This window comes from uncultured Polaribacter sp. (genome assembly GCF_947495205.1).
In the GTDB taxonomy this organism is placed as follows: domain Bacteria; phylum Bacteroidota; class Bacteroidia; order Flavobacteriales; family Flavobacteriaceae; genus Polaribacter.
This window is the reverse complement of sequence record NZ_CANLXV010000012.1, coordinates 57,672-115,342: the sequence shown is the minus strand read 5'-3', so window position 1 is coordinate 115,342 and position 57,671 is coordinate 57,672. Positions and strand designations below refer to the sequence as shown.

The window sequence follows — 57,671 nt, the reverse complement described above, 5'->3', positions numbered from 1 at the left end:
CTTTTGATTTGGGCGTGAATGATTACATGAAAAAACCCTTAAGTTTAACCGAAGTTTGTGCAAGAACCAAAAGATTAATTGGCGCGCCAAAACAAGATCAAGTAATTAAAAACTTTCAAGATGTGCTAATTCAAAAAAGATGTGTTGGTGTTGTAATACCTTGTTATAATGAAGAAGAACGTTTGTTAAGTACAGAGTTTACATCATTTATTAAGAAAAATTCTGGTTACCATTTATGTTTTGTAAATGATGGTAGTAAAGACAATACGTTGCAAGTATTAAACAAATTAAGAAAAGGAAGAGAAGATTTTATTACCGTATATAATTGCGAAAAAAATGGTGGTAAAGCAGAAGCTGTAAGACAAGGAATGTTATTTATGGCTCAAAAAGAAGACTTAGATTATATTGGTTTTTTAGATGCAGATTTGTCTACAGATTTATCAGATTTTGATGCCTTAGTAAACACTATAGAAAGTTCTGATTACAAAATTGTAAGCGGCTCTAGAATTAGCAGAATGGGTGCAAATATTACCAAAGAATCTGCCAGAAAAATAATTAGTTTATCAGTAAATTATATTATTAGAAAAATACTTTCTATGGATTTTAAAGACACACAATGTGGTGCTAAAATTTTTCATAAAGATGTAATTGAAACCTCTTTTAAGGAAAAATTTGTTACCCAATGGATTTTTGATGTAGAAATTTTTAAAAGAATTACCTTAAAATATGGCTTAGATAATGCTAAAAAAATGTTGTGTGAACAACCCTTAAAAAGATGGATTCATGCAGATGGCTCTAAACTATCTATGAAAGATTCTTTTAAAATTATAGGGCAACTAGGTCAAATAGCCTTACACTATAAAAGTAAAAAAAAGAAACCTACCAAAACCGTAGCAATAAAATTAAATAACGATATGGTAACAATTTAAATCTTGCTAAAACAAACTATGAAAACAGGAATAATCATATTGTTTTTTAACAATGAAAATGAAATTACAAAAGAGTACTTTAGAGAACTGTTAAATAAACCAACCTCTTGCTTTTGTTTGGTTAACAATGCAAGTAATGATAAAACACTGCATAGATTAGTTGATTTTAAAAAAGCCATAAATAATAAAGTTACAGTTTTAGATATTAAAAGAAACAAAGGAGTAAAAGCTGCAATTAAAGCAGGTGTTAGATACTTAAAAAATCAGCAAGATTTTAATAGCATTATTTATTTTGAGTTTTCAGAATACAAAAAACAGAAGCATCTTAAAAATATTTTAAATTTTCTTAACAATGAAAACAGCAATATGCAAGTGATTTCTAAAACAACAGATAGAAAAATTTTAAAAAATGTATTTTCTATAAAAGAAATTGCATATTAAAAAAACCAATTATTTTCAAAATAAAATTAGGCAAAAAAACAGACTATTTTAATCTAAGCCTATAGCTGTAAATTCAAAAGTATCTCCATTAAACAAACCTTTGTCAGATAATTTTAAAGAAGGAATAACCAACAAAGCCATAAAAGACAAACTCATATAAGGCGCTTTTAATTTGCTGCCCATTTCTTTTGCCATTTTATCTAATGCTGCATATTGTTTACCAATTTCTTTGGCAGATTTATCAGACATAATTCCAGCAACTGGCAAAGAAACTATGTTTTCTTTTGCTGCATTTACAGCACAAACTCCTCCTCTATTTTCTATAATTAAGTTTACTGCTTTACAAATGGCTTCATCAGAAACACCTAAAGCAATTATGTTATGAGAATCGTGCCCAACAGAACTAGCAATAGCGCCTTCTTTAAGTCCAAAATTTTTAATAAAAGCAATGGAAGGTTTCACATTTTTATAGCGATTTACAACCGTAATTTTTAAAATATCTGTAGTTGTGTTTGAAACTAAATTCCCATTTTCTATTAGAGAAGCTGCTTCTATTTGGTTGGTTAACAATTCGCCATCTAAAGCCTCAATAACTCTTATTTTTTTTGCTGATGATTCAACTCTAAAATCTTCTACTTTCTTTTTGTCTGTTTTAAAATTATTCGGCACTTCAAAATCTACATGTTTTACAAAACTTTCTCCATTTTTGGCAATTAAATCTCCATTAATATAGGTTTCTAAAACATTAAAATTGATTAAATTATCTACAACTACAAAATCTGCGAAATCATTTTTTTGTAACAAACCAACATCTAAATTATAGTGTTTTACAGGATTTACACAAGCCACCTGCAATACTTTAAAAACATCTATACCTTTAGCAACTGCACGTTCACACAACTTATTAATATGACCTAACAACAAATCGTCTGGATGTTTATCATCAGAACAAAACATTATATTTTGGTAATTTTCTGGCAACAAATCAATTAAAGCTTCAAAATTTTTGGCAGCAGAACCTTCTCTAATTATTACCTTCATGCCTTTTTCTAATTTCTCTTTAGCTTCATCAAAAGAAAAACATTCGTGGTCTGTAGAAATTCCTGCAGCAATATATTTGGTTGCATCTTGTCCTCTTAAACCAGGTGCATGACCATCTACAGGTTTATTATTATTTTTTGCTTGTTTAATTTTAGCCAATACTTCTGCATCGTCAAATAAAACGCCTGGATAATTCATCATTTCTGCTAGATATTTAATATCAGGATTTTCTAGCATTCGCTTAATATCATCAGCATTTATAACAGCTCCAGCACTTTCAAAAGAAGTAGCGGGCACACAACTTGGTGCACCAAAATTAAATTTTAACGGAACTTTTTTTCCGTTTTCAATCATAAAATTTACGCCTTTTACACCTAAAACATTGGCAATTTCATGCGGATCTGAAACTGTTGCTACAGTTCCGTGAGTTACCGCAATTTTAGCAAATTCACTTGGTACTAACATAGAACTTTCTATGTGAATGTGGGCGTCTATAAAACCTGGTAAAATATAGGTGTTGTTGTTATGATTCGCTTTTCTAATTTCTAAAATTTTACCATTTTTAACCTCAACTTCACCTTTAAAAATGGTTTTATTTAAAATATCAACTATATTTCCTTGAACAATCATAACTTATATTTTAACACAAATTTACAAAGAATAACATTTGTAAAAAGTGCAATTTGTAAAGAATATATTATTTTTAATTTATGAAATTAACTAAGGCACATCAAGATTTTAAAAACAAGTACGGTTTTGTAAATCATGTAAATTTTAACGTCTTTAAAAATTGGGCTACACAAAATAAATTTTCTTTAAAAAGTTTATTTCCCACTGTAAAAAGAACAGCTGCACACCCAATAGATTTAAGTACAACTACAAATTTTATTGGCGGAATTGAAGAATTTAATAACATTCCTTTTTTTCAACGTAAAATTGATGCCTTACAAAAACAAGTTCCTAATAAAATTATTACAGGTGGCTATTTAGAAAAAAGAGCCTTATACACCTCTAACTTATACCTTAGAGAAATAGAAGGCACAGTAGATAGAAGAAATACGCATTTGGGTGTAGATTTTTGGTTACCAGAAGCAACGCCAGTACATGCTTTTTTAAATGGGCAAGTTGTAGGTATTGCAAACAATAACCAACATAAAGGTTATGGTGGTGTAATTATTTTAAAACACACTTTTACAAATTTTAGTTTCTACACATTGTACGGTCATAATACGGTTGCTAGTGTTTTTAAACACAAAATAGGAGATTTTATTAAAAAAGACCAACAAATTGCAATTTTAGCAGACGCCAAAGAAAACGGAGATTGGGCACCACATTTACATTTTCAAGTAATGCTAACGTTGTTAGATTATAAAAACGATTTTCCTGGGGTTGCTTTTGAAAGTGAAGTTGCTATTTGGAAAACGATTTGCCCAAACCCAAATTTGCTGTTTCAGTTAGAAGGATTCTAATAATTAAAACGTACAAGTTTCAAAAACAGATGTTCCTTAAGAAAGAATCACCTTTAAAACCAGGTAAATTAGCAGATTTAATTGTTATGGATAAAAATCCGTTGGAAGATATTAAAAACTCAAATCCTGTAATTTACACTATGGTAAATGGGCGTTTATACGATGTAAATACCATGAATGAAATTGGAAACTAATGATACCAAAAGAACAAAATTTTATTTTGGATAAAAAACTTTATCCAAAGGAACATCAAATGCGTTTAGGTCTTTGATTTTAGAAATTGGTGTAAAAAAATTTAAGCCAATTGTTTTACAATCTTTTCTACAATTTGATAAAAAACGATCATAAAAACCTTTGCCATAACCTACTCTATAATTATTTTCATCAGAAATTAAAAGCGGTACAAAAACTAAATCTAATATTTTCTCAGAAACTTTTACTGCATTTACTGGCTCTGGAATGCCGTATGCATTTAGCTCTATTTTAGTATTTTCTTCTAAATAAAAATGTGTTAATGTATTTGAATTAAAATCACTTTTAGAAACTACAATCTTCTTTTTTTTTGCTCTAAAGAAGTTAATAATGGGTTGTGTATCTATTTCTTTAAACTTTTCTAACGATAAAAAAATATGAATGGTTTCAATTGAAGAAAGATCTAATGCATAAATTTGTTGATAAATACTTTCTTGTAATTCACTTATTTTAAGCAAAGACAAACCTTGCCTTTTATGTTTATAAATTTTTCTAAGTGCTGTCTTATCCATCTTACAAATTTGCCAATTCAATTTTTACTTTTTTAGCTAAACCACTTACTACCAAATTATAAGAATGGCCCACAAGTTGAAAAACCAAATCATCAGAAACATCACTTGTATTTATTGCAAGCGTGTTCCAATGTTTTTTATTCATGTGAAAACCTGGCTTTACACCTTCGTAAATTTCTCGCAATTCTAAAGCTTTTTCTGGATTACATTTTAAATTGATACTTGCTTCACCTTGCTCCCATTTACTTAAATTAGTTAGGGCAAACATTTTGTCCATCACTTTAAAAACTAGTGTTGTATTATCAAAAGGAAAATGCTCTGTAACTCCTTTTTTGTTGATGCAAAAATCTCTAAGTTGTGCTATGTTCATCAGCTAAAATAAATCTTTTTAATAGTATTAAAAAAAGTATCTTTATCCAGTAAATTTACAACTATTTTTATGACAGAAAATGATTTTTTAAAGAACACAAACCTTATTAGTTATTCCAAAGAAACGTATAACAAAACAGATTACAATCAACTTTCTGACATAATTATCTCTAACAAAACAACAACTATAGATTGGATAAACACCTATGGCAACAGCTATGAAACCATCTTTAAAAAAATTGTTTCTCAGAATACTTTAGATGATTTTTTATTAAAACTTTTTAATGATAAAGAGCATCAAAACAAAGTTATTTTACTAGATGATGTGGTATTTATATCTACAAAAATATTAGTAACCACAGATAAAACGCTTAACTATGAGCAAATGATTTTTTTAGTAAGTTCTAGTTATTTGTGGAGCATTCAAGAAAAAAATGGAGATTATTTTAATTGGATTAGAGAACGATTAGAAAATAACAAAGGCATTGTAAGAAGAAAAAAAACCGATTATCTTCTATTTCTAATTTTAGAATCTATTGTAGATAATTACCAAGATACTTACCAACAAAATGCAGCATTAAGTGCAGACCGTTTAAATGCATCACAAATAAAGCCAACACCAGCATTTACAGCAGCCGTAGAACATAGAAAACAAGAATTATTCGATTTTAAAAAAGCTGCTTTAGGTTTAATGAATACTATCGTAAAACTAGAAAAAATTGAAATTGATAATTTTGATATTAAATACTTTAGCGAAATTAAAGAAGAAACCAATCATTTAATTTCTAACATAGATTTTGAATTGCAAGAATTAGAAAGTAAAATAAATTTAATATTCAGTATTCAAGGACATCGTTTAAATGAGGTAATGAAAACCCTTACCATATTGTCTGTAATTTTTATTCCGTTAACTTTTTTAGCGGGAATTTACGGAATGAATTTCACCAACATTCCAGAACTGAATTGGAAATACGGGTATTTTATACTACTAGCAATTATGTTTGTAATTACTGTTGCTGCTATTTGGTATTTTAAACGTAAAAAATGGTTTTAGTTGTACTTAAACCTTCGTGAAATTTTAAAGCAAAAAAAAAATATTTCACCAAAAATCCAGCACTAATAAAGTTACTACTTCTCTATTTCGTACAATACAGGTTTACTTGGTGTTGCATCATTCTCAAAAGGTGCTATCATTAAATTTAAGAGATACTCACCATCTTCTACCTCATTAGGTACATAAATTAATTCTGTAATGGTAGCATCCATTCTTACTTTTCCTGCTGTATTCCAAAAGGCATTATGAGATAATAATCTACCATCATCTTTTTCTTTATCTACAGAAGGTAAATCAATTAACAAATGCTTAATTCCTTTTTCTCTTAAATAAACAGCTGCTTTTTCAGACAAATACGTAGGGTTTGTATTGGAATAATCTGTACTTTTTTTATCTTCTAAATTTGGTAAAGTACGAATAACAATGGCATCTCTTTTTTTATTTTTTAACGCCGTTTTTAACTGTTTTACTCCTATTAAAAAATCTCCATTATGAAACAACGGTGCAATAGTTACCACTTCTGCCAAAAAAATAAAATATTTTAAATTTTTATTTACAGAGTGTACTTCTTTTGTAATATGCCCAACACATTCTGTATGTGTAATATGAGAATGTGGGTTAAAATGAATGTTATTAAAATTTACAACAGCACCATTTGCTACACTAATTTCATAACCTTCTTGCGTTTCTGCAGAAATTTCTGGTGCCTTAGTATACCATGCATTTACGTTTTGTTTTTTAGGGTTTACTGGTATAGAAATATCTATTGGTTTAGAAATATTTACGGTTATTTTTCTAGAGTTGTATTCTACAATTGCTTTCATATATGCTGCACTTATTTCAGTATCTTTTTAATTATTTTACGCTTTGCTGCTGTTTATTCCAACATAAATAAATCAGCTGCAATACCGTCTGCCAAGAATTTACCTTTTACAGTTGTTTTTAAAATATTGTTTTCAATAAACAACAATTCTTGGTTTATATATTTTTTAGTTATTTTCTTTAAATAATGTATGTATTTTTCTCCAAAATCTACGCTTATCTTTTCCAAGGAAACTCCCCAAATGGTGCGTAAACCCGTCATTACATATTCATTATACCTATCTGTTTCAGATAAGTTTTCTACCTCTAAAGGTAATTTATTCTGAGCTATTTCTTTAATGTAAATGGCATTATTTCTAACATTCCAACTGCGTTGTTTTCCATTAAAAGAATGTGCAGAAGGGCCAATGCCCAAATAAGGCTTACCTAACCAATAAGATGAATTATTTTTACTAAAAAAACCCGCTTTACCAAAATTAGACAATTCATAATGTATAAAGTTTGCTTTTTCTAATTCTTCTAATAAAATATAAAACTGTTCTTGCGCTTTTTCTTCGTTTACGTTTTTTATTTTCCCTTTGGCTATTAAACTTTCTAGAGCTGTTTTTGGCTCTACAGTTAAAGCATAACTAGAAATATGAGCAATACCAAAATCTAATGCCGTTTGTATATTTTTTCGCCATTCTAAATTTGTACAATCTGGTATTCCATAAATTAAATCTAAAGAAATGTTGGTAAAATATTGTGTTGCAATTTCCAAACATTTTTTAGCTTCGTTTGCATTGTGTGCACGATTCATCAATTTTAAATCTTTCTCAAAAAAAGATTGAATACCAATACTTAATCTATTTATGGGCGATTTTGAAAGTGCAATAATTTTTTCTTCAGACAAATCATCTGGATTGGCCTCTAAAGTAATTTCTGGATTTTTTACAACTTCAAAATTAGAATAAACTGCGTTAATTAAAAACTGAATTTCAGCGGTAGTTAAAACAGATGGTGTTCCTCCGCCAAAATAAATTGTTTCAACAATTGTGTTTTCGAGTTCGTTTTTTCTTAATGCTATTTCTTTCATCAAACTAGCAATCATGTCTTCTTTCTTTTTTAAAGAAGTAGAAAAATGAAAATCGCAATAAAAACATGCCTGTTTACAAAAAGGTATATGAATGTAAAGTGCTCCCATAATAGTTTTCAGTTTCAGTAACAGTTTTTCAGTTTATACTGCTCCAAATTTACCTGGATTGTTTATCATATAATGTATTAGTTTGCCAATTTCTAAATTTTCTTTAGATAATTTATTACAAGTATCTTTATCTATGTATTTACATTCTAGAGAAAATAAAAGCCATGTATATGTTTCTGAATTTTCAGCATCAGAATCTGTAAACTTACTTATAAAATGTTTGGGAAACCTTCTTTTTCTGCAAGCCTCGGAAATATTAGCTGATACAATTCTAAAAGACCTTTTTATTTGATCAATTAAAGCATATTTTTCTTCTTTTGGAAAAGATTTAGAAATCTCAAAAATGTCCATTGCCAAAGTAAATGATTTTTTAAATGCTAATAAATCTGTAAAACTCATAATTAATATTTTGAATTCAAGCTACGATTGCTACTAGAACTGCTACTGCTACTCTTACTGCAGTAAATATAAACTCTAACTTTAAACTAAACTATCACTTCTTAACTCTCTTCTCATTTTGTTTTACAAAACTTGCCCAACCTGTGTAATTTTTGCCTCCAACTACTTTACCAGAGTTGTAAAAATGACAAACAGCAGCTGCCAAACCATCTGTTGCATCTAAATTTTTAGGTAATGTTTTTAAGTTTAAAGTAGATTTTAACATTAGCGCTACTTGCTCTTTACTTGCACTTCCACTGCCTGTAATTGCCATTTTAATTTTTTTTGGCAAATATTCTGTAATAGGTATTTCTCTAGACAAACCTGCAGCCATTGCAACACCTTGAGCTCTACCCAACTTTAACATAGATTGTACATTTTTACCAAAAAAAGGTGCTTCAATAGCAATTTCATCAGGATTATAGGTGTCTATTAATTCTATAGTTCGTTCAAAAATTAGTTTTAATTTTAAATAATGGTCATCGTATTTTTTTAGAATTAATTCGTTCATTTGAATGAATTCCATTTTTTTTCCAATGACTTTTATAAGGCCAAAACCCATAATTGTAGTTCCAGGATCTATACCTAAAATAATTTTTTCTATTGCCACAATCTTAGATTGTTTTTGTGTTTATCAGCTTTATTACTGATGATTATTTATTACTTTGCAAGCCATGTACAATTCGCTTTCTTACAAATCTAAACAATTCTTTTGGTTGTTTATAAAACTAAGTATTGTATTTGGTTGTGCCTATTTTATTTATTTTAAATTGAAAAATAACAAGCAACTTAAAATAACAGATTTACAGTTAAAAACAACACAAAACAACCTTTTTTTAGTTAAAAATTGTGTTTTTTTAAGCCTTTTTTCATTTTTTAATTGGTTTTTAGAAATTATAAAATGGAAAACTTTAGTAACTTTTATTCATAAAATTTCTTTTCTTACGGCAACAAAACAAAGTTTAGCTGCTTTAACTACTTCTTTAATTACGCCCAACAGAATTGGTGAATATGGCGCAAAAGCACTTTATTTTGACAAAAATATTCGAAAAAAAATCTTGAATTTGAATTTAATTGGCAACCTGCATCAGCTTTTTGCCACTTGTTTATTTGGTGTTTTTGGACTGCTTTACTTTTTAAATACACAACCCATAAATTTAAAAAAATTTAATTTTTTTAAGCTTTTAATAGTGGTTGTTTTAGTAATTATGAGTAGTTTTTTTCTATGGAAGTACTTGGTAAAAAAACAAACATTTTTAAGCGATTTTAAAGTAGGTTTAAATTTACAACAACACTTAAAAATTAACTTGATATCTATTGCACGTTATCTTGTTTTTGCGCATCAATTTTACTTTTTATTGTTTATTTTTAAGGTTGATGTGAGTTATGTAAACGCAATTTCTGCCATTGCTAGTATTTACTTTATGAGTTCTTTTATTCCTATGCTTTCCTTATTTGATGTGGTTTTAAAAAGTTCTGTTGCGCTTTTTGTGTTCGGTTTTTTTAAGAGTGATGCGTTGACTATTTTAACAATTACCACCTTAATGTGGATTTTAAATTTTGTAATTCCTGCCATTTTTGGCTGCTATTTTGTTTTAACTTTTAAACCAAATACAGCCAAATGATTTGGATTTTTATTTTTCTGTTTTCTTGCTATGCTTTATTCATAATAGCTTTAACTATTGGTTTTATTAAAATAAAAGCTTTTAAACCAAACGGCAATCTTGCACAAACTAATTTTTCTATAATTGTGCCGTTTAGAAATGAAGCCGAAAATTTACCCATACTTTTAGCATCTATTTCTGCATTAAAATACAACTTAAATTTAGTTGAGTTTATTTTTGTTGATGATGATTCTAATGATGCTTCTGTTGAAATTATTCATAATTACTTTGAAGCTTACAAACATGTAAAAGCCTTAAAATTTAGTGTATTACAAAACATAAGACAATCTAACTCACCAAAAAAAGATGCCATTACAACTGCAATTTCTAAAGCAAAACACAATTGGATTGTAACTACAGATGCAGATTGTATTTTACCTAAAAAATGGCTTACTACATTAGATAATTTTATAGTAGAAAAAAAACCAAAAATGGTGGTTGCTCCTGTAAATTATAAGGTAAATGATACTTTTCTTGAACAGTTTCAATTGCTAGATTTTATGAGTTTACAAGGCAGCACAATTGGTGGTTTTGGCTTTCATTTTCCGTTTTTATGTAATGGTGCAAATTTAGCGTACCAAAAAGAAGAATTTATAAAACTGAATGGTTTTAATGGCAATAATGCAATTGCTAGTGGCGATGATATTTTTCTATTTGAAAAATTTAAAAATACCGATAAAAAAGCTGTTCAGTTTTTAAAATCTAGAGATGCAATTGTTACTACATTTCCTGTTACTACTTGGAAAAATTTAATTCATCAAAGAATACGATGGGCCGCAAAAACAAGTAATTTAAAATCTACACTTGTAAAAGCTATTGGTTTTTTGGTTTTTTTGATGAATTTAAGCATTATTTTAAGCCTTTTTCTAAAATTTAATTTTGGTTTTTTTCTTTTAATTTTGGTTTTAAAAATTAGTGTAGATGTACTCTTATTTTTGCCAACTGTAAAGTTTTATAAACATGAAAAATCTTTTTTAAAATGGTATTTAATCAGTAGTATTTTATATCCTTTCTTTAGTGTTTTTATTGTTTTAAAATCTCTTTTTACTAATTATAATTGGAAAGGAAGAACTTTTAAAAAGTAAAAAAGTTGGCAAACAAGTGTAGCCCAGATTGAAGTGGCATCCTTTTTTTTTACTATCTATTTTTAATAGCTTTTATAAATTAAACTGTAGCTTATAAGTTTTAAATACAATAACAAATTAAGCATAAAAAAAAGATATAACGTAAAGCTGGAAATAGCTTCTAAAAAAATTAAAACAGCGCCTCCATAATTGCTTCTGCTTTAGACCAAAGGATTAAAACAACTACCAATAGCAAAACTAAGAAAAGACCTTTTTTGGGTTTGGTTTGTTTTCTTCTGCCAAATTTTCTTTTAAATTCCATTTCATCTATTTTAAATCTAAGGTAAAAAATAATTCTGAAACAAAGCGCTAAAAGTAAGTCTTTACGCAAAAGCACGACTTAAGCTGTACTAAAATTAAATTTATGAAATCTTTAATCTTTACTTTAATTAGTTTTTTGGTGCTAGCACTTTCTTTTTCTAATAGTGCTGAGCAACAAACAAAAAACAGTGCAGTTGTTTTGCAACTATTTACTTCTCAAGGCTGTAGCAGTTGCCCAAGTGCAGACGATTTTTTAGAAACGATAAAAAAAGAGTACGCTACAGAAAACGTTTTTGTGCTTTCTTATCATATAGATTATTGGAATTCTTTAGGTTGGAAAGATCCTTTTAGTAAGGCAGAATACACCAATTTACAATATAAGTATGGTGAAAAATTAAATGCTAAACGAGTTTACACTCCTCAACTTATAGTTAATGGCAAAAAACATTTTGTAGGTTCTAGCAAAAGAAAAATTACGCAAAGTATTGCAGATAATTTAAAACTAGAAAGTGCAAATGGTTTACTTTTTTCAAATATTACAAAAGAATTGAATACGATTTCTTTTGATTATAAAATTACGGGTAACGTTACTTCTAAAAAATTGCAAATTGCGTTGGTTTTAGATAATGAAATAACCAAAGTAAAACGAGGAGAAAACACCAATAGAACAATTTCTAATAGTAACATTGTGATACATACTTTATCTAAAAATATTACTGATTTAAGTGGAAATATAACTTTACAAGTACCTAAAAATTATAAAAATAAAGAAAATCTTAGCGTTATTGGTTTTATAGAAAACGGACGTTTACAAATTTCTGGTGCAACACAAATAAAGGTTTAAAAACACCTTTTATTTGCTAATTTTTCTAGCTCTTAGCATTTCTCTTTTTCCTGGAGGTCCAGACAAACGCTCTACAGTAAAACCAACGGCTTGCATTGCTCTTCTTACGCTGCCTTTTGCAGAATAGGTTACTAAAACACCATTTTCTGTAAGCGAGTTAAACATTTTCTGAAAAATTTCCTCAGTCCATAATTGTGGCTGTACTCTTGCGCCAAAAGCATCAAAATAAATTAAATCGAATGCATTTTGATCTGTAATATCTTCAAAAAATTGCTTTCTTTTAGTTAAATAGAAAGTATCTGAAATGGCGTGTTTTTCTTCCCAAGAAACATTGTGAATTTTGTTAAAAGCTGCGGTTTGTTCTTCTGCTTTTAAAACTGATAAAAAATTCATTTTTTCTACTTCTTCTGCAGTTACAGGATAGGCTTCTACACCAACATAATCTATTGTTTTTTTTGCTTCTAAATAAGTGATAAAGCAATTTAAACCTGTACCAAAACCAATTTCCAAAACAGCTACCTTGTCTTTTTTAACTTGTTTTAAACCGCTTTCTATAAAAACATGATATGTTTCATTTATAGAACCGTTTTTAGAGTGGTATTGCTCATTCCAATCTGGCAAATGTATGGTAGAAGAACCGTCTGAAGTTATTAATATTTCTCTTTTCAAAAGTTATATTTTAGTAATAATTTTTATTTGGATGCTAACAAAACGCCGTTTGCCTCAAAAGCAAATTCTTTTTTAGGTGCTGTAATTTTTGCAATTTCTGTTGCAGATTTTCCTGCATCTTCTGCATAATGTTGCAATTCTTCTATTGGTGTAATTTTTACAAATGCTTTGCCAGCCACAATTACTTCTTTGTTTGCTGCATCTAATGGCATAAAAAAACCATAATCTTTAAAACGTACCATAGTTTCTTGCTCATTTGCAAGTGGCAACTTCATCCAACATCCTTTTTTAGAACATACTTCTTTAATACGAGATGCAAACTTTACATCAATGGTATCTCCTACATTCATGGTTTCAAATTTTGCAAACATTTCTTTGGCAGATAATGCTTGGTCTTTGCTAATTTTAGCACCAAAAGAAGCATATTTAGCTATTTTTTCTGTCTCTTGAATAGTATTGCTCGTTTTTTGCTCTTTTGCATCTTTTTGGCAAGCCGATAAAATTAAGAGAAATATAAAACTAAATTTAAGTATATTTTTCATTTGATAAATTTTTAATACTAGAATTACAAATGTAATAAATTTAACGCAAAACTATATTTTTGATATCATAACAGATTGATAAATTGTGTACATTTGTTATATCACAAAAGACAAAAAATGAGTACTGAAATAAAAATAAATCGTGTAGCCCAATCAAGAATTGATTCTGTTGACTTTGACAATTTACCTTTTGGTAGTGTTTATTCTGACCACATGTTGGTTTGTACTTATAAAAATGGTAAATGGGAAACACCTGTAATTTCTCCTTTTGAGCCTATTTCTTTAAGTCCTGCTGCTAAAATTTTTCATTACGGACAATCTATTTTTGAAGGTATGAAAGCCTATAAAGATACGGAAGGAAATACACTTTTATTTAGACCTACAGACAATTGTGCACGTTTAAATAAATCTGCAGAACGTTTGGTTATTCCTCAAATTCCTGAAGCTGTATTTATGGATGGTTTACAAGCGTTATTAAAAATAGATGAAGCTTGGATACCTACAAACGTCGGAAGTTCTTTATACATTAGACCTTTTATGTTTGCGTCTGGTAATGGTTTTCATGCATCACCAGCAGATGAATATAAATTAATTATTTGTACGGCACCTTCTGGAGCTTATTTTGCAGGAAAGGTAAAAGTTTTAATTGAAACAAAATATGCACGTGCTGCAAACGGTGGTGTTGGTTTTGCTAAAGCTGGTGGTAATTATGCAGCTCAGTTTTATCCAACGCAGTTGGCTATAGAAAAAGGCTATAATCAAGTAATCTGGACAGATGACAATACACATGAGTATATTGAAGAAGCTGGTGCTATGAATATTTTTATTAGAATTAATGATACTTTAATTACCAGTCCTACAAACGATAGAATCTTAGACGGAATAACACGTAAAAGTATTATTGAAATTGCAAAAGATAAAAATATTAAGGTAGAAGTAAGAAAAGTTTCTGTTACAGAAGTTATAACAGCTGCAGAAAATGGCGACTTAAAAGAAATGTTTGGTGCAGGTACTGCAGCCGTAATTTCTCCTATTGCTGGTTTTGGCTACCAGGATAAAGATTACGATTTACCAGAATTAGAACAGCCTTTTGCAAGCACTTTAAAAACAGCTATCACAGATATACAAACCAACAAAACTGCAGACCCTTATGGTTGGCGTGTTGTTGTAAAGTAATCTACTATAAATCAAAAAATTAACTAAGCATCAATTTATTTTGATGCTTTTTTTTTATCTTTAAAGAAAATATTTCTTTCTTTAAGATAAAATATTATGAATTTAAAAAAGTTTAGTTTAATTTTTGCACTTTCAATTTTTAGTTCTTGCTCAGAAGATATCATTAGTTTAGAAGAAAAGGCACCAGATATCAAATTAAAATATTCCTTAAGTATACAGGATAAAAACACTATTAATACATTCGATTTTGGTATTTGGATGTTTAAAGAGCAACACAACCATAAAAATGCCATTGCAAATTGGCTAAATATTCCTCACTCAAAAAAAGAAATTTTAGAGCCTATAAATATACTATGGGTAGATTTTAAATCGAAAACAAAAAAAGAAGCTAGCGAAAAAATAGCATCCTTTTTAGCACTTAACGGTTTAATACTAAGAAATGGTTCTTCTACAGGTTATTCTAGCTTTTTTAAAGATTACGAATGGAGTGCCCAATTCAAAGAAACTTGGTCTGACAATACAAACCCTGCAACTGTAAATAATCATGGTAGAATTTTTATATCCAATAATCTAAAAAACGATGAAGAAGATAATTTTTTATTTGTTACTTCTGGCGCTTTTAGTGTTGAAACTGAAGCACATTTATTTTTATCTTTTAAAGATGCCGTAAATCAATTTAATGCTGTAGATAATTGGCGTTTGTACAACAGCAAACTTAAGGTAGGTAATAAAATTAATACTAGCGAAATAAGTACCTTTGACCATGAAGGTGTTAAAGTGTTTGTATTAAACTAGGTTTTTTAAAGTGTATTGAATAGCTTGTTTTCGGGTTTTTATTCATTTCATTAACATCAAACTTACACTATAACAAAAGCTAAAAAAAATCATCCAAATTAAACAACCGAGCTTTTATTGTGCTTTTGAACGCATACAACTCACATACTAAGTCATTTTAAAATTGTATTTTTATCATGAAATACATTCACCAAATTAGCCTTTTAATTAACCCACAAACAGATGAAAAGAACATATAAATATCTTATCCTTTTTTGTTTTTTAATACTATATTCTTGTGGTTCACAGCAAACATTTCGTACATTTTACGACGCGCATAAGAGAGAAATGGGGGTTACTTCTTTTCAAATCCCCAAATTTATGAGAGGTCTACTGGGTACTATTTCTCCTCAAGTTGGTTCTTTTTTTAAAAATGTACAGGATTTAAAATTTATTACTTTTAAAGATATTACAAGTGCAAAGCAATTGCTTTTAGTTGAAGAAATAAACGCAATTACAGATGAAAATTTTACAGATATGTTAAGGAGCAACAGCTTAGAAAGAACTAAAATTGTTTCTGTAAAGGAAAACGGTGAAGTTGTTACAGAAGCTATTATTTTTAATTCTACTTTAGCAAAAACTTCTGCTTTTTATTTGAAAGGACAATTTGATCCTGAAAAATTAAAACATTTAGCTGAGGCTAACGAATTTGACAATTTATCAAACTCACTCTTACTAAAACAACAAAATTTTTTAAGTCCTTCTTTTAATCCGAATTAATAAAAATGAAAAAAATATTTATTTTAGTCACAATTTTCTCTCTAATTTCTTGTAATTCTCAAGACAAAAAACCAATTCCTGGAGTTACTGCGTATCAAAAACAATTAAATATGCAGTTTAAAGACGCAAGCAGGTCTCCTTTAAAAAGAAAAGATTTAAAGAAATTTACAGCTTTAGATTTTTTTAAAATTGACCCTTCTTTTATTGTAAAAGCCAAGTTGGAAAAATCGGAAAATACACCTTTATTTAAAATGGCAACTACTACAGCCAGAACTGCTTTCTACAAAGAATATGGTGTTTTAATATTTAATTTAAAAGGAAAAGAATTGCAGTTAACGGTTTACCAAAGTCAAGAAGATTTAGAAAACGAAAATACAAAAGATGTACTTTTTCTTCCCTTTACAGATCAAACCTCTGGCAATGAATCTTACGGAGCTGGAAGGTACATGAACCTATCTCTTAACGATGTTTCTAAGGAAAATACAATTACTTTAAACTTCAATAATACATACAATCCTTATTGTGCTTATGACGATAGGTATTCCTGTCCCTTAACTCCTAGAAAAAATCATTTAGATATTGCTATTAAAGCGGGTATTAAAGCATTTAAACCGCACTAAAAATTATAAAATTCTATGAACTTTAATTCAAAAAAAAACGTTTGCAATTGCAAACGTTTTTTTTTGAATTAAAATTGATTTAGGTGGATATTAGTAATTCCACATATCAATTTCTCTGTTTCTAATATCTTCTTTAATCTTATTTGCTTCTAACAATTGAAATAAAGAATTACCTCTTACGTAATCTTCTATAGCTCTATTTCCGTAAATATTTTCTTCTCTAATTATTGTAGAGCTAAATCTTCTTGCGTTTAATAGGTGATCAAAAGAAATTGGGTGTGATGCATTCTTTGGATTAAATACTTTAGCGTCATGCAAAACTTCTCTTGCAGAAGGAAAGAAGACCCAAAATAATTCATACAATTCTTCATCTTCAATTTCTTCTACACCTAAAGTTTGTACATCTTTACCCATAGGTGCCAATGCTAACAATCTGTATTTCAATTCTCCTTGTCTTTTATCAAAATACCACATTCCTTTAATTTTGTATCCTGCAACATCTTCTGTTTGGATTCTAAAGGTATCTGAATATCCATTTTCATCACGAACATTTATTAATCGTTGGTCTATTTCTTGTTGGGTAATTTTAGAAGTAAAGAAAGAGTCGTCATAAGCCTCTGTAATTTTACCTTGTTTAATTCCTTTTATTAAAGTATGAAACAAAGATCTTCTATCTGAAGAAATATTAGTTGTATCAATAGGAAAATAATACGGCAAATTTATTTTCTGATTCAAATCTATAAATTCCCAAACTACTTTAGACCATAACACATCTCTATCGTCTACATAACCATAGGGTATTGGTCCATCATTATCTGCTGCCAACTGCTGTTCGCTTTTAACACCTATCTGGGCTACACTTTTTGCATTCAATAAATTTGCTTGCGCATTTACCAAACTTGTAGTTAGAATCGCGAAAAATATAATTACACAATTTTTAATCATAACGCTATTTATTTTCTAGTTACTTAACTCTATATTAACTGGTAAAACTTTTTTCAATTTATAAGAGTTGTTTTTTATTTCTGCTTTGATGTCGTAAATATTAATGATATCTCCCCTTCTAGCTTTAGATAATGCTTTCTTTGCAGCTGCATTAAGTTTTGTACCATTAACAATTACTGCTAATTGTCCAGGTACCTTTACTTTAAAACTAGTAACTCTAAGGTTTAAATCAAACAAAAAGTCTGGTAAACCTGCACCTATTGGTGTATTTGCCAAACCAGATTTAGGCATTCTCACAGTACCAAATTGCCCTCTTACAGTTCCCATAGCAGGAGGTATATCTTTTATTCTAAACGTTTTTGGAGTTCTTACAGGTTTTCCATCGGGTAATTTACCAGTAACATTTATAGTTACTTCTTTACCTGTTCTTGGACTTAATACATAACTACTACCTTTTACCTGTTTTAAACCTGGGGCAGTTGCTTTAACTAAATTAGCAGCAATACCTGGTATAGAAATTGTTAATGGGTTTGGTAAACCTCTATAAACCACATTCATTTTATCTGCAGAAACTACAGCAGAGTTAGGTTTAGAAATTACAGAGTAAGAGCTTTTAAAAGGAACTGGCACTTCTTCCCCATTTTCCATGAAGAAAATTGTTCCTTTAATATCTTTTTCTCCAACAGCACCTGCACGTAAGTCTAAAACTACACTTCCATCTTTAAAATTATCATAAGGTTTGCCATTTAACTCAACGCGAGTTGGTTTTAAACTTGGGTCATATCTTCCCAAAACTACACTACCATTTACTTTATCACCTGGATAAAAAGCATTTTTATCAAGTTGTACGATACCATTGTAATTATTCATGGAAACTTCACTTTCTAACTGACCACCAAGCAAATCAGATATAATATCACTTTCAGTATTTTTAATATCTGTTTGAATTTGTGTAAAATTAGTTAATGAGGCAACCATTGGAAAACCTTCATATCTTGCATTTAAAAACCTAACTTTTAAACCCGTTTTACTATTTACAACCTCTTCTGTATTAAATCTATTTTTAATTGCTGGAGCAAATTTACTATCGGCTCCCAATACGTTTATCATATTCTCTCTAAACGCATTTCTTTTGTCTAAAAATTCCTGACCTTCCGCCGTATAATTATCACCCTTAAAAAAATAAGAATCCAACCAGTCCGTTTTATCCATACTCTCGTAATCTTTCTTATCTTCAATATCAGCTATCATTTTAGTTTTTAAATCTGATATGTAAGAAAAGTATTCTGATGAATATTTCTGAATTTTATCTGCTTTTTCTTTTAATGGACCAAATTTATCTGGTTGTTCAGATGCTTTAGTTGCTAAATTAGCATAAGCTAAATCATTTTTTTCTTTAGTAGACATATTACTATCTACTAATTTTGAATTTGTATAACCAAAAGCTGATAAAACTTCTTTATCCATTTGCATTGCCAACATTGCAATAAAAACGAGATACATTAAATTTATCATCTTTTGTCTTGCGGACATTTTTCCTCCTGCCATTCTAATTAGTTTTTGAGTTGTTAAAAATTTCTATGAACTAATTTTTATTTAGACATTGCAGATAACATGCCACCATAAACTCCATTTAAAGAAGATAAATTATCAGCTAAAGCTGCCATTTGTGCTTGTAGCTTTTCTGTATTTTCTACCATTGCAGAATTTAATTCTGTTTGCTTACCAGAATTTTCTACTTGTACTTTGTACAAATTATTTAAAGACTCCATTTGTAAAGCTGCTTTCGACATCTCTTCATTATATTTATTTGTTGAAGCAACAGAACCAGACGCAGCAGACAAACCTTCTGCAGCGTTTTGAAAATTCTTCATGCTAGATCCCAAACTTTCCATTAAACTTGAATCTATCTTAGCATCTTTTAATAAATTATCTAATTTTTGAGATAATAGACCTTCTGGTGTTTCTTTCTTTTTTTCTTTTTTAGAAGTTGGTGCTTCTCCTGCTAATTCTGGATATACCTTAGACCAATCTAAATCTTCTTCTGGTGCTTCAAATGCTGATAAAAAGAAAATAATTGCTTCAGCAACCAAACCAATTCCTAATACTAAAGCCCCGTTTATAGGTCCAAAGCTTATGTGATTCAACTTAAATAAAGCACCTACAATTACAATTGATGCTCCCACATTATATGCGATGTTAAATAATCTTTTTTTTGTACTTGACTGTGCCATAATATTTTTTTGAATTTAATTTTTGAATTTATTATTTACTTGTTTCCTGTTCCAATATAATTTTGTACGGTTCTAAAACCTATGTAACTTCTTGCGGTATCTGCGTATTCATAATCTCTAGAACTTACTTCTAAAAAGTAAGCAACATCTTTCCAAGAACCTCCACGTACAATTTTTCTTTTGTTTTTTCTATCTTCTACATTTGGATTCATTGTAGAAGCCATATAATATGAAGACAGATTGTAAGCGGTATTTGTCCATTCTGATACGTTACCAGCCATATTATAAAGTCCATAATCATTTGCATTAAACGATTTAGCTTCCATTGTATATAGAGCACCATCTACTGCATAATTACCTCTAACCGGTTTAAAGTTTGCTAAAAAACAACCTCTATCACTTGTAGTACCTCCTGTACCCCAAGGATATGTAGCAAATTCTAAACCTCCTCTTGCAGCATACTCCCATTCTGCTTCTGTTGGCAATCTAAAATCTGGTACTTGAGTTGCATTTTTTCTACCTAATAAATAATCATTTTTCTTTTTAGTTCTCCAATTACAAAAAGCATTTGCTTGATCCCAAGTAACGCCTACTACAGGATAATCTCCATAAGATTGGTGATAAAAATAATCTTGGTGCATTGGATCGTTATAAGAATAATTAAAATCTTTAACCCAAGCTGTGGTATCTGGATAAATGTTTAAAACTTCTACTTGTACAAAATCTTTTCTATTACCTCCTTTTCTTGCAGCATTATCTCTATCGAACCAAGAATATCTATATTTTAGAAATTTAGTATTAAATGTTCTAATACCATCAACGGCTTCTTCTCTAGAAATATATAAAGAATCCATAACCTCTACGTAATCTAAATCTGGATATTCTTCTTTTTTCCAAACCAATTCTGTATCCCAATTTAATGGCTTTATAGAATCTATTCCGTCTCCTAAACTCCAATAATTTTCATACATATACCTTTGGTAAGGTGTAGCATTTGTGGTATCAACACTTGCAAAAGCAAAATCATGTATTCCACCAGTTGGCCCTTCTCCGGCTGCATCTGATGTTAATAATCCAGCAAATTCTTGTTGATATCCTAATTTTGTTCTAGTTACAGAATCTCTTACCCAATGTACAAATTCTTTGTATTCATTATTAGTAATTTCTGTTTCATCCATATAATATGGCCTAACTGTAACTGTTTTATTAGGCGCATTCATAGTACCAATAACATCTTGATCTTGCTTACCCATTGTAAATGAGCCACCAGGAATTAAAGCCATTCCATAAGGTTTTTCTGAAAACCATTTTTTCTTAACTTGTACTCCAACCAATTCTCCTCTATCATTAGAGCCACAACTGTAAAATACTGCTAATAAAAGTGCAAATATTACTACTTTCTTCATATGCTAATATATCTTATCTAAAAAGTTCGTAAACCTATTATATTTTTTGTTAAAAAACAATGTTGAATTTGCATTTTAACGTAATCATTTTTATTAAAGAGACAAAATTACATCATTTTTTTCATTGCCTTATACCATTTCTCTGGTATATTTTGTTTGGTAGCCTCTGTATAATCTTTATAAGTACATGGTATTAACGCATGTCTTTTGTATTTATTATTAGATAAAATATTTATTTCTATCCACCATCTGCCAGATTTATTACTTTTATAAAAAGTAAGTGGGGCATCATGTTCTAATAAAACTGTAAATTTTTGGTAGTTTTCTTTTCCAGAAAAAGGATAATCTTTAACCCTATAATTTACGCCTTCTATGAAGTACCAAATCATTTGTGCTATTAAATGGGCTGTTTGATGGTTTACATCTAACCTTGCATTGTATTCATAAACACCAAAAGAAGATACTTTATCACTTATACCTGCATATCTTGCTAATGCACAAATTTCATCACCAAAAAAACCATTTGGCGAAGCATTATTGTTTGCAGGTGCATCTCCTTGTCTTACAGCACCAATGTCTATAGAAACAATATCTGCATTTCTAAAAGCGGGTTCTATATTTTCTAATTCTTTTGCTTTTCCTAATCTGTAAGCATCAAAAAATAAATTATCTAACAATTCAATTTCATCCTGTGGATTTAGATAAGTTTGATAGCCAACGTTTGCATAGTTAAACAAATTATTTGGCTGTTGCATTATAATTTTACTGAGGTAAGATTGTGAAGTTAATTCGTCTTCTAAATTTCCCAGATCAAATCTACTATCTACTGCAGTAATGTTTACAGTTTGCTCTAAATTATCATAAGCTCTGTAGTTTACATAGGTAATATCTTGACCTCCACCAATAATAATAGGGATAATATTTTTCTTTAATAAAGATGTAATTATTTCTGAAACAGCAAAATAAGTGTCTGAAACTTTATTTCCTTTTTGAATATTGCCTAAATCTGCAATATTTGTTTGCCATTTGCCGGGAAAGAGTTGATATAGTTTTTTGCGAATATGTGATAAACCTTCTCCACAACCAAAATTGTTATGGCTATTTCTATCTTCTTGAACACCAAAAATAGCTAATTGTACATTTTCTAAATCTGGAAAACCAGCTTCAGTAGAATGAACTTGAATATTTTGGCCAAAAGATGATGCAGATTGCATTACCAAATGTGCCAAAACAGATTCTTTTATAGGGGTCAAAAAGTCTGTATTCATTACTTATTTTTAATAAACAGCGCTAATATAAGAAAACCTTATTTCTTTTTGGTGGTTTTTTTTGTTGTTGTTTTCTTTTTTGCTGTTGTTTTTCTTTTCGTTGCCTTTTTCTTTGGTGTTTTAGCCTCAATCATTTTTACGGCTTCTGCTTTAGAAAGCTTTTCAATTTCTGTAGTTTTAGGCAATTCTATTTTAATTTTACCTTTTAAAACATTAAAACGTCCCCAACGTGCTTTTTCTACACGGATGCCAACATCTTCCCAATTGTGTATAACTTTATCTATTTCTTTCTGCTTTTTTACTTCAATTAATTCTATAATATCATCATCAGAAAGATTATCAAAATCGTACTTTTTATTTACGTTGATAAACATAGAATTCCATTTTATAAATGGTCCAAAACGTCCAACACCTTTTTGCACAGGTAAATCTTCGTAATGATAAATAGGTGCATCTGCTTTTTGTTTGGCAACAATTAATTCTTCTGCTCTAGACAAATCTACTTCCATAGGATTTTCGCCTTTATCTAAAGACACAAACATGGTTCCAAAACGAATGTAAGGCCCATAACGACCGTTAGAAACAATTACTTCTTCATCTTGAAAAGTCCCTAAAGTTTTTGGTAATAAAAACAACTCTAGAGCTTCTTCTAAAGTTATAGTTCCTAAATTTTGATCTTTATTTAGGCTTGCAAAAGTTTTTTCTTCATCTTCTGGCGCACCAATTTGTGCTATTGGCCCAAATTTACCCAAACGTACTAAAACGGTTTTTCCAGATTCTGGATGTTTTCCTAAAATACGTTCTCCACTTTCTCTTTCTGCATTTTCTTTAACATCTTCTACATTTTCATGAAATTTGTTGTAGAAACTTTTAATCATTTCTGTCCAATTTTCATCACCTTCAGAAATATCATCAAAAGAATTTTCTACTTTGGCAGTAAAACCAAAATCTAAAATATTAGAAAAATTATTTACTAAAAAATCGTTTACAATATTACCAATATCTGTGGGTACCAACTTATTTTTATTAGCACCTGTTTTTTCGGTTAGTTTTTTACTTTCTACAGCTCCATCTACAAGAATTAACTGCTCATAATTTCTTTCTTCCCCTTCATTATCTCCTTTTTCTATATAACCTCTTCTTTGTACTGTAGAAATTGTTGGTGCATATGTAGAAGGTCTACCAATACCTAATTCTTCTAACTGTTTTACCAAAGATGCTTCTGTAAAACGGTAAGGTGGACTTGTAAAACGTTGTGTTGCGTTTATAAAACTATATTCTAGCGCTTCGTTTTTCTTTAGATTGGGCAACATTCCTGCTTGTTCTTCTCCATCTTCGTCATCACTTCCTTCTAAATATACTTTTAGGAACCCTTCAAACTTAATCATTTCACCATTTGCTGTAAAAATCTTTTCGTTTTCAGAATTTTCTATTTTCACATTGGTTCTTTCCAATTGTGCATCACTCATTTGAGATGCTAAGGTTCTTTTCCAAATTAAATCATACAACCTATTTTGATCGTACTCTGTATCTATACCATGCATTTTCATGTTGGTAGGTCTAATGGCTTCATGGGCTTCTTGCGCCCCTTTTGCCTTCGACTTAAAAACACGTTGTTTGCTATATTCTGCTCCGTAATAATTGGTTATTTCTTCTTCAGCAGCATCTCTTGCATCTACAGATAAATTTACACTATCTGTTCTCATGTACGTAATTAAACCGGCTTCATACAAACGTTGTGCTACTTGCATGGTTTTACCCACAGGAAAACCTAATTTACGTGATGCTTCTTGTTGTAATGTTGAAGTGGTAAAGGGCGCTGCTGGCGATTTTTTAGCTGGCTTTTTAGTTAAATCTGCAATAGAAAAATCTGCATTTGCACAAGAAATTAAAAACACTTCTGCTGCTTTTTTAGAATCGAAATTTTTAGGAATAGTTGCTTTAAACTTTTTTCCTTCTAAATTTTTAAATTCTGCAACTACTTTATAATGTGTTTGTGCTTTAAATTCTTGTATGCTTCTTTCTCTTTCTACAATTAAACGCACTGCAACAGATTGCACACGTCCTGCAGATAAACCTCCTTTTACCTTTCGCCATAAAACAGGAGAAAGCTCATAACCCACCAATCTATCTAAAACTCTACGCGCTTGCTGTGCGTTTACCATATTATAGTCTATATCTCTAGGATTTTCAACTGCTTTTAAAATGGCTTTTTTAGTAATTTCATGAAAAACAATACGTTTTGTATTATCATCTTTTAGCTCTAATTGTTGTTGCAAGTGCCATGCAATAGCTTCTCCTTCTCGATCTTCATCACTTGCCAACCAAACTGTTTCTGCTTTTTTAGAAAGTGTCTTTAATTTTTTAACAATGGCTTTTTTATCATCAGAAACAATATATTTGGGACTAAAATCTCCAGCTACATCTATTCCTAATTCTTTGGATGGTAAGTCTGCAATGTGCCCATAACTAGATTCTACTTGAAAATCTTTTCCAAGAAACTTTTCTATAGTTTTTGCTTTTGCCGGTGACTCTACTATTACTAAATTCTTTGCCATGTATGTTTTTTTTGACCTTAAATGCCTAAAAATCGCATTAATTTTGGGTGCAAAAGTAGGTAGTTTTTTGTTAAAAAAAATTTTTTCTTCAATTTTAGACAAATTATTAACAAAAAATGAGGTTTATTTTTTCTGCCAATTTGTCATAATGAAATAAATTTGGTTGTATCTTTGCAATCTTAAACGTGATTATTAGAGAGATGCAAAACGTGGATAAAGTAATAGACGAAAAGGTACAAGGAAAAGCGCTTGTAACAGAACAAAAAAAAGAAAACACTAAAAAATTATTCATAGAAAGCTACGGCTGCCAAATGAATATGAACGATAGTGAAATTGTAGCCGCAATTTTAGATAAAGAAGGCTATAATACCACACAGGTTTTAGAAGAAGCAGATTTGGTTTTGGTAAATACTTGTTCTATTAGAGAAAAAGCAGAAACTACTGTTCGTAAACGTTTACAAAAATACAATAGAGTAAAAAGAGAAGTTAACAAAAACATGAAAGTAGGCGTTTTAGGCTGTATGGCAGAACGCTTAAAAGAAAAGTTTTTAGAAGAAGAAAAAATTGTAGACCTTGTTGTTGGACCAGATGCTTATAAAGATTTACCCAACTTGTTAGATGAAGTTTCTGAGGGTAGAAATGCCGTTAACGTTATTTTATCTAAAGATGAAACTTATGGCGATATTGCACCTGTACGTTTAAATTCTAATGGAGTTTCTGCATTTGTTTCTATTACAAGAGGTTGTGATAATATGTGTACTTTCTGCGTAGTGCCATTTACCAGAGGAAGAGAACGCAGCAGAGACCCAAAAAGTATTTTAGAAGAAATTGGTCAAATGGTAAACCAAAACTTTAAAGAAATTACTTTACTTGGCCAAAATGTAGATAGTTTTCTTTGGTATGGTGGTGGATTAAAAAAAGATTTTAAAAAAGCTTCTGAAATGGCACAGGCAACAGCGGTTGGTTTTGCTGAATTGTTAGATATGTGTGCTACAAAATATCCTAAAACCCGTTTCAGGTTTTCAACATCTAATCCACAAGACATGCATTTAGATGTAATTCATGTAATGGCAAAACATAAAAATATTTGCAAATACTTGCATTTACCTGTTCAAAGTGGTTCTAATGCCATGCTAAAAGCCATGAACAGACAACATACAAGAGAAGAATATATGGAATTGGTAGACAACATCTTTAAGATTGTTCCAGAAATGTCGCTTTCTCAAGATATGATTGTTGGTTTTTGTGGAGAAACAGAACAAGACCATCAAGACACATTAGACTTAATGCGTTATGTAAAATACGATTTTGGTTTTATGTTTGCTTATTCTGAAAGACCAGGAACTTTAGCTGGTAATAAAATGGAAGATGATGTACCTTTTGAAGTTAAAAAAAGACGTTTAGCAGAAGTTATAGAGCTACAACAAGAACACGCATTATACAGAACACAGCAACATTTAGGAAAAACAGAAGAATTTTTAATTGAAGGTACTTCTAAGAAAAACCCAAATCAATGGAAAGGAAGAAATACGCAAAATACAGTTGCCGTTTTTGATAAAGGAAACTACAAACTAGGAGATTTTGTAATGGTTAAAGTTGAAGATTGTACGTCTGCAACTTTAAAAGGTACTGTTGTTGGGTATTCTGATAATAATTAAAAAATAAGAAAAAAGGAAATTAGACAATAGAACATAGAAAAATGAGCCGTCTTTTCTCTTTATTCTATTTTCTCTATTCTAAAAAGAGATGGAAAACTTACAAGCAATAAAACAACGTTTTGGAATTATTGGAAACGATATTCATTTAAACCGTGCGCTAGAAAAAGCGGTACGAGTTGCGCCAACAGATATTTCTGTTTTAGTAACTGGAGAAAGTGGTGTTGGTAAAGAAAATATTCCTAAAATTATACATTCTTTATCACACAGAAAACACGCAAAATACATTGCTGTAAACTGTGGTGCAATTCCTGAAGGAACTATTGATAGCGAACTTTTTGGACATGAAAAAGGTTCTTTTACAGGTGCAACACAAGACAGAAAAGGATATTTTGAAGTAGCAGATGGTGGTACTATATTTTTAGATGAAGTTGGGGAATTACCACTAACTACTCAAGTGCGTTTGTTGCGTGTTTTAGAAAATGGAGAATTTATAAAAGTTGGTTCTTCTAAAACTCAAAAAACAGATGTTAGAATTGTAGCTGCAACCAATGTAAACATGCAAGCTGCAATAGAAAAAGAAAAATTTAGAGAAGATTTATATTATAGATTAAGTACCGTAGAAATAAATTTACCGGCTTTAAGAGACAGAAATGAAGATATTCATCTGTTGTTTCGCAAATTCGCATCAGACTTTGCACAAAAATACAGAATGCCTGCAATTCGTTTAGATGAAGATGCTGTTTATGCATTGTTAAAATATCGTTTTCCAGGTAATATTCGTCAATTAAAAAACCTAGCAGAACAAATTTCTGTGATTGAAGAAAGTAGAACAATTTCTGCAATTAAACTAAAGCAATATCTACCAAACAATACGGGTAATTTACCGGCAATTGTTGGCGGTAAAAAAGAAAACGATTTTTCTACGGAAAGAGACATTATGTATAAAATTTTATTTGATATGCGTAATGACATCAACGATTTAAAAAAGTTGACCTTAGACTTAATGAAAAATGGCAATATTGAAGAAGTTCAAGAAGAAAATCATCAACTTTTAGAAAAAATATATTCAGATCAAGAATTAAAAGAACATGATATTGAGGTTTTAAATATTCCACAAAAAACAAATACAACAGAAAAAGAGTACGATTTTATTGAAACTATAGAAGAAGACGAATCTTTATCTTTACAAGACAAAGAAATAGAAATGATTAAAAAATCATTAGAAAAAAACAATAATAAACGTAAATTGGCAGCTAAAGAATTGGGTATTTCTGAAAGAACATTGTACAGAAAAATTAAACAATACGATTTATAAGATCATTTTAAGTTTTAGTTTAAAACCTAATATTTCAATTTTAAAACTTCATATTACATGAAAAAATATAGCTATATTTCTTTATTTGCAATTTTAACATTACTTATAACCAGTTGTGGGTTTTATTCTTTTACAGGTGGTGATGTTGGTGATGCCAAAACGATTCAAATAGATTTTTTTCCAAATCAGGCGCCATTAATTGAGCCAACTTTAAGTCAGCAATTTACATTAGAATTGCAAGATTTATTTACCAGACAAACCAACCTAAACTTAGTACCAAATAATGGCGATTTACATTTTAGCGGAGAAATTACCGGTTATAGAATAGCGCCCATGAGCGCAAGCTCAGACCAAACTTCTGCTCAAAACAGACTTACAATTACAGTAGATGTTAGGTATGCAAATAAATTAGATGAAAAGAAAGATTTTGAACAATCCTTTTCTTTCTATTCAGATTATGCAGCATCTGCACAATTAACTGGCGCTGTGCAAGAAGCCGCTTTTAGAGAAATACTAGAAAGAATTACACAAGATATTTTTAATGCCTCAGTAGGTAAATGGTAAAATACCTTTTCTAACCTTACCAAAAGGGAAGAATACCTACAATTAAAATCATAAATTTTGAAATTAGATAGATTTACAAGTTTATTAGAAAACAAAGTTGAAATTCAGCAATTAGAAACTGCAGAATTAAAATCTATTTTAGAAGAATATCCTTATTTTCAATCGGCGAGAGCTTTATATCTAAAAGGTTTAAAAACTACAGATAGTTTTAAATATAATAATGAGTTAAAATTAACTGCTGCATACACTAAAGACAGAAGCATACTATTCGATTTTATTACCTCTACAGCGTTCCATACCAAAGAAAATATCCATCAGCAAATTTCTGATAAAATTTCTAATACAGAACAAACTTCAAAAGAAAAAACAGTACAAAAACACAGTGATAAAATTGATAAGGTTGCCGTTAAAGAAACTCTAGAAGTAGGCAAACCAATAGCCTTTTCGCCACAAGAAAGCTATTCTTTTAATCAATGGTTACAACTTTCAACCAGCAATAAAGTATTTAAAGCTCCAAAGAAAAAAGTAAATTTAAAAGAGGCTATTATTGATACTTTTATAGAAAAAAATCCAAAAATAGAACCTTTAGAAAAAGGTAAAAACTTAGTAGTTCCTGTAACTACAAACCAACAAGATGATGCACTAATGACAGAAACTTTAGCCAAAGTTTATTTAGAGCAAAAGAAATACGAAAATGCAATACAAGCTTATCGAATTTTAAGTTTGAAATATCCAGAAAAAAGTGGTTTCTTTGCAGACCAAATTAAAAGAATACAAATTTTACAAAAATAAAACACAATGAGTTATACAGCTTTTTTAATTCTTATTTTGATTGTAGCCATAGCTTTAATATTAATTGTTATGGTACAAAACCCTAAAGGCGGAGGTTTATCTTCTTCTTTTGGTGGCGGTGGTGCACAATCTTTAGGTGGTGTACAAAACACAAATAAATTTTTAGACAACACAACCTGGACTTTAGCAATTGCTATGTTTGCTTTAATTTTATTAGCAAATTTTGCAATTCCTAGAGATGGAGATAATAACTTTAAGTTAGACAATACTTTAGATGGTGTAGAAACTACAACACCCGCAGAAACACCTGCAACACAAGATGATGTTAAAGAATAACATCTTTTAAAAATCTTATCAAATGCCAACGTAATGACACGTTGGCATTTTTTTTTGCTTAAAACTAGCCTAAAAAAACAATCAAAGAAAAATTGTCAGATTTAATGAGTTGGCACAATTTCTGACTTATTGAGTGCATTAAAAATATTTTAATTATTCAAAATTTATATAAAAATGAGTGTAAACATTAAACCTTTAGCAGACAGAGTTCTTGTAGAACCTGCACCAGCAGAAACAACAACAGCATCTGGACTAATTATACCAGACAATGCCAAAGAAAAGCCTCAAAGAGGTACAGTAGTTGCCGTAGGAAATGGTAAAGTTGATGAGCCTTTAACTGTAAAAGTTGGAGATACCGTTTTATATGGAAAATATGGCGGAACAGATTTAAAATTAGACGGCGTAGATTATTTAATGATGCGTGAATCTGATATTTTGGCAATTATTTAAAAAAAGCTATTTGCTTTTGGCTATTCGCCTTTAGCAAACAAAAAACAAAAATTATAGGAAATAATCTTAGCAAATCGTGAAAGATTAACCGCAAAAAAACAAAAAACAATGGCAAAAGACATAAAATTTGATATAGAAGCTAGAGATGGCTTAAAACGTGGAGTAGATGCATTAGCAAATGCTGTAAAAGTAACTTTAGGACCAAAAGGTAGAAACGTAATTATTTCTAAAGCTTTTGGAGCACCTACTGTTACTAAAGATGGTGTTTCTGTAGCAAAAGAAGTAGAGCTAGAAAATGAGCTTGAAAACATGGGTGCTCAAATGGTAAAAGAAGTAGCTTCTAAAACTAACGACTTGGCTGGTGATGGAACTACAACAGCTACTGTTTTAGCACAAGCAATTGTAAAAGAAGGTTTAAAAAACGTTGCTGCAGGCGCAAATCCTATGGATTTGAAACGTGGTATTGATAAAGCTGTAGAAGTTATTGTTGCAGATTTAGAAAAGCAAACTCAAAAAGTTGGTAATTCTTCTGATAAAATTCAGCAAGTAGCAGCAATTTCTGCAAATAATGATAGTGTAATTGGAGACTTAATTGCAACAGCTTTTGGTAAAGTTGGTAAAGAAGGTGTAATTACTGTAGAAGAAGCTAAAGGAACAGATACGTATGTAGATGTTGTAGAAGGTATGCAGTTTGATAGAGGTTATTTATCGCCATACTTTGTTACAGATGCAGATAAAATGATTGCCGATTTAGAAAATCCGTATGTTTTATTATTTGACAAGAAAATTTCTAATTTACAAGAAATCTTACCAATATTAGAGCCTGTTTCTCAATCTGGTAGACCTTTATTAATTATTGCAGAAGATGTAGACGGACAAGCATTAGCAACTTTAGTAGTAAACAAATTACGTGGTGGATTAAAAATTGCAGCAGTTAAAGCACCAGGTTTTGGAGACAGAAGAAAAGCAATGTTAGAAGACATCGCTATTTTAACTGGCGGAACTGTAATTTCTGAAGAAAGAGGATTTTCTTTAGAAAACGCAACTTTAGATTTATTAGGTACTGCAGAAGGAATTACAATAGATAAAGACAATACAACCATTGTAAATGGTTCTGGAGATGCAGCTGCAATTAAAGCAAGAGTAGGTCAAATTAAATCTCAAATAGAAACAACTACATCTGATTACGATAAGGAAAAATTACAAGAACGTTTGGCTAAATTAGCTGGTGGTGTTGCTGTATTATATGTTGGTGCTGCCTCTGAAGTAGAAATGAAAGAGAAAAAAGACAGAGTTGATGATGCTTTACATGCTACAAGAGCTGCTGTTGAAGAAGGTATTGTTGCTGGTGGTGGTGTTGCTTTAGTGCGTGCTAAAAAAGTTTTAGAAAAATTAGCTACAGAAAACTTAGACGAAACTACAGGTGTACAAATTGTAAACAAAGCTATTGAAGCGCCTTTAAGAACAATTGTAGAAAATGCTGGTGGCGAAGGTTCTGTAGTAATTAACAAAGTTTTAGAAGGTAAAAAAGACTTTGGTTATGATGCAAAATCAGACAATTATGTAAATATGTTAGATGCTGGTATTATAGATCCTAAAAAAGTAACACGTGTTGCTTTAGAAAATGCAGCTTCTGTTGCTGGTATGATTCTTACCACAGAATGTGCTTTAATAGATATTAAAGAAGATGCTCCTGCTGGTGGTGGAATGCCTCCAATGGGTGGTGGAATGCCAGGAATGATGTAGTGGTGAATCACCACAGATAATTATTCTACTCTTATGTGAATAAACTATTTCTCTTCAACTTGTCATTTCGACATTGTAGAGAAGTCTGATAAAAAAATCCGTTAGAATTCATTTTCTAACGGATTTTTTAGTGATAACAAAAAAAGACCTCACAGCTTTTAAAAAGCTGTGAGGTCTAATATTCTATTAAAAACTTATTGTTAGAAAGAGCAAGTAAGCAGAGAACTAAAAACTATGCTTCCATCTTCTGCAACCAAGTTTTTACATCAACTTCTGCTTTTATAATGTCTTTTAAATCTGCAATAGCCACACGTTTTTGCTCCATAGTATCTCTATGACGAATGGTAACCGATTGATCTTCTAAAGAATCATGATCTACAGTAATACAAAATGGAGTACCTGCTGCATCTTGTCTTCTGTAACGCTTACCAACAGCATCTTTTTCATCATAAAACACATTAAAGTCCCATTTTAAATCGGCAACAATTTGTTTGGCAACCTCTGGTAAACCATCTTTTTTTACTAAAGGAAAAATAGCTGCTTTATATGGTGCTAAAACTGCAGGTAATTTTAAAACTGTCCTAGAAGTTCCGTTATCTAAAGCCTCTTCTTGTAAAGCTTTAGAAAAAACTGCTAAAAACATTCTATCTAAACCAATAGAAGTTTCTACTACATAAGGCACATAACTTTTATTTTCTTCGTGGTCAAAATATTGTAATTTCTTACCAGAATATTCTTCGTGTGCTTTTAAATCGAAATCTGTTCTTGAGTGAATTCCTTCTAATTCTTTAAATCCAAATGGGAAATTAAATTCAATATCTGCTGCTGCATCTGCATAATGCGCTAATTTATCATGATCATGAAAACGATAGTTTTCTGCGCCCATCCCTAGAGATAAATGCCATTTTAAACGCGTTTCTTTCCAGGAGTCATACCATTGTTTTTGTGTGCCTGGTTTTACAAAAAACTGCATTTCCATTTGTTCAAACTCACGCATTCTAAAAATAAATTGTCTTGCAACAATTTCATTTCTAAAGGCTTTACCGGTTTGTGCAATTCCAAAAGGAATTTTCATTCGCCCAGTTTTTTGCACATTTAAAAAGTTTACAAAAATACCTTGCGCTGTTTCTGGTCTTAAATACACTTGAGTAGAACTTTCTGCAGAAGCACCAATTTGAGTACCAAACATTAAGTTAAACTGCTTTACCTCTGTCCAATTTTTAGAACCAGAAACAGGACAGTTAATTCCTAAATCTTCAATTAGTTGTTTAAAACCAGCCAAATCACTTTCTTCCTGAACTCGAGTTAACTCTACTGTAATTTCGTCTATTTGTTTTTGACGTCGCAATACATTTTGATTGGTTGCTCTAAATTCTTCTTCATTAAAAGCATCTCCAAATCGTTTTTTTGCTTTGGTTATGTCTTTTTGAATTTTCTCGTTTATTTTTTCTCTAAAATCTTCAACCAAAACATCTGCTCTGTACCTTTTTTTAGAATCTTTATTGTCTATTAAAGGATCGTTAAAGGCATCTACATGTCCAGAAGCTTTCCAAGTGGTTGGGTGCATTAAAATAGAAGCATCTATACCTACAATGTTTTCGTGCATTTGCACCATTGCTTTCCACCAATACTCTCTTATATTCTTCTTTAACTCAACTCCGTTTTGAGCGTAATCGTAAACCGCGCTTAAACCATCATAAATCTCTGATGATTGAAATACATAACCGTATTCTTTTGCGTGCGATAATACCTTTTTAAATTGATCTTCTTGTTTTGCCATAATGCCGACAAAGATAAACGATTCGTAAAATTTTTCAATAAAAAAAAGAGTTCATTTTGCATTATAAAAAAAGTAAAACATGATATTTTAATATTGAAGATATTATAGTAAAACAGAATCATCATTTTTATGTATATTGAAAACAAAAAGTGCTATTAAAATCTCTTAAAGACTTATTTTATATTTTCTATCCAAAATTATGCGCTAATTGCGAAAATCAATTGGTTGCAAATGAAAATATATTGTGTACTTTTTGCAGACACGATTTACCTTTAACTAATTTTGCAAATTATACGGATAACAAAGTTGCAAAAACATTTTACGGAAGAGTAAGTATAGAAAAAGCTTACGCCTTGTTATTTTTTAGAAAAGAAGGAATTACCAAAAAACTAATTCACGAATTAAAGTACAAAGATAATGAAGACATTGGTGTTTTCTTTGGAAATTGGTTGGGTGAAGTATTTGCAGAAAATAACGGTTTTAAAGAAATTGATTGCATAATACCTGTGCCATTGCATTCCAAAAGAAAAAAAGAAAGAGGCTACAACCAAGTCTATAAATTTGGTTTAAAAATTAGCGAACACCTTCAAAAACCTTTAATTGAACATATTTTATTAAGAAAATTTGCAGGCAAAACCCAAACTTTTAAATCTCGTTTTGAACGATTTAACGACTTAGATACTAAGTTTTTCTTAAAAAATACTTCCTACTTTGAAAACAAACATGTTTTGCTGGTAGATGATGTAATTACAACAGGTGCAACTATTGAAGCTTGTGCAAAAGAACTTCAAAAAACAAAAAACATTAAAGTAAGTGTCTTAAGCATTGCTTTTACGGAATAAGTTTTATGATTTTAAATGAAAAATATGTTGTTAATTTGTATAAAATTTAATTTCAGTGAAGCAAATAGTAAACTTTTTTATTTGTATTGTAGGTTGCCTTTTACTTACTAATTGTGCAAAAACGGGAAGACCAGATGGTGGTCCTAAAGACGAAAATGCACCAATTTTTGTTACAGCTAATCCACCTTATGAAACCCTTAATTTTAGCAAAAAAGAAATAAAACTTTATTTTGACGAATTTGTAAAAACAAAAGATTTAAACAAACAATTGGTAGTTTCTCCACCATTAAAAAATCCACTTTTAATTACACCTCAAGGTACTGCAAGTAAATTTTTAACTATAGAAATCTTAGACAGCTTAAAACCAAACTCAACCTATATTTTTAATTTAGGAAACGCCATACAAGATAATAATGAAGGTAATACTTTAGAAGGTTTTAAATATGTATTTTCTACAGGGAATTATATTGATTCTTTAACAACTTCTGGCGCTATTTCTGATGCATTTAAAAACACAAACCCTAAAAGAACAAATTTAGGTTTATATAGAATAGATAGCACCTACACAGACTCTATAGTATACAAAGAAAAACCAAATTATGTTGCAACAGCATTAGACACAACGTTCTTTAAATTTACAAATTTAAGAAAAGGTAAATATTTTTTAATTGCCTTAGAAGAATCAAACATCAATTACATTTTTAATCCAAAAACAGATAAAATTGGTTTTTATTCAGACACTTTATATTTACCCAAAGACAGTATTTTAATAAAAGACACCAAACTTTTTAAAGAAATTCAACCTTATAAATTTAAAAGAGCTAAAGAGGTTACTAAAGGTAAAATTGAATTTGGTTATGAAGGAAAAATTAAAGATTTAAAAGTAAATTTACTTTCTAAAGTACCAGATTCTTTTAGAAGTGTAGCTAAGTTAGATTTAGAAAAGGATACTTTAAATTATTGGCATACACCAATTCAGGCAGATTCTTTAAACTTTACAGTTGCTAATGCAAATTTTTTAGATACTGTAACCGTTTTTCTTAGAAAAAAGAAAATAGATTCTTTAAAACTTTCAACCAACATTAATGGCGTTTTACATTTTAGAGACACCTTTTTTATTAAAGGGAATAACCCAATAAATCTTATAGATAGCACTAAAATTGTAATTACCAATAAAGATACTTTAAATGTTTCTTTTAAAAATTTTGTATCTCAAAAAGAAAATAAAATAGGTTTTTTGTTTGACATCAAACAAAAAGAAAAGTACAACATTAAAATATTACCAGGTACTTTTAAAGATATTTTTAATACAGAAAATGATACTCTAAATTACAATATTAGAACTAAAGAACTAGAAGATTACGGCAGAATCACTTTAGATATCGTCAACATAAAAAATAAAAATTTAATTATTGATTTACTTTCAGGAAATGAAAAAGATCAAATTATTGAACGTGTTTACGTTAAAAACTCTAAACAACTAGTTTTTGATCTTTTAGAACCTAAAAAATATTATTTTAGAGCAATAGTAGATAAGAATAACAATAAGATCTGGGACACTGGTAATTTTTTAAAGAAACAACAACCTGAGGAAGTTATTTATTTTAAACAAGAATTAGAAGTTAGAGCAAATAACTTTTTAGAAGGAAATGTGTTTACAATTAAATAGTACTTTGTTTTGATTAAAGAAAAAAAACATTTACTTTTGATTTAAACATTAGACCCCTATATCTTGAAAACTTCCATTACAATTCTTTTTGTAATTGTTTGTATTCTAAAATTTAACGCACAACATTACACTCATGAAATTGGTGTATTTGTGGGTTCAACTAGTTTACAATCAGATTACGGCCAAAGAGGCCACTTTAAAAGTGAAATAAAAAACACTGACCTTTCATTTTCTGTATCGCATTATCTAAGTTTTTACAACCGTACATTACGTTGGGACCCTAACAATGTGTTGCATAATCATTTAATGGTTAAAACTGAGTTACAGTATATAAAAAGTACAAACTTAGAACATGTTGGTAAATGGGCCGAAAAACAAAGTATAGGAGGAGCCAAGTTAAGAGCCATGAAAGGAAGCGTTAATATGTTTAACGTAGGTATAAATTTAGAATATTATTTAAACCCTTTAGAAGAGTTTATATATCCTCACTCAGATATGCTGCTTAATCCATTCTTTACGTTTGGTGCACAATACTCATTTTATAACAATGATTTAAGATCTGAATTGGGTGACTGGACTCAAGACCCTTCTGTACTTCCAAACAAATACCAAGATCCCAATCATTTAAGTATAGGTAAAGGAGAAACCTTTGCTTTTAATGTAGGTATTGGTACAAGAATAAAAATAACAGAAGAGTTAGATCTTGTGCCTCAAGTAAATTATATTTATTTTTTAACAGATGAATTAGATGGTTTAATTGCTGATGTTTTTGAAAATAGAAATAACGAATGGGCTTTTAATTTTCAAATTGGTTTAATATATCACCTAAACTTTAGTTACCCTTTGTTTGATTAAAAAAACAATGGGGTAAATTAATTATGAAACTATCCTAAAAACTGTGCAAGTTTAAAAAAACAGGATTAAATTACTCATAATTTAATCCTGTTTTTAAATAAAGCTAAAATGAGTTTAAATTAATTTTCCAGCTTCTAATTTCTATTTTTTAAATCATTATCAAAACAATTAAATAAGCAGCTTACATAGGCCTGTTTTTAATTGTTAATTACATTATTTGTGATACACTAATACTTCTTGAAACAGCGAAAATAGACACATAAAAACTATAGAGTTCTAGTAATTATTGCACAACATAACTATAACTCATTCTTTTGGCATGCAGAGAAAAAAAACTACATTTTCAAAACCCTCTAATGCACTCTACCTTTGATATATAATCATTGAATAAAAAGAACTTTAGACATATTGAAGAACTAGTTTTTTACTGTCTTTAAATTAGTTTTTAACTACTTTTTAATGTACTTCATTGCAAATTACTGCAGTACTTACTTTATATTAATTCCAAGATAAAGCGCATCAGATATACCTGCTAAAATCATTTCAACTCCTAGTTTATTCAGTAGTTTGATAAAGCTGATGAGTACTGCACCTTGTTATATTGTTTTCATAAATCGTGGTTCAATAAATCACCTATTCCCTTTGATAATTAAAATTTAATAAAAATAAAAAACTCAAGATATTATTTATCTTGAGTTTTTTGAGCATTACAACTAACAAAGTATTTTTTTTTAATTTGAATTACATCAACTATTTATCTTTACTATCAATAAAAAAGTTAGTTAATGTTTTAGGGTATTTCAGCACATATTTATCTGCAATTTTAAATGTTTTTTCTAACATTTTTACATCCAACAATACATTCCGTTTTACAACTGGAGATACCTTGTGTTTTGGAAGTATTTTTTTAAATGGATTATTCATTATTTTTTTTACAACTCTTCGTATATTTTAATAGCTTTCTCTTTTGCTCTTTTTAAACGCATTTTAACAGCACTTTCTCCTATATTTAATACTTCTTTTATCTCTTTAATACTCTTATCATCTTGGTATTTCATTAATAAAATCATTTTATCTGCAGGGTCTAAAATCGCTAAAGCTTTCACCAATTTTGTAGATTTTAATTCTAGAAGAGATTTATCTTCTTGTTCCTCAAAATCTGTATTATCTTTAATTACATCTGTAACAACCGTAATTTTCTCTTTCTTCTTATGGCTGTTTCTTTGCACATAATTCACACAAAAATTGTAAGTAAACGAATACAACCAAGTAGAAAACTTTGCGTTCCCTTTAAAAGTTCTTAATTTAACAAACAACCTTACAAAAACGTCTTGCATTAAATCTTCCGCCTCTTCTTTACTTTTAGAAAATCCATAACACTTATTATAAACAACGCTAGAAAAACGATCATATAATGTTGCAAATAATTCTGTATTATTAGTTTTTACTATTTCGAAGACTAATTCTTCATCGGTAATTTGTAATGCTAAAGTTTTCACTGTTCCTTGGTTTTTATGACACGAAGAAATAAAATAAGTCACATTTATTTTTTTTAAAAAGTTAAATGGTAAAATCTTATCGATGAACGGTACAAAAACTACTTTTTAGTTTTTTACAAACTAGCATGTTTTAAAAATAATTTGAAAAAAAATATTTTTTTTGTAACAAAACCATCTATTGTTGCGTATAAATAAATGCGAGTCTATTATAATCCTTAAAAACTCGCGAACAAATAATATGAGACAGCTTAAAATTACCAAGCAGGTTACCAATAGAGAAACTGCATCACTAGACAAATATTTACAAGAAATAGGTAAAGTAGATTTAATTACGGCAGATGAAGAGGTAGAATTAGCACAACTTATTAAAGCAGGAGACCAAAGAGCTCTAGAAAAATTAACAAAAGCAAACTTGCGTTTTGTAGTTTCTGTTGCAAAACAATACCAAAACCAAGGTTTAACTTTACCCGATTTAATTAATGAAGGTAACTTAGGTTTAATTAAAGCAGCAAAACGTTTTGATGAAACTAGAGGTTTTAAATTTATATCTTACGCCGTTTGGTGGATTCGTCAATCTATATTACAAGCGTTAGCAGAGCAATCTCGTATTGTGCGTTTACCTTTAAACAAGATTGGCTCTATTAATAAAATTAATAAAATGTATGCTTTCTTAGAGCAAGAAAATGAGCGCCCACCAAGTGCAGAAGAAATTGCTAAGAAACTAGACATGACGGTTAATGACGTAAAGGAATCTATGAAAAATTCTGGACGTCATGTATCTATGGATGCACCACTAATTGAAGGTGAAGATTCTAATTTATACGATGTTTTAAACTCTGGTGAATCTCCAAATCCAGATAGAGTTTTATTACATGAATCTTTACGAATAGAAATAAACAGAGCATTAGAAACACTTACACCACGTGAAGCAGATGTTGTGAAATTATACTTTGGTTTAGGTGAACACCAACCAATGACTTTAGAAGAAATTGGTGAAACTTTTGATTTGACTCGTGAACGTGTGCGTCAAATTAAAGAAAAAGCAATTAGAAGATTAAAACATACTTCTAGATCTAAAATTTTAATGACTTATTTAGGGTAATTGTTACCTGAATACATTTTACAAAACTCCCAAGTTCACTTTTGGGAGTTCTTTTGTTTTTAAAGATAGTCTAATATTTTCTTAAAAAACAAAAATTATAAACTGATAAAATATACTTGAATAGTTTACTAACAAACCAGTTAATTTAAAATAAAAATCATTAGAATTTCTAAGCATTTTTATTCCGAATTTTCATAATTATTTTAACACAATCAAATAACTATCGGTTTCTTAGTATCTTTGCAAAAATCAAAATAAAATAATGAGTAATTTATTAGCTCCATCTGTTTTAGCAGCAGACTTTGCCAACTTACAAAGAGATATAGAAATGGTAAATAATAGTGAAGCAGATTGGTTTCACATAGATATTATGGATGGTACATTTGTACCAAATATATCTTTTGGTATGCCCGTTTTAAAAGCAATTACCAAACATGCTACAAAAACCATAGATGTACATTTAATGATTGTAAATCCAGATAAGTACATACAAACTTTTGCAGATTTAGGAGCAGATATTTTAACTGTACATTATGAAGCTTGTACACATTTACACAGGACTATACAAGCTATAAAAGCTGCCGGCATGAAAGCTGGTGTTGCCTTAAACCCGCACACTCCCATTGCCGTTTTAGAAGACATTATTACCGATTTAGATTTGGTTTGTATTATGAGTGTGAATCCAGGTTTTGGCGGTCAATCTTTTATTGAAAACACCTACAAAAAAGTTAGTCAATTAAAACAGTTAATAACGTTTTCTAATTCCAATTGTCAAATAGAAATAGATGGTGGCGTTACAAACCAAAATGCAAATGAATTAATAGAAGCTGGTGCTAATATTTTAGTGGCTGGTAGTTATGTTTTTGGTGCAGAAAACCCAACAGAAACTATTGCAGATTTAAAAAATATAATGGCGTAAATTGTATGCAGTTGTAGACATAGAAACCACGGGAAATGGCTATAAAGGTCAAAAAATCACAGAAATTTCTGTGCTGGTTTTTAATGGAGAAACAATAATAAATGAGTTTACTTCTTTAGTAAATCCAGAACAAAATATACCACCATTTATTACCAATCTTACAGGCATTACAAATGCCATGGTTAGAAACGCGCCTAAGTTTTTTGAAATTGCACAACAAGTAGAAAAAATAACAAAAGATTTAATTTTTGTTGCCCACAATGTAAATTTCGATTATAATATTATTAAATCAGAATTTAACAGTTTAGGTTTTAATTGGAAACGTAAAAAACTGTGTACAGTAAGATTAACCAGAAAAATAATGCCTGGGCTACCTTCTTATAGTTTGGGCAACATTTGTGCTGGAGAAAACATACCTATAAACGGCAGACATAGAGCTAAAGGTGATGCTGAAGCTACCGTAGAATTGTTAAAAAGATTAATTGCCAGAGATCAAAATTTTACCATCAATTCTTTTTTAAATCCAAAATCTAGACAAGCCACTTTACCCTCACTTTTAGATAAGGAAACCATAGATAATTTACCCGAAAAAGCAGGAGTTTATTTTTTTAAAGATGCCACTAAAAAGATAATTTATGTGGGAAAAGCCATTAATATTAAACAGCGAGTAATCAGTCATTTTTACAACAAAAAGAAAAAAGAACAGCAAATGTGCTTAGAAATTGCACATATAGATTTTACAGAAACTGGTAGCGAGTTACTAGCTCTTTTGTTAGAATCTTCAGAAATAAAAAAACAATATCCAAAATACAATTTTGCTCAAAAAAACAAAAGGGAAGCCATTGGTTTATTTGCTTATGAAGATCAAAAAGGAGTAATTCATTTAGCTTTTAATAAGTTAAAACTGGTGCCAAATCCGTTAATTACGTTTTTTACCAACACGGCTTGTAGAAAATTTTTAGAACATTTGTGCGAAGAATTTGTACTTTGTCCTAAATACTGTCATTTACAAACCAATGTTTCGCGTTGTTTTCATCATCAATTAAAAACCTGTAAAGGCGTTTGTTGTAATGAAGAATCCGTAGAAAAATATAACTTAAGAGTACAAAAAGCAATAAGGTCTATTGGTATTGGGGCTACCAATATGGTAATTAAAGAAAAAGGAAGAACAAAAAATGAACTTGGTTTTGCCTTAATCTTAGAAGGCAACTATAAAGGCATTGGTTATATTGATAAGGTACAAGAAGAAACATTAACCCAACCAGAAGATTATCAATTTTATGTAGAACCCAAAAGAGACAATAGTGATATTCAGAAGATATTGGGTGCATATCTTAGAAAGAAAAGTAAATTAGAAGCAGAAAATAATGGAAAAATCAGCATATAAAATACATATTATTGGTTCAGGAATTAGCGGTCTAATTGCTGCGCAAGTTTTAGAAAACTTTGGCTACCATCCAACTATTATAGAAGCTTCTAAAACTGTGGGTGGCCGTGTAAAATCAGATATTGTAAATGGTTTTACTTTAGACCATGGTTTTCAAGTATTGCTTACTTCTTATCCTGCTGTACAAAAATATTTAGATTATAAGGCTTTAGAATTGCAAGAGTTTTTGCCAGGTGCTGCTATTTTTAAAAATCAAAAAATAGAAACTATTGGCGATCCATTAAGAAATTTCTCATTACTGCTGCCAACATTATGCAGTAAAATAGGTTCTTTTTCTGATAAAATTAAAATCTTAAAATTAAATACCTTTTTAAAGAAAAAGAAAATTACTTCCATTTTTACTGAAGAAGAAAAAACAACGCTTCAATATTTAAAAGATTTTGGTTTTTCAGATGCAATTATAAACAATTTCTTTACGCCTTTTTTTAGTGGTATTTTTCTTGAACCCAATTTAGAGACTTCTAGTAGAATGTTTGAGTTTGTTTATAAAATGTTTGGAAATGGTTTGGCCGTTTTACCTAAAAAAGGAATTCAAGAAATACCAAACCAATTACAATCTAAATTAAAAAATACAGAATTTCTATTTAATACTAAAGTAAAAGAAGTCAAAGACAAAAGTGTAATCTTAGAAAACAACAATGTTCTAGAGAGCCACATTACTATAATAGCAACAGATGCAAGTCCTTTAATAGCAAATCTAAAAAACCAAGAAACGTTATGGAAAAGTTGCGACACGCTTTACTTTGAAACAGAAAAAAGAGTAATTGCGAAACCTTTAATTGGTTTAATAACAACTAAAAGTGCGCTAATCAATAATATATTTTATCATACTAGCATATCTAATGCTTCTACGAATAGTAAAGAATTATTGTCTGTAACCATTGTAAAACAACACAATTTAAATGAAGCAGATTTAGTTTTAAAAGTAACCCAAGAATTAAAAACCATATGTAATATACCTAATGTGCAGTTTATAAAACATTATAAAATTAAAAAAGCGCTGCCAAAATTAATCAATTTACAATATGAAATTTCTAGTACAGAAACCAAGTTAAAGCCAACAATATTTTTAGCAGGAGACCAGTTATTAAACGGTTCTTTAAATGCTGCCATGATTTCTGGAGAACGAGCTGCTTTAGGTGTTATACAAACTTTAGAAGACGGTTTAATTGCAGATGAACTTACTTCTGAATATAACTAAATAAAAAAAAAGCAAACAAAAACGTGACTTTTTTAATAAGACTGTGTCATATTAATGAATAAATAAAATTTAGTTTGTACTTTTGCCAAAAATGCTAAGAGATTAAGGAACAGCATTCTTTGAGTTTTTCATTACACTTCCCCCACATAAATTGTATTATAAAATACTTTGATAAAAGGTAAATACAATTTAAAATTACGTTAAAATAAAAAAGTATTAAAATAAGTTTTTAAAAAAACTTGTTTAAAATTTAAATATAAAATTATTGATATTTAAAGCTTTCTTTTGCGCTAATGTTGCAAATAATTGCTTTAAAGCGCTTTATAATTGTAAACGAATCAGACCATTAAAATAAAAAAGTATATATAATTGTTATCATCTAAAATTACTTACCATATGAAACACAGACACCATCAAAAAGAACCTATTTGGAAAAAAGTCTTCATTAACAAATTTCACTTTCTATTACTGCACAATAGTTTTAATGTGAATTCTCTTTCTTGCTTTAGTGTTTCTAATATAATTAAACAATTTAATAACATATTTAATTATAATAGAGTTCTATATATGTTAACACCTGTTTTATTTTTTTTGTTTTTGCAAAAAACAGAAGCACAAACAATATCTGCTACAGATGGAACCCCAAATTGTGGTGATTGTGCACCAACTGGCTGGATAGACTTAAATGGTACACCTGATATTAGTAATTCTATGACAGCTGCATTAACTGGACAAGCTGGTGCTGGAGGAGGAGCTACTTGGGTTTCTCAATTACCTTTACCTCCCAATAATCATAATAATTGGTTATCTTTAAGAGATTTAGGTACGGGAGGTATAGAAGAACGGTTAACAACTAATTTAAGTGGTTTAACAATTGGGCAAGAATACGAAGTAATTGTTTACAGTTTAACAACCCTTTCTAATGCAGATGGGGATAATGCAAATGGGACTAATGCAGGAGTGTATGCTGGAGTATTAATTGATGAATTTTTTGCTGATATAGCAGGAGTAACCTTTCCACTAGTGCCTACAGAAGATGTTTGGAATACAGGTCGAATAAGATTTACAGCCACTGCAATAAACCAAGGCCTTATTTTAAGACCAGGTAATAATGGTGGTTTTACAGCAACACCAGCTACAGTTCCTTTACTAGAAACAGTTCAGGTTTCCATTACTCTAAATGCAGTTAACCCCGTACCCGTTGCTGTAAATGATTCAGCCACCACTACGGTAAACACAGACGTAATCTTGCCTAATATAGATGGTAACGACACAGATAATGGTGCTGTGGTTGAAGGTACTATAGATTTAGACCCATCAACACCAGGACAACAAACCAGTTTTAGTTCTACTAATGGATCTTGGACAGTAAATGGTTCAGGCGATGTTACTTTTAGCCCTAATTCGGGGTTTGTTGGTATAGAAAGTATTCCTTATACGATACAAGATAATTATACGTTAGACGGTAACCCTCTACCTGCAACATCAGAAACTGCTAATTTATCTGTAAACATTCCAGCTATTAATAACGATAACGATGGAGATGGCATATTTGATGATGTAGATATAGATGATGATAATGATGGTATCCTTGACATAGATGAACAAAACTGTCCTTCTTCAACTTTTATAAATTTAGGACAAACTTTTACGCAAGCTAGTACTGGTACTGCAACAGATAGTGCTGCCTCTGGTTCAGTTTCAAATTTATATTCTTTTAATGGTATAAATGCAACCTTTGCATATCAAGTTACTAATTCTGCTACTTGGAGTAGTGGTGTTGCTAGTGTTGGTTCAACTATGGGTATAGATGGCAATTATATTAATGTACAACCTAAGAATACTAGCTTTCCAGCTGGATCATTTTATCCTGCAGATGCAGCTAGTACCAGTGTTGCAGTTTATACAATAACTTTTTCTCAACCAGTATACAGTGTTGAATTTAAGTGGGGTGGTATAGATATTAATGATAGAGTTCAATTTATTGGAGAGTTAAATGGAACCAATACTCCCTTAAATATCACAAACAATAATTTACCCAATGGATCCTTTACAATAACAGGACAAACGGTAAACAGTACTTCTTCAGATTCTAATAGTCCAAATAATAGCGTTATTGTTTCAAGTTCTGGACCTCTAAACCAAATTATAATTGCAGCGGGTAAATCTATTCCACCAACTGGTCCTGGAAATGTTACTATGCAATTATTTGAATTAAAATATTGCTTTGTATCTGATACCGATGGTGATAGTATCCCAAATCATTTAGATTTAGACTCAGACAACGATGGTATTCCAGATATCGTAGAAGCTGGTGGTACAGATACAGATGGTAATGGTACAGTAGATAATGTAAATGCAGACGGTACATTATCAGATGATACTGATGGAGATGGTTTAGCAGATGTATATGACACCACAGCAGGAGGAAGTGCCATTACTAATCCAGATACAGATGGAGATGGTATTCCTGACGCACAAGACTTAGACTCAGACAATGATGGTATTGTAGATGTAGTTGAAGCTGGTGGTATAGATGCAGATAGAGATGGTAAAGCAGATAACTTTACAGATGCAGACAATGATGGTTTCAACGATGCTGTAGATGGCGATACAAATAACGATGGTACAGCAGACAATACAGCAAACGCTTTAATTGTTACAGGACCAGATAGCAACAATAATGGAGTTCCTGACTCTTTACCAAATGGTGATGCTGACAATGATGGCATCTTAAATCAATTAGATATTGATGCTGATAATGATGGTATTCCAGACAATGTAGAAGCGCAAACTTCAGCAGGATATACAGCTCCTACTGGTGTAGGTACAAATATTACAGATGCTAACAATAATGGTGTTGATGATAATTATGAAGATGGAACCAACATAGGTGTTGCACCTGTAAATACAGATGCTACGAATGACACAATTCCAGATTACTTAGATACAGACGCAGACAATGATGGAATTTTAGACATTGTAGAAAATGGAGATAGTGCTAACAACAATATAACTAATATTAATGCAGATGCAGACGGCGATGGTTTAAATGATATTTTTGATGATAATGCTGGGTTTATTGTAAATGATGGTTTAGGTAACGGAGATACAGTTACAGATGCAACTTCTTTAGAAGACGCTTTTAATGATGCTAATAATGACTTCCCTGGTGCTGGAGATCTGGACTATAGAGATAGTGAAAATGATGATAATGATGGAGATAGTATTCCTGACAATGTAGATTTAGATGATGATAATGATGGTATTCCAGATGTAGATGAAAACTCAGCATGTTCCTCGGCAACTTTAGTATCTCAAAGTGGAGTAATAGATCCTAATAATGTATTAGGAGAACCAGATGGCCAATTTGCACAAATAAATGTTAACGGAAACGAATTTGTTTTAGATTTTGGCCGAGTATATCCAGCAGGAACAGAATATCGTATAACATGGAGAAAAAGAGATGGAGAAAATGGTACAGCAATTATGGTAATAGGTGAGTCAGAAGTTAATTCTAATTTTACAACTCATCCAAATCTACCAGAAACTAACCAGGTACTATCTTTTCAAACAGATGTAATTACAGCTAATATTGCTTTTAGGTATTTAAGAATAACAAAAACAGATCCTCCAAGTATAACAGATTTTCAAGTAGATGCAATTGTTGTATCATGTGATTCAGATAACGATGGTATTCCTAATCAATTTGATTTAGACTCAGATAACGATGGTATTCCAGATATCGTAGAAGCTGGTGGTACAGATACGGATGGTAATGGTACCGTAGATAATGTTAACGCTGACGGTACATTAACAGATGATACTGATAGAAATGGTTTAGCAGATTTATATGACACTACTGAGGGAGGAACTGCCATTACTAATCCAGATACAGATGGAGATGGAATTCCTGACGCACAAGACTTAGATTCAGATAACGATGGTATTGTAGATGTAGTTGAAGCTGGTGGTATAGATGCAGATAGAGATGGGGAAGCAGATAATTTTACAGATGCAGACAATGATGGTTTTAATGATACTGTAGATGGAAATACAAATAACGACGGTACAGCAGACAATACAGCAAACGCTTTAATTGTTACAGGACCAGATAGCAACAACGATGGAGTTCCTGACTCTTTACCAAATGGTGATGCCGACAACGATGGTATCTTAAATCATTTAGATATAGATGCTGATAATGATGGTATTCCTGATAATGTAGAGGCTCAAACAACTAATGATTATACGCCTCCTAGTGGTGTAGCTTCAGGAATTACAGATACTAACAATAATGGAGTTGATGATAATTATGAAGATGGAACTATTATTGGTATCAATCCTGAAAATACAGATGGAACAGACAACCCAGATTATTTAGATACAGACGCAGACAATGATGGAATTTTAGACATTGCAGAAAATGGAGATAGTGCTAATAACAATATAACTGATATTAATGCAGATGCAGACGGCGATGGTTTAAATGATATTTTTGATGATAATGTTGGGTTTATTGTAAATGACGGTTTAGGTAATGGAGATACAGTTACAGATGCAACTTCTTTAGAAGATGCTTTTAATGATGCTGATAATGACTTCCCTGGTGCTGGTGATCTTGATTATAGAGATATTACTGATACTGATGGAGATGGTATTGCTGATAATGTAGATTTAGATGATGATAATGATGGGATTCCAGATGCTGTAGAAACAGTGTGTAATGCCTCAAGCGCAACAAGATTGGTGTTTATTGTCGATGATTCTGGCTCAATAAGTGATGCAGAAAGAGCTAGCCTAACAATATCTTTGCAAAAACTTGCAGATGATTTAGAAGTTAGGGGTAATGTGGAAATTGCAGTAGTTCAATATGGCGGGCCTAATGTATCAGCGAGATTTGGGAGTCATACTTTTGCAATTGTTTCAGGATACACTTCAAATCCAACTATAGCCCTTCCTAATAATTCAAGTTTGAATTTTGATCACTTACCAGAATCTATAGATCAAATGATTGACGATGGAATATTTGATGATGGAGGTCAGTTAGCTAATCCTTCGGGTTTTTTTATATTTACAGATGCGGAGCGTAGTTTTTCCATTGGTATTAATGCTGTTTCTGCTCTAGTTGATGAGGGAGGTGCTGATTCACCAGAAGCATTAAACGACTTTGGAGAGTACCAACGTTTATCTAGTTTGTACAATGCTTCAATATCAGCATTTCAGGCTAATGATATTGATCAAGATTCAGATGGGATACAGCAAGCAGGAGGTATCTATATTAGAGATAATACATTTGATATACCTGATGTTAGTATAGACGCATTAGGAGCTGCTATATTTAATAATTCAGCTTGTGACCTTAACGATAATGATTCTGATAACGATGGAATTCCAAATTCTTTAGATTTAGATTCAGACAACGATGGTATTCCAGATATCGTAGAAGCTGGTGGTACAGATACGGATGGTAATGGTACCGTAGATAATGTTAACGCTGACGGTACATTAACAGATGATACTGATGGAGATGGTTTAGCAGATGTATATGACACCACAGAAGGAGGAAATGCAATTACAAATCCAGATACAGATGGAGATGGTATTCCAGATGCTTTAGACTTAGACTCAGATAACGATGGTATTCCAGATATTATAGAAGCTGGCGCTACAGATGCAGATAGAGATGGTAAAGCAGATAATTTTACAGATGCAGACAATGATGGTTTCAACGATGCTGTAGATGGTGATACAAATAACGACGGTACAGCAGACAATACAGCAAACGCTTTAATTGTTACAGGACCAGATAGCAACAATGATGGAGTTCCTAACTCTTTACCAAATGGTGATGAAGACAACGATGGTATCTTAAATCATTTAGATATTGATGCAGATAATGATGGTATTCCTGATAATGTAGAAGGACAAACTTCAGCAGGATATACAGCTCCTAGTGGTGTAGGTACAGGAATTACAGATGCTAACAATAATGGTGTTGATGATAATTATGAAGATGGAACCAACATAGGTGCTGCACCTGTAAATACAGATGTTGCTAATGACACAATTCCAGACTATTTAGATGATGATTCTGACAACGATGGTATTTTAGATATCAATGAAAATGGAGATACAGACGCTTTCTCAGCAACAGATATAGACGGAGATGGTTTAGTAGATGCTTTTGATGATAATGATGATTCTGGAATCGCTGGAGCTACAGTAAATGATGGATTAAGTCCTACAGCACCTACAGTTACAGATGCAACTACACTAGAAGAAGCGTATAATGATGCTGATGGAGATTTCAATCCAGGTGCTGGAGATCTAGATTTTAGAGATAGCGAAAATAATGATAATGATGGAGATGGTGTTCCTGATGATGTAGATTTAGATGATGATAATGATGGTATTCCAGATACAGAAGAAGGGCAATGTACAGCAACAGTGATACCTGGAGCTAACGGTTTCTCCGCTACAGAGGTAAATAGTGTTGGAAGACCAGAAGATGCCATAGACGGTGCAAATGATAATTCAGCTTCTCTTTTTGAAAACGGATCAATTTTACAAGTTACCTTAAGAAGTGGTTCTGCTCCAGTGCAAGCGGGTACAAATATTGCGATTATTTCAGAAATATTTGATGTTGATTCTAGGAATGTAATGACAATTACAGAATCTACAGATGGTATAAATTTTGTAAATCCACAAGATGTTACATTCTCGGCTCAAAATGTTTTTATTACAACTAATTACACATTAACCACTAATGCAACTGATATTAGAATTACGTATACAGAATTTTCAAGTAATTTAAATATAGATAATGTAAGCTATGCTTCTTCTACTGAAGAATGTAATACAAGTTCAGATACAGATAGAGATGGTATCCCAGATTTCCTAGACCTAGACTCAGACAATGATGGTATTCCAGATCTTGTAGAAGCAGGTGGTACAGATACAGATGGTAATGGTACCGTAGATAATGTAAATGCAGACGGTACATTATCAGATGATACTGATGGAGATGGTTTAGCTGATGTATATGACACAACAGAAGGAGGAACTGCAATTGCAAATCCAGATACAGATGGAGATGGTATTCCAGATGCTTTAGACTTAGATGCGGATAATGACGGTATTCCTGATGTTGTAGAGGCAGGTGGAACCGATGCTAATGGAGATGGTAAAGCAGATAACTTTGTAGATGCAGATAATGATGGATTTAATGATGTTGTTGACGGAGATACAAATAACGACGGTACAGCAGACAATACTGCAAATGCATTAATTGTTACGGGTGCAGACACAGATAATGATGGGCAACCAAATTCATTTCCTAATGGAGATACAGATAATGATGGTATTTTAGATAGTAAAGATTTAGATTCAGATAACGATGGTCTTACAGATTTAGTAGAAGCTGGTGGTATAGATACAAACGGAGATGGTTTAGTAGATACTACAACTGATGTTGATCAAGATGGTCTTGCTGATATTTATGATGAAAATGCTTCAGATGGTCCAGGAGGCAATGGTACTGATGGAATCGCTCTTGTTGAAACAGATGCTTCTGGAAACATATTAGATGGTGATGGAAATTCTATTGATACTGATGGTGATGGATTCCCTAATCATCTAGATTTAGACTCAGATAACGATGGTATTCCTGACTTAGTAGAGGCTGGTGGTATAGATACCAACGGTGATGGTTTAGTAGATGACACAACTGATGCTGATAATGATGGTCTTGCTGATATTTATGATACTGACGATGATGGCGTTCCTGGTGTAGAAGATGCAACGGATGCACTTTTACAAACTGATGGCACAGATACAGATAATGATGGAAAAGCAGATGACGCTGCCATTACTTTTGAGAATGGTGAAGGAATTAATGCAGATACTGACGGAGATGGATTCCCAGATCATTTAGATTTAGATGCCGATAACGATGGTATTCCTGATTTAGTAGAAGCTGGTGGTGTAGATACCAACGGAGATGGTTTAGTAGATAATACAACTGATGCTGATAATGATGGATTGGCAGATATATACGATACTGACGATGATGGTACTCCAGGAGTAGAAGATGCTACTGATGCCTTATTACAAACAGGAGGAACAGATACGGATAATGACGGAAAAGCAGATGACGTTGCCATTACTTTTGAGAATGGTGAAGCAATCAATGCAGATACTGACGGAGATGGATTCCCAGATCATTTAGATTTAGATGCCGATAACGATGGTATTCCTGATTTAGTAGAAGCTGGTGGTATAGATACAAACGGAGATGGTTTAGTAGATGATACAACTGATGCTGACAATGATGGTCTTGCTGATATTTATGATACAGACGATGATGGTACATCTGGTGTAGAAGATCCTACTGATGCCTTATTACAAACAGGAGGAACAGATACGGATAATGACGGGAAAGCAGATGACGTTGCCATTACTTTTGAGAATGGTGAAGGAATCAATGCAGATACTGACGGAGATGCATTCCCAGATCATTTAGATTTAGATGCGGATAACGATGGTATTCCTGACTTAGTAGAAGCAGGTGGTATAGATACCAACGGTGATGGTTTAGTAGACAATACAACTGATGCTGACAATGATGGATTGTCAGATATTTATGACACTGACGACGATGGCATACCCGGTGTAGAAGATGCAAACGATGCCTTACTACAAACAGGCGGAACAGATACAGATGGAGATGGAAAAGCAGATGACGCTGCCATTACTTTTATAAATGGTGAAGCAATCAATGCAGATACCGATGGAGATGGATTACCAGATCATTTAGATTTAGACTCAGATAATGATGGTATTGTTGATTTAGTAGAAGCTGGTGGTTTAGATGCTGATCGTAATGGTTTAGTAGACGATACAACTGATGCAGACAATGATGGATTGGCAGATATTTATGATTCAGACGATGATGGTACTCCTGGTGCAGAAGATGCAACGGATGCACTTTTACAAACAGGAGGAACAGATGCTGATAATGATGGAAAATCAGATGACGCTGCAGTTACTTTTGTAGATGGAAATGGAGTTAGTGCAGATACTGATGGTGATGGATTACCAAACCACTTAGATATTGATGCAGATAACGATGGTATTCCAGATAATGTAGAAGGTCAAACTTCAACAGGATATATTGCACCAAGTGGTGTTGGTAATGGTATTACAGATACTAACAATAACGGTGTAGATGATAATTATGAAAATGGGGCTATTGTAGGTTTAAATCCAGTAAATACAGATAGAACAGACAACCCAGATTACATAGATACAGATGCAGATAATGATGGTATTTTAGATATAAATGAAAACGGAGATGGAGATACTTTCAATGGAACTGATACAGATGGAGATGGTTTAGTAGACGTTTTTGATGATAATGACGATACAGCAATAGAAGGTTCTACGGTAAATGATGGATTAAGTCCTACAGCAACTACCGTAACAGATGCAACTTCTTTAGAAAATGCTTTTAATGATGCTGATAATGACTTCCCTGGTACTGGCGATCTTGACTATAGAGATTCAGCTATTTCAGAAGATATCATGATTACACAAGTATATCAATTTGGCACAGAACGTTGGATTGAGATAACTAATATTAGTACAACTAATACAGTAGCTGCTAATACAATTCATGTTCAACTTTATGAAGGTAAATCAGGAGATCAAACAGGTGTTACACCAGATGCTAGTACTATAATTCCATCTGCAATTGCTCCCGGTCAATCAGTTTTATTTAGAGATGGAAATACAGTTTCAAGAGATATTACTAATACAGTTGCTGCTAATACCACTACGACTGCCACAGTAATAGAAAACAATGCTTTAACCAATATTACAGGAGGAGATGATATCATAACAGTATCTAGTTCAGGTGATGCTACCTCGTGGGCAAATCGTTTTGATGTTGTTTCAGAATTCTCAGACAATACTTCATTAGTAAGAATAGATGAGACTTTAGTACCAAATAGAACATACACTGCAAGTGAATGGGTAACATTTATAGATGATGCTATACCTATTTTTGGTGCTCCATCAACACCTGCAAATGCAGGAAGACACCCACATGCTCCTTTGGTATCAGAGATTATAGGTTCAAATAATGACGCCAATACTTTATTAGGACTGCATAGAATAGACGTTACAACTAGAACAGGTGGTTCATGGAACAATGGTATCCCAGACCGTTCTCGTTTTGTAATAGTAGATGAAGATTTTAATCAAACTTCAGAAACGTTAAGTGCAAGAAAATTAACGGTAAATGATACGCGTAAATTAGGTATTACAAATAACCTATTAGTAGTTACTAATGATGTAGTTATTGACGGTGAAATTAGATTAATAGATGTCTCTGGAGACAGTAGATCTCAATTAATACAAACACATAAATCTGCAAGCTTAGTTACCGCAGATAGTGACGGTTTGTTTTTAGTAGACCAAAATTCTACCGTACCAAGTTTATTCAGATACAATTATATCGGCTCTCCAGTAACTAGCAGCTCAGGCGCTGCAGTTTACACAGTTGCAGATATTTTAAAAGATGGTACAAATCCAACCTCTTTTAACGGTATTGTTGGTGGTGCTGGTAATACTGGTATTGCAAAAAACATTACATACGTTGGCGGTTTCGATGGAGATACAACAGACCCAATATCGTTAGCAGACTATTGGATGTACAGTTTTGCACCTGCCTCAGGCGGTAGAGCAAACTGGATTCAAAAAAGAAGTACAGGAACACTAGCAAACGCAGATGGTTTTATATTTAAAGGTCCTGGTAGACCTCAAAATTATACATTTGCAGGAATTCCTAAAGATGGTACTTTAACAGCTCCAATTGGCGCAAGTGAGTCTTATTTAATAGCGAATCCTTATGCTTCTGCAATAAGTGTAAAAGAATTTATTGAAGACAATTTAGATGCTATTACTGGAGTGTTATATTTCTGGGAACATGTTAGCGAGCAAGATACTTCAGGAGACACTTCTGGGCACAACTTTGCAGGCTATATTGGTGGGTACGCAACAAGAACAATTGCAACTGGAGTAAGCGCTATAAATGCTGCAGGTAGCGGCGGACCTGTAAACCGAATTATACAAGCAGAAAACGCAACCATTTCTAATGGATCTATAAAAAACATAATAGACGGTGCAACAAATATTGATGTTGCTGAATTAATTACATCTAACGCGTCCATAAGCTTTAGAGCTATAACTAGCAGCGTAGAGACCCTGGTTATAAGATATAGAGCAGCAGCTGTAATTAATATAAACATCTTGGAAAATGGTAGCTTATTAGAAGATCCTAATAATCCTGGAAATACTACATTCACACTTCCTGCAACAGGATCAGCATTTAGCTTTTTCACTTTAAACGAATGTGTGGTAGCTGGTAGTGATATAAGAATAGTACTTTTAAACAACGAAAATCTTGAAATTGATTACCTGAACATTGTAGATACGGACGGTCAAGTAGCTTGTGCACCAAACGTTGGTAATTCTGGTGATTTCACTTACACAGCACCAGAATCATATATTGCTATAGGACAAGGTTTCTTTGTTGGTGGAGATACAGATGGTGGTACTATTACTTTTGATAACAGTCAAAGAGAGTATGTTACAGAAGGAGCAGGAAATTCTGTCTTTTTAAAATCTAACGTAAAAACAAATAAAATTGCAAAGTCTTCTCAAGAAAATGTAGATCTTTTACCTGTTATTAAATTAGGTATGGACTTTAAAGACACAAGAGATGATAGATATTACCACAGACAGATTGCTGTATCTTTTAGCTCGTTTACCTCTTTTGCTTATGACAAAGGTTATGATGCAGAAATGTTTGACATTGGTGCTACAGATTTCTATTGGAAATTTCCTAACCTAGATCAAAACTTTGTAATTGCAGGTGTACAACCTATTTCTAATGAATTAGAAGTACCAATGGAAATTAGAATGTCTTATTCAGGTGACGTTGTTTTAATGATTGATGAATTAAAAGATTTTAACGACGATTTATTTATCATTGATAAAGTAACCGGAGAATCTTATAATATTAAAGAAAATTCGGCTAGTATCTCATTAGAACCTGGCACATACACAAATAGATTCTTCCTTGCATTTAAATCTCAAAATGAAGTTTTATCTATTGAAGAAAATCTAATTCGTAGTGCTACCACGACTTACTTAGATAACCAAAACAAAAATGTTGTTATAACTAAGCAACAAGAAATAATTATTAATAACGTTCAATTATATAACCTACTAGGTAAAAAAGTTACCTCTTGGAATATTACAGAACAAAAAGAAAAATATGAATTAAAAATTAATAAAAAACTACCTACTGGAGTTTACATTATTAGAATGAATACTAATAAAGGAGCATCTAATAAAAAAGTAGTAGTTGAATAATAGAAATAAACTAAACGAAAAAAAGCAACCAATTCATGGTTGCTTTTTTTTTACATAAAATTTCGAAAACAGGAAAAGTTTTCAAACAAGCCTAGGCTAAAAATAGTGACCCCGATAGGATTCGAACCTATAACCGTCAGAGCCGAAATCTGATATTCTATCCAGTTGAACTACGGGGCCAAAACTTTTTAATATAAATTCAAAAAAAAAAATCTTTTTAAGCTAAGTGTTTTTTTACGAAACTAGAAATTGTTTTACCATCTGCTTGTCCTGCCAATTCTTTAGATACCAATCCCATTACTTTTCCCATATCTTTCATTCCACTAGCACCAACTTTTGCTATGGTGGCAACAACTACTTTTTCAATTTCATCTTCAGAAAGTGCTTCTGGTAAAAATTGTTCTAAAATAGCCAATTCAGCCAATTCAGGTGCTGCTAAATCTTGTCTACCTTGTTTTACAAAAATTGCTGCACTGTCCTTTCTTTGCTTTACTTGTTTTTGAATAATTTTCACTTCTTGTTCTTCAGATAATTCAGATTGAACACCAGTTTCTGTTTTAGCTAATAAAAAAGCAGATTTTACAGCTCGTAAAGCTTGTAATGCAACTGTATCTTTTGCTTTCATAGCTTCTTTCATTTTATCCATTACTTGTTTTTGCAAACTCATATTTCTATTTTTTAAATGTTAATTTTAGGTTTACGCTTATTGATTACAAATCTTTATACAATTGTAACTATTTCTATTTTTTTGTTTTCTTTAAATACAATAACTTCTTATTATAATCTATAAAAGCTTTTCCTTTTTGTAAAATATCGGCACCAATAATACCATCTACTTTTTTAGCATTGTGATGTTCTAGTGCTGTATTTACGTGAGACAAATCAAACAAAACCAAATTCAATTTCTTGGTTTTCCATTTATTAATATGTAAAGTATTGCTTTCAGAAATTTGAGTTTCCATATCTGTGGCTCCTGCCCCAGCCGCTTTTGTTTCACTTTCTTTCGCCACCAATTTAAAATTTTCTATGGCATCTAAGCCAACACAAGAATTAGAAGCACCTGTATCTAAAATAAAACGACCTTTAACACCATTAATTTTTGCTTTTAATTCTAAATGATTGGTAGCAATTAGCTTAAGTTTTATGCTAATGTATTTATGTTTCTTTAAAATCTTTTCTACACGTTTCATATCCTTTCTATAACTATCAAAAATACAATATTAAAAATGTATCCTAAACTAAGAATATAAAATTTCTTTTAATTTCTTTTTATAAATAGCAAAATCCTTAATGTTATGATGCGTGCCTTTATTAACCATTACAAATTCTTTATTTTGGGTATTTATAAACGTATAAAGTTCTTTTGAATCTTTAAAAGAAGTAGTTTTATCTAAATTACCATGAAAAATCGTGATTGGACATTTAACGTTTTGAATATCAATATCTGTTCTAAATTGATATTTCAGCAAAAAAATGGGTACTAATTTTGTTACAAAACGGACAGCCTTTTTAAAATTGAAAAATGGCGCTTCTAATATTAAATGTTTTGGATTATTAATTGAAGCTATTTTTGTAGCAAAAGTACTTCCCAAAGAAAAGCCATAAACTACAATATTACACTCTTCATAATAAGCTTTTAAATGGTTATAAACTTCCAATGCATCGTTATACATTTCATCT

49 protein-coding genes and 1 tRNA gene (2 of these 50 cut by a window edge) are annotated in these 57,671 nt (G+C 31.0%); 27 read left to right on the top strand and 23 right to left on the bottom strand.

Going from position 1 to position 57,671, the window contains the following annotated elements; genetic code table 11:
- Positions 1–929 carry the 3' portion of a glycosyltransferase gene (locus Q0762_RS12100; RefSeq protein WP_298767160.1) on the top strand. The gene continues 271 nt to the left of window position 1, outside the view, so only the last 929 of its 1,200 coding nucleotides appear in the window; the start codon falls outside the window, past its left edge; its stop codon occupies positions 927–929.
- 18 nt (positions 930–947) lie between these two features.
- On the top strand, positions 948–1,370 hold the full coding sequence (locus Q0762_RS12095) for a glycosyltransferase (RefSeq protein ID WP_298767159.1): 423 nt from the start codon (positions 948–950) through the stop codon (positions 1,368–1,370).
- Positions 1,371–1,418: 48 nt separating this feature from the next.
- Here the strand turns inward: Q0762_RS12095 and ade are convergent, their stop codons facing one another.
- Positions 1,419–3,041: an adenine deaminase gene (gene ade / locus Q0762_RS12090; protein ID WP_298767158.1), complete on the bottom strand. Its 1,623-nt coding sequence runs from the start codon at positions 3,039–3,041 to the stop codon at positions 1,419–1,421.
- Positions 3,042–3,121: 80 nt separating this feature from the next.
- Here ade and Q0762_RS12085 point away from each other — a divergent pair, with 80 nt between their 5' ends.
- Together Q0762_RS12085 and Q0762_RS12080 are read left to right on the top strand one after the other, a co-directional pair.
- The gene (locus Q0762_RS12085) at positions 3,122–3,880 is read left to right on the top strand and encodes a peptidoglycan DD-metalloendopeptidase family protein (protein ID WP_298767157.1); all 759 of its coding nucleotides are present in this window, start codon (positions 3,122–3,124) and stop codon (positions 3,878–3,880) included.
- Between the two features lie 29 nt (positions 3,881–3,909).
- A complete protein-coding gene (locus Q0762_RS12080; RefSeq protein ID WP_298767156.1) occupies positions 3,910–4,074 on the top strand; it encodes an amidohydrolase family protein in 165 nt (54 codons plus the stop codon).
- A gap of 21 nt (positions 4,075–4,095) precedes the next feature.
- On the opposite strand, the gene Q0762_RS12075 is transcribed toward Q0762_RS12080, so the two are convergent.
- Together Q0762_RS12075 and Q0762_RS12070 are read right to left on the bottom strand one after the other, a co-directional pair.
- Entirely contained in the window at positions 4,096–4,644 is a 549-nt protein-coding gene (locus tag Q0762_RS12075) for a 5-formyltetrahydrofolate cyclo-ligase (RefSeq protein ID WP_298767155.1), read from the bottom strand.
- Position 4,645: 1 nt separating this feature from the next.
- Positions 4,646–5,014 carry an MmcQ/YjbR family DNA-binding protein gene (locus tag Q0762_RS12070; RefSeq protein WP_298767154.1) on the bottom strand — a complete coding sequence of 123 codons (369 nt, stop codon included), beginning with the start codon at positions 5,012–5,014 and terminating at the stop codon, positions 4,646–4,648.
- Between the two features lie 69 nt (positions 5,015–5,083).
- Between Q0762_RS12070 and Q0762_RS12065 the strand changes: the two genes are divergently transcribed.
- Entirely contained in the window at positions 5,084–6,067 is a 984-nt protein-coding gene (locus Q0762_RS12065; RefSeq protein WP_298767153.1) for a CorA family divalent cation transporter, read from the top strand.
- Positions 6,068–6,141: 74 nt separating this feature from the next.
- Here the strand turns inward: Q0762_RS12065 and Q0762_RS12060 are convergent, their stop codons facing one another.
- From Q0762_RS12060 to ruvC, 4 genes are all read right to left on the bottom strand, one after another.
- On the bottom strand, positions 6,142–6,891 hold the full coding sequence (locus Q0762_RS12060) for a cyclase family protein (protein WP_298767152.1): 750 nt from the start codon (positions 6,889–6,891) through the stop codon (positions 6,142–6,144).
- A 53-nt stretch (positions 6,892–6,944) separates the two neighbouring features.
- Positions 6,945–8,072 carry a radical SAM family heme chaperone HemW gene (gene hemW, locus Q0762_RS12055; protein WP_298767151.1) on the bottom strand — a complete coding sequence of 376 codons (1,128 nt, stop codon included), beginning with the start codon at positions 8,070–8,072 and terminating at the stop codon, positions 6,945–6,947.
- Between the two features lie 33 nt (positions 8,073–8,105).
- Positions 8,106–8,471, bottom strand: a complete 366-nt coding sequence (locus Q0762_RS12050; RefSeq protein ID WP_298767150.1) for a four helix bundle protein — start codon at positions 8,469–8,471, stop codon at positions 8,106–8,108.
- A gap of 94 nt (positions 8,472–8,565) precedes the next feature.
- On the bottom strand, positions 8,566–9,120 hold the full coding sequence (ruvC, locus tag Q0762_RS12045; protein ID WP_298767149.1) for a crossover junction endodeoxyribonuclease RuvC: 555 nt from the start codon (positions 9,118–9,120) through the stop codon (positions 8,566–8,568).
- A gap of 160 nt (positions 9,121–9,280) precedes the next feature.
- Between ruvC and Q0762_RS12040 the strand changes: the two genes are divergently transcribed.
- Positions 9,281–10,135, top strand: coding sequence for a hypothetical protein (locus tag Q0762_RS12040; protein WP_298767148.1), 855 nt, complete (start codon positions 9,281–9,283; stop codon positions 10,133–10,135).
- Positions 10,132–11,259 (top strand): glycosyltransferase, encoded by a 1,128-nt coding sequence (locus tag Q0762_RS12035; RefSeq protein WP_298767147.1) that lies wholly within the window; start codon positions 10,132–10,134, stop codon positions 11,257–11,259. The genes Q0762_RS12040 and Q0762_RS12035 overlap by 4 nt, the downstream gene beginning before the upstream one ends.
- Before the next feature lie 169 nt (positions 11,260–11,428).
- Here the strand turns inward: Q0762_RS12035 and Q0762_RS12030 are convergent, their stop codons facing one another.
- Positions 11,429–11,560, bottom strand: a complete 132-nt coding sequence (locus tag Q0762_RS12030; RefSeq protein ID WP_298767146.1) for a hypothetical protein — start codon at positions 11,558–11,560, stop codon at positions 11,429–11,431.
- A gap of 102 nt (positions 11,561–11,662) precedes the next feature.
- On the opposite strand from Q0762_RS12030, the gene Q0762_RS12025 reads away from it, so the two are divergent.
- Complete coding sequence (locus tag Q0762_RS12025; RefSeq protein WP_298767145.1) at positions 11,663–12,403, top strand: DUF1223 domain-containing protein; 741 nt, start codon at positions 11,663–11,665, stop codon at positions 12,401–12,403.
- Positions 12,404–12,412: 9 nt separating this feature from the next.
- Here the strand turns inward: Q0762_RS12025 and mnmD are convergent, their stop codons facing one another.
- Together mnmD and Q0762_RS12015 are read right to left on the bottom strand one after the other, a co-directional pair.
- The gene (mnmD, locus tag Q0762_RS12020) at positions 12,413–13,072 is read right to left on the bottom strand and encodes a tRNA (5-methylaminomethyl-2-thiouridine)(34)-methyltransferase MnmD (protein WP_298767144.1); all 660 of its coding nucleotides are present in this window, start codon (positions 13,070–13,072) and stop codon (positions 12,413–12,415) included.
- Between the two features lie 23 nt (positions 13,073–13,095).
- Positions 13,096–13,614, bottom strand: coding sequence for a DUF4920 domain-containing protein (locus Q0762_RS12015; RefSeq protein ID WP_298767143.1), 519 nt, complete (start codon positions 13,612–13,614; stop codon positions 13,096–13,098).
- Positions 13,615–13,731: 117 nt separating this feature from the next.
- Here Q0762_RS12015 and Q0762_RS12010 point away from each other — a divergent pair, with 117 nt between their 5' ends.
- From Q0762_RS12010 to Q0762_RS11995, 4 genes are all read left to right on the top strand, one after another.
- Positions 13,732–14,790 (top strand): branched-chain amino acid aminotransferase, encoded by a 1,059-nt coding sequence (locus tag Q0762_RS12010; protein WP_298767142.1) that lies wholly within the window; start codon positions 13,732–13,734, stop codon positions 14,788–14,790.
- A gap of 96 nt (positions 14,791–14,886) precedes the next feature.
- Positions 14,887–15,585 carry a hypothetical protein gene (locus Q0762_RS12005; protein WP_298767141.1) on the top strand — a complete coding sequence of 233 codons (699 nt, stop codon included), beginning with the start codon at positions 14,887–14,889 and terminating at the stop codon, positions 15,583–15,585.
- Positions 15,586–15,807: 222 nt separating this feature from the next.
- Positions 15,808–16,344 (top strand): DUF4252 domain-containing protein, encoded by a 537-nt coding sequence (locus Q0762_RS12000; protein WP_366941006.1) that lies wholly within the window; start codon positions 15,808–15,810, stop codon positions 16,342–16,344.
- A 5-nt stretch (positions 16,345–16,349) separates the two neighbouring features.
- Positions 16,350–16,964: a DUF1684 domain-containing protein gene (locus tag Q0762_RS11995; RefSeq protein ID WP_298767140.1), complete on the top strand. Its 615-nt coding sequence runs from the start codon at positions 16,350–16,352 to the stop codon at positions 16,962–16,964.
- 90 nt (positions 16,965–17,054) lie between these two features.
- Here Q0762_RS11995 and gldN read toward each other — a convergent pair whose 3' ends face one another.
- From gldN to topA, 6 genes are all read right to left on the bottom strand, one after another.
- On the bottom strand, positions 17,055–17,909 hold the full coding sequence (gene gldN / locus Q0762_RS11990) for a gliding motility protein GldN (protein ID WP_298767139.1): 855 nt from the start codon (positions 17,907–17,909) through the stop codon (positions 17,055–17,057).
- Positions 17,910–17,924: 15 nt separating this feature from the next.
- Entirely contained in the window at positions 17,925–19,457 is a 1,533-nt protein-coding gene (gene gldM, locus Q0762_RS11985; protein ID WP_298767138.1) for a gliding motility protein GldM, read from the bottom strand.
- A 44-nt stretch (positions 19,458–19,501) separates the two neighbouring features.
- The gene (gldL, locus tag Q0762_RS11980; protein ID WP_298767137.1) at positions 19,502–20,143 is read right to left on the bottom strand and encodes a gliding motility protein GldL; all 642 of its coding nucleotides are present in this window, start codon (positions 20,141–20,143) and stop codon (positions 19,502–19,504) included.
- 35 nt (positions 20,144–20,178) lie between these two features.
- Entirely contained in the window at positions 20,179–21,549 is a 1,371-nt protein-coding gene (gldK, locus tag Q0762_RS11975; RefSeq protein WP_298767136.1) for a gliding motility lipoprotein GldK, read from the bottom strand.
- Positions 21,550–21,656: 107 nt separating this feature from the next.
- The gene (locus tag Q0762_RS11970) at positions 21,657–22,817 is read right to left on the bottom strand and encodes a formimidoylglutamase (protein WP_298767135.1); all 1,161 of its coding nucleotides are present in this window, start codon (positions 22,815–22,817) and stop codon (positions 21,657–21,659) included.
- Between the two features lie 38 nt (positions 22,818–22,855).
- Positions 22,856–25,375 (bottom strand): type I DNA topoisomerase, encoded by a 2,520-nt coding sequence (gene topA / locus Q0762_RS11965; RefSeq protein ID WP_298767134.1) that lies wholly within the window; start codon positions 25,373–25,375, stop codon positions 22,856–22,858.
- Between the two features lie 200 nt (positions 25,376–25,575).
- Between topA and miaB the strand changes: the two genes are divergently transcribed.
- The 7 genes from miaB (at position 25,576) to groL (ending at position 32,236) form a co-directional block, all read left to right on the top strand.
- Entirely contained in the window at positions 25,576–27,033 is a 1,458-nt protein-coding gene (miaB, locus tag Q0762_RS11960; protein ID WP_298767165.1) for a tRNA (N6-isopentenyl adenosine(37)-C2)-methylthiotransferase MiaB, read from the top strand.
- Positions 27,034–27,121: 88 nt separating this feature from the next.
- The gene (locus Q0762_RS11955; RefSeq protein ID WP_298767133.1) at positions 27,122–28,348 is read left to right on the top strand and encodes a sigma-54 dependent transcriptional regulator; all 1,227 of its coding nucleotides are present in this window, start codon (positions 27,122–27,124) and stop codon (positions 28,346–28,348) included.
- 57 nt (positions 28,349–28,405) lie between these two features.
- Positions 28,406–28,912, top strand: a complete 507-nt coding sequence (gene lptE, locus Q0762_RS11950) for an LPS assembly lipoprotein LptE (protein ID WP_298767132.1) — start codon at positions 28,406–28,408, stop codon at positions 28,910–28,912.
- A 57-nt stretch (positions 28,913–28,969) separates the two neighbouring features.
- Entirely contained in the window at positions 28,970–29,704 is a 735-nt protein-coding gene (locus Q0762_RS11945) for a hypothetical protein (protein WP_298767131.1), read from the top strand.
- Positions 29,705–29,710: 6 nt separating this feature from the next.
- Entirely contained in the window at positions 29,711–30,040 is a 330-nt protein-coding gene (gene secG, locus Q0762_RS11940; RefSeq protein WP_298767130.1) for a preprotein translocase subunit SecG, read from the top strand.
- A gap of 174 nt (positions 30,041–30,214) precedes the next feature.
- On the top strand, positions 30,215–30,490 hold the full coding sequence (locus Q0762_RS11935) for a co-chaperone GroES (RefSeq protein WP_298767129.1): 276 nt from the start codon (positions 30,215–30,217) through the stop codon (positions 30,488–30,490).
- Between the two features lie 108 nt (positions 30,491–30,598).
- Positions 30,599–32,236, top strand: coding sequence for a chaperonin GroEL (groL, locus tag Q0762_RS11930; RefSeq protein ID WP_298767128.1), 1,638 nt, complete (start codon positions 30,599–30,601; stop codon positions 32,234–32,236).
- Between the two features lie 232 nt (positions 32,237–32,468).
- Here groL and Q0762_RS11925 read toward each other — a convergent pair whose 3' ends face one another.
- Positions 32,469–34,016 carry a glycine--tRNA ligase gene (locus Q0762_RS11925; RefSeq protein WP_298767127.1) on the bottom strand — a complete coding sequence of 516 codons (1,548 nt, stop codon included), beginning with the start codon at positions 34,014–34,016 and terminating at the stop codon, positions 32,469–32,471.
- 149 nt (positions 34,017–34,165) lie between these two features.
- Between Q0762_RS11925 and Q0762_RS11920 the strand changes: the two genes are divergently transcribed.
- From Q0762_RS11920 to Q0762_RS11910, 3 genes are all read left to right on the top strand, one after another.
- Positions 34,166–34,858, top strand: a complete 693-nt coding sequence (locus tag Q0762_RS11920; RefSeq protein WP_298767126.1) for a ComF family protein — start codon at positions 34,166–34,168, stop codon at positions 34,856–34,858.
- Between the two features lie 55 nt (positions 34,859–34,913).
- The gene (locus Q0762_RS11915; RefSeq protein WP_298767125.1) at positions 34,914–36,527 is read left to right on the top strand and encodes an Ig-like domain-containing protein; all 1,614 of its coding nucleotides are present in this window, start codon (positions 34,914–34,916) and stop codon (positions 36,525–36,527) included.
- 63 nt (positions 36,528–36,590) lie between these two features.
- Positions 36,591–37,382 (top strand): hypothetical protein, encoded by a 792-nt coding sequence (locus tag Q0762_RS11910; RefSeq protein ID WP_298767124.1) that lies wholly within the window; start codon positions 36,591–36,593, stop codon positions 37,380–37,382.
- A gap of 750 nt (positions 37,383–38,132) precedes the next feature.
- Here the strand turns inward: Q0762_RS11910 and Q0762_RS11905 are convergent.
- Positions 38,133–38,306 carry a hypothetical protein gene (locus Q0762_RS11905; RefSeq protein ID WP_298767123.1) on the bottom strand — a complete coding sequence of 58 codons (174 nt, stop codon included), beginning with the start codon at positions 38,304–38,306 and terminating at the stop codon, positions 38,133–38,135.
- A gap of 8 nt (positions 38,307–38,314) precedes the next feature.
- Positions 38,315–38,881, bottom strand: coding sequence for a sigma-70 family RNA polymerase sigma factor (locus Q0762_RS11900; protein WP_298767122.1), 567 nt, complete (start codon positions 38,879–38,881; stop codon positions 38,315–38,317).
- 238 nt (positions 38,882–39,119) lie between these two features.
- Here Q0762_RS11900 and Q0762_RS11895 point away from each other — a divergent pair, with 238 nt between their 5' ends.
- The 5 genes from Q0762_RS11895 (at position 39,120) to Q0762_RS11875 (ending at position 55,991) form a co-directional block, all read left to right on the top strand.
- A complete protein-coding gene (locus Q0762_RS11895) occupies positions 39,120–39,983 on the top strand; it encodes an RNA polymerase sigma factor RpoD/SigA (protein ID WP_018942691.1) in 864 nt (287 codons plus the stop codon).
- A 262-nt stretch (positions 39,984–40,245) separates the two neighbouring features.
- On the top strand, positions 40,246–40,902 hold the full coding sequence (gene rpe / locus Q0762_RS11890) for a ribulose-phosphate 3-epimerase (protein ID WP_298767120.1): 657 nt from the start codon (positions 40,246–40,248) through the stop codon (positions 40,900–40,902).
- A 1-nt stretch (position 40,903) separates the two neighbouring features.
- Positions 40,904–42,289 carry an exonuclease domain-containing protein gene (locus Q0762_RS11885; protein WP_298767119.1) on the top strand — a complete coding sequence of 462 codons (1,386 nt, stop codon included), beginning with the start codon at positions 40,904–40,906 and terminating at the stop codon, positions 42,287–42,289.
- Positions 42,270–43,550, top strand: a complete 1,281-nt coding sequence (locus Q0762_RS11880) for an FAD-dependent oxidoreductase (RefSeq protein WP_298767118.1) — start codon at positions 42,270–42,272, stop codon at positions 43,548–43,550. The genes Q0762_RS11885 and Q0762_RS11880 overlap by 20 nt, the downstream gene beginning before the upstream one ends.
- A gap of 396 nt (positions 43,551–43,946) precedes the next feature.
- Positions 43,947–55,991 (top strand): T9SS type A sorting domain-containing protein, encoded by a 12,045-nt coding sequence (locus tag Q0762_RS11875; RefSeq protein WP_298767117.1) that lies wholly within the window; start codon positions 43,947–43,949, stop codon positions 55,989–55,991.
- A 106-nt stretch (positions 55,992–56,097) separates the two neighbouring features.
- Here the strand turns inward: Q0762_RS11875 and Q0762_RS11870 are convergent.
- The 4 genes from Q0762_RS11870 to Q0762_RS11855 form a co-directional block, all read right to left on the bottom strand.
- Positions 56,098–56,171 (bottom strand) — tRNA-Arg (locus Q0762_RS11870).
- Between the two features lie 37 nt (positions 56,172–56,208).
- The gene (locus Q0762_RS11865) at positions 56,209–56,658 is read right to left on the bottom strand and encodes a GatB/YqeY domain-containing protein (protein WP_298767116.1); all 450 of its coding nucleotides are present in this window, start codon (positions 56,656–56,658) and stop codon (positions 56,209–56,211) included.
- A gap of 73 nt (positions 56,659–56,731) precedes the next feature.
- Positions 56,732–57,181 (bottom strand): retropepsin-like aspartic protease, encoded by a 450-nt coding sequence (locus tag Q0762_RS11860; protein WP_298767115.1) that lies wholly within the window; start codon positions 57,179–57,181, stop codon positions 56,732–56,734.
- 48 nt (positions 57,182–57,229) lie between these two features.
- A protein-coding gene (locus Q0762_RS11855) for an alpha/beta fold hydrolase (RefSeq protein ID WP_298767114.1) crosses the window boundary here: on the bottom strand, positions 57,230–57,671 show its 3' portion. 314 nt of this gene lie beyond the right edge of the window; the window shows 442 of its 756 coding nt (coding positions 315–756); its start codon lies off the right edge, out of view — the gene reads right to left on this strand; it ends in the stop codon at positions 57,230–57,232.

Bases quoted from the DNA above. Each gene is read 5' to 3' on its own strand.
- Q0762_RS12095 (WP_298767159.1), top strand. From the start codon at position 948: ATGAAAACAGGAATAATCATATTGTTTTTTAACAATGAAAATGAAATT.
- ade (WP_298767158.1), bottom strand. From the start codon at position 3,041: ATGATTGTTCAAGGAAATATAGTTGATATTTTAAATAAAACCATTTTT.
- Q0762_RS12085 (WP_298767157.1), top strand. From the start codon at position 3,122: ATGAAATTAACTAAGGCACATCAAGATTTTAAAAACAAGTACGGTTTT.
- Q0762_RS12080 (WP_298767156.1), top strand. From the start codon at position 3,910: ATGTTCCTTAAGAAAGAATCACCTTTAAAACCAGGTAAATTAGCAGAT.
- Q0762_RS12075 (WP_298767155.1), bottom strand. From the start codon at position 4,644: ATGGATAAGACAGCACTTAGAAAAATTTATAAACATAAAAGGCAAGGT.
- Q0762_RS12070 (WP_298767154.1), bottom strand. From the start codon at position 5,014: ATGAACATAGCACAACTTAGAGATTTTTGCATCAACAAAAAAGGAGTT.
- Q0762_RS12065 (WP_298767153.1), top strand. From the start codon at position 5,084: ATGACAGAAAATGATTTTTTAAAGAACACAAACCTTATTAGTTATTCC.
- Q0762_RS12060 (WP_298767152.1), bottom strand. From the start codon at position 6,891: ATGAAAGCAATTGTAGAATACAACTCTAGAAAAATAACCGTAAATATT.
- hemW (WP_298767151.1), bottom strand. From the start codon at position 8,072: ATGGGAGCACTTTACATTCATATACCTTTTTGTAAACAGGCATGTTTT.
- Q0762_RS12050 (WP_298767150.1), bottom strand. From the start codon at position 8,471: ATGAGTTTTACAGATTTATTAGCATTTAAAAAATCATTTACTTTGGCA.
- Q0762_RS12035 (WP_298767147.1), top strand. From the start codon at position 10,132: ATGATTTGGATTTTTATTTTTCTGTTTTCTTGCTATGCTTTATTCATA.
- Q0762_RS12030 (WP_298767146.1), bottom strand. From the start codon at position 11,560: ATGGAATTTAAAAGAAAATTTGGCAGAAGAAAACAAACCAAACCCAAA.
- Q0762_RS12025 (WP_298767145.1), top strand. From the start codon at position 11,663: ATGAAATCTTTAATCTTTACTTTAATTAGTTTTTTGGTGCTAGCACTT.
- Q0762_RS12015 (WP_298767143.1), bottom strand. From the start codon at position 13,614: ATGAAAAATATACTTAAATTTAGTTTTATATTTCTCTTAATTTTATCG.
- Q0762_RS12010 (WP_298767142.1), top strand. From the start codon at position 13,732: ATGAGTACTGAAATAAAAATAAATCGTGTAGCCCAATCAAGAATTGAT.
- Q0762_RS12005 (WP_298767141.1), top strand. From the start codon at position 14,887: ATGAATTTAAAAAAGTTTAGTTTAATTTTTGCACTTTCAATTTTTAGT.
- Q0762_RS12000 (WP_366941006.1), top strand. From the start codon at position 15,808: ATGAAAAGAACATATAAATATCTTATCCTTTTTTGTTTTTTAATACTA.
- Q0762_RS11995 (WP_298767140.1), top strand. From the start codon at position 16,350: ATGAAAAAAATATTTATTTTAGTCACAATTTTCTCTCTAATTTCTTGT.
- gldN (WP_298767139.1), bottom strand. From the start codon at position 17,909: ATGATTAAAAATTGTGTAATTATATTTTTCGCGATTCTAACTACAAGT.
- gldM (WP_298767138.1), bottom strand. From the start codon at position 19,457: ATGGCAGGAGGAAAAATGTCCGCAAGACAAAAGATGATAAATTTAATG.
- gldL (WP_298767137.1), bottom strand. From the start codon at position 20,143: ATGGCACAGTCAAGTACAAAAAAAAGATTATTTAACATCGCATATAAT.
- gldK (WP_298767136.1), bottom strand. From the start codon at position 21,549: ATGAAGAAAGTAGTAATATTTGCACTTTTATTAGCAGTATTTTACAGT.
- Q0762_RS11970 (WP_298767135.1), bottom strand. From the start codon at position 22,817: ATGAATACAGACTTTTTGACCCCTATAAAAGAATCTGTTTTGGCACAT.
- topA (WP_298767134.1), bottom strand. From the start codon at position 25,375: ATGGCAAAGAATTTAGTAATAGTAGAGTCACCGGCAAAAGCAAAAACT.
- miaB (WP_298767165.1), top strand. From the start codon at position 25,576: ATGCAAAACGTGGATAAAGTAATAGACGAAAAGGTACAAGGAAAAGCG.
- Q0762_RS11955 (WP_298767133.1), top strand. From the start codon at position 27,122: ATGGAAAACTTACAAGCAATAAAACAACGTTTTGGAATTATTGGAAAC.
- lptE (WP_298767132.1), top strand. From the start codon at position 28,406: ATGAAAAAATATAGCTATATTTCTTTATTTGCAATTTTAACATTACTT.
- secG (WP_298767130.1), top strand. From the start codon at position 29,711: ATGAGTTATACAGCTTTTTTAATTCTTATTTTGATTGTAGCCATAGCT.
- Q0762_RS11935 (WP_298767129.1), top strand. From the start codon at position 30,215: ATGAGTGTAAACATTAAACCTTTAGCAGACAGAGTTCTTGTAGAACCT.
- groL (WP_298767128.1), top strand. From the start codon at position 30,599: ATGGCAAAAGACATAAAATTTGATATAGAAGCTAGAGATGGCTTAAAA.
- Q0762_RS11925 (WP_298767127.1), bottom strand. From the start codon at position 34,016: ATGGCAAAACAAGAAGATCAATTTAAAAAGGTATTATCGCACGCAAAA.
- Q0762_RS11905 (WP_298767123.1), bottom strand. From the start codon at position 38,306: ATGAATAATCCATTTAAAAAAATACTTCCAAAACACAAGGTATCTCCA.
- Q0762_RS11895 (WP_018942691.1), top strand. From the start codon at position 39,120: ATGAGACAGCTTAAAATTACCAAGCAGGTTACCAATAGAGAAACTGCA.
- rpe (WP_298767120.1), top strand. From the start codon at position 40,246: ATGAGTAATTTATTAGCTCCATCTGTTTTAGCAGCAGACTTTGCCAAC.
- Q0762_RS11880 (WP_298767118.1), top strand. From the start codon at position 42,270: ATGGAAAAATCAGCATATAAAATACATATTATTGGTTCAGGAATTAGC.
- Q0762_RS11875 (WP_298767117.1), top strand. From the start codon at position 43,947: ATGAAACACAGACACCATCAAAAAGAACCTATTTGGAAAAAAGTCTTC.
- Q0762_RS11865 (WP_298767116.1), bottom strand. From the start codon at position 56,658: ATGAGTTTGCAAAAACAAGTAATGGATAAAATGAAAGAAGCTATGAAA.
- Q0762_RS11860 (WP_298767115.1), bottom strand. From the start codon at position 57,181: ATGAAACGTGTAGAAAAGATTTTAAAGAAACATAAATACATTAGCATA.